The 56,883-nt window shown below is 58.8% G+C and carries 53 protein-coding genes and 2 tRNA genes (1 of these 55 only partly in view); 36 read left to right on the top strand and 19 right to left on the bottom strand.

All coding sequences use genetic code 11. The features are described from left to right. A protein-coding gene (gene acs, locus OKC42_RS15755; protein ID WP_005358416.1) for an acetate--CoA ligase crosses the window boundary here: on the bottom strand, window positions 1-1,796 show its 5' portion. Its footprint begins 151 nt before the window's first position; the window shows 1,796 of its 1,947 coding nt (coding positions 1-1,796); its start codon is at window positions 1,794-1,796; the stop codon falls past the left edge of the window. A gap of 167 nt (window positions 1,797-1,963) precedes the next feature. Here acs and OKC42_RS15750 point away from each other — a divergent pair, with 167 nt between their 5' ends. Next, window positions 1,964-2,245, top strand: coding sequence for a hypothetical protein (locus OKC42_RS15750; RefSeq protein WP_225315392.1), 282 nt, complete (start codon window positions 1,964-1,966; stop codon window positions 2,243-2,245). Window positions 2,246-2,305: 60 nt separating this feature from the next. Here OKC42_RS15750 and OKC42_RS15745 read toward each other — a convergent pair whose 3' ends face one another. From OKC42_RS15745 to torC, 5 genes are all read right to left on the bottom strand, one after another. Next, a complete protein-coding gene (locus OKC42_RS15745) occupies window positions 2,306-4,747 on the bottom strand; it encodes a sensor domain-containing protein (protein WP_439829869.1) in 2,442 nt (813 codons plus the stop codon). 152 nt (window positions 4,748-4,899) lie between these two features. After that, a complete protein-coding gene (locus OKC42_RS15740; protein WP_005358420.1) occupies window positions 4,900-5,268 on the bottom strand; it encodes a hypothetical protein in 369 nt (122 codons plus the stop codon). Window positions 5,269-5,275: 7 nt separating this feature from the next. After that, window positions 5,276-5,944, bottom strand: coding sequence for a molecular chaperone TorD (torD, locus tag OKC42_RS15735; protein ID WP_270820214.1), 669 nt, complete (start codon window positions 5,942-5,944; stop codon window positions 5,276-5,278). 99 nt (window positions 5,945-6,043) lie between these two features. Beyond that, window positions 6,044-8,536, bottom strand: a complete 2,493-nt coding sequence (torA, locus tag OKC42_RS15730; protein WP_151286973.1) for a trimethylamine-N-oxide reductase TorA — start codon at window positions 8,534-8,536, stop codon at window positions 6,044-6,046. A 27-nt stretch (window positions 8,537-8,563) separates the two neighbouring features. Further along, entirely contained in the window at window positions 8,564-9,730 is a 1,167-nt protein-coding gene (torC, locus tag OKC42_RS15725) for a pentaheme c-type cytochrome TorC (protein WP_270820212.1), read from the bottom strand. Window positions 9,731-9,875: 145 nt separating this feature from the next. On the opposite strand from torC, the gene torR reads away from it, so the two are divergent. Further along, entirely contained in the window at window positions 9,876-10,589 is a 714-nt protein-coding gene (gene torR / locus OKC42_RS15720; protein ID WP_270820211.1) for a two-component system response regulator TorR, read from the top strand. A gap of 36 nt (window positions 10,590-10,625) precedes the next feature. On the opposite strand, the gene OKC42_RS15715 is transcribed toward torR, so the two are convergent. Continuing rightward, a complete protein-coding gene (locus OKC42_RS15715; RefSeq protein WP_270820210.1) occupies window positions 10,626-11,030 on the bottom strand; it encodes a GFA family protein in 405 nt (134 codons plus the stop codon). 37 nt (window positions 11,031-11,067) lie between these two features. Beyond that, entirely contained in the window at window positions 11,068-12,114 is a 1,047-nt protein-coding gene (gene torT, locus OKC42_RS15710; RefSeq protein ID WP_100654436.1) for a TMAO reductase system periplasmic protein TorT, read from the bottom strand. 70 nt (window positions 12,115-12,184) lie between these two features. Between torT and torS the strand changes: the two genes are divergently transcribed. After that, entirely contained in the window at window positions 12,185-15,010 is a 2,826-nt protein-coding gene (gene torS / locus OKC42_RS15705) for a TMAO reductase system sensor histidine kinase/response regulator TorS (protein WP_270820208.1), read from the top strand. Window positions 15,011-15,058: 48 nt separating this feature from the next. Here the strand turns inward: torS and OKC42_RS15700 are convergent, their stop codons facing one another. Beyond that, window positions 15,059-15,343, bottom strand: a complete 285-nt coding sequence (locus tag OKC42_RS15700; protein ID WP_270820206.1) for a hypothetical protein — start codon at window positions 15,341-15,343, stop codon at window positions 15,059-15,061. Between the two features lie 324 nt (window positions 15,344-15,667). Here OKC42_RS15700 and glyA point away from each other — a divergent pair, with 324 nt between their 5' ends. The 13 genes from glyA (at window position 15,668) to OKC42_RS15635 (ending at window position 29,165) form a co-directional block, all read left to right on the top strand. Continuing rightward, the gene (gene glyA, locus OKC42_RS15695) at window positions 15,668-16,921 is read left to right on the top strand and encodes a serine hydroxymethyltransferase (protein ID WP_005338884.1); all 1,254 of its coding nucleotides are present in this window, start codon (window positions 15,668-15,670) and stop codon (window positions 16,919-16,921) included. 150 nt (window positions 16,922-17,071) lie between these two features. Next, window positions 17,072-17,521, top strand: coding sequence for a transcriptional regulator NrdR (gene nrdR / locus OKC42_RS15690; protein WP_005338880.1), 450 nt, complete (start codon window positions 17,072-17,074; stop codon window positions 17,519-17,521). A gap of 97 nt (window positions 17,522-17,618) precedes the next feature. Next, window positions 17,619-18,728 (top strand): bifunctional diaminohydroxyphosphoribosylaminopyrimidine deaminase/5-amino-6-(5-phosphoribosylamino)uracil reductase RibD, encoded by a 1,110-nt coding sequence (gene ribD / locus OKC42_RS15685; RefSeq protein WP_270820205.1) that lies wholly within the window; start codon window positions 17,619-17,621, stop codon window positions 18,726-18,728. Window positions 18,729-18,783: 55 nt separating this feature from the next. Beyond that, the gene (locus OKC42_RS15680) at window positions 18,784-19,437 is read left to right on the top strand and encodes a riboflavin synthase (RefSeq protein WP_110303384.1); all 654 of its coding nucleotides are present in this window, start codon (window positions 18,784-18,786) and stop codon (window positions 19,435-19,437) included. Between the two features lie 149 nt (window positions 19,438-19,586). Further along, window positions 19,587-20,696 carry a bifunctional 3,4-dihydroxy-2-butanone-4-phosphate synthase/GTP cyclohydrolase II gene (ribBA, locus tag OKC42_RS15675; RefSeq protein ID WP_108613925.1) on the top strand — a complete coding sequence of 370 codons (1,110 nt, stop codon included), beginning with the start codon at window positions 19,587-19,589 and terminating at the stop codon, window positions 20,694-20,696. Between the two features lie 203 nt (window positions 20,697-20,899). Beyond that, on the top strand, window positions 20,900-21,370 hold the full coding sequence (ribH, locus tag OKC42_RS15670; RefSeq protein ID WP_005338866.1) for a 6,7-dimethyl-8-ribityllumazine synthase: 471 nt from the start codon (window positions 20,900-20,902) through the stop codon (window positions 21,368-21,370). A gap of 14 nt (window positions 21,371-21,384) precedes the next feature. Continuing rightward, on the top strand, window positions 21,385-21,798 hold the full coding sequence (nusB, locus tag OKC42_RS15665; protein WP_005343514.1) for a transcription antitermination factor NusB: 414 nt from the start codon (window positions 21,385-21,387) through the stop codon (window positions 21,796-21,798). Window positions 21,799-21,855: 57 nt separating this feature from the next. Next, window positions 21,856-22,815 (top strand): thiamine-phosphate kinase, encoded by a 960-nt coding sequence (thiL, locus tag OKC42_RS15660; RefSeq protein ID WP_026034998.1) that lies wholly within the window; start codon window positions 21,856-21,858, stop codon window positions 22,813-22,815. Further along, entirely contained in the window at window positions 22,812-23,306 is a 495-nt protein-coding gene (locus tag OKC42_RS15655) for a phosphatidylglycerophosphatase A family protein (protein ID WP_005349509.1), read from the top strand. The genes thiL and OKC42_RS15655 overlap by 4 nt, the downstream gene beginning before the upstream one ends. A gap of 487 nt (window positions 23,307-23,793) precedes the next feature. Further along, on the top strand, window positions 23,794-25,518 hold the full coding sequence (locus tag OKC42_RS15650) for a dipeptide ABC transporter ATP-binding protein (RefSeq protein ID WP_194496594.1): 1,725 nt from the start codon (window positions 23,794-23,796) through the stop codon (window positions 25,516-25,518). Between the two features lie 70 nt (window positions 25,519-25,588). Beyond that, on the top strand, window positions 25,589-27,145 hold the full coding sequence (locus tag OKC42_RS15645; RefSeq protein ID WP_042054176.1) for an ABC transporter substrate-binding protein: 1,557 nt from the start codon (window positions 25,589-25,591) through the stop codon (window positions 27,143-27,145). A gap of 99 nt (window positions 27,146-27,244) precedes the next feature. Continuing rightward, complete coding sequence (locus tag OKC42_RS15640) at window positions 27,245-28,219, top strand: ABC transporter permease (RefSeq protein WP_005349514.1); 975 nt, start codon at window positions 27,245-27,247, stop codon at window positions 28,217-28,219. A 4-nt stretch (window positions 28,220-28,223) separates the two neighbouring features. Further along, window positions 28,224-29,165: an ABC transporter permease gene (locus tag OKC42_RS15635; protein WP_019445927.1), complete on the top strand. Its 942-nt coding sequence runs from the start codon at window positions 28,224-28,226 to the stop codon at window positions 29,163-29,165. Window positions 29,166-29,291: 126 nt separating this feature from the next. Here the strand turns inward: OKC42_RS15635 and OKC42_RS15630 are convergent, their stop codons facing one another. Together OKC42_RS15630 and OKC42_RS15625 are read right to left on the bottom strand one after the other, a co-directional pair. Then, window positions 29,292-29,507, bottom strand: coding sequence for a SlyX family protein (locus OKC42_RS15630; protein ID WP_005335285.1), 216 nt, complete (start codon window positions 29,505-29,507; stop codon window positions 29,292-29,294). A gap of 14 nt (window positions 29,508-29,521) precedes the next feature. After that, window positions 29,522-30,490: a hypothetical protein gene (locus OKC42_RS15625; RefSeq protein WP_270820204.1), complete on the bottom strand. Its 969-nt coding sequence runs from the start codon at window positions 30,488-30,490 to the stop codon at window positions 29,522-29,524. A 118-nt stretch (window positions 30,491-30,608) separates the two neighbouring features. On the opposite strand from OKC42_RS15625, the gene fkpA reads away from it, so the two are divergent. Together fkpA and OKC42_RS15615 are read left to right on the top strand one after the other, a co-directional pair. Continuing rightward, window positions 30,609-31,412, top strand: a complete 804-nt coding sequence (gene fkpA, locus OKC42_RS15620) for an FKBP-type peptidyl-prolyl cis-trans isomerase (RefSeq protein ID WP_005335283.1) — start codon at window positions 30,609-30,611, stop codon at window positions 31,410-31,412. Between the two features lie 151 nt (window positions 31,413-31,563). Further along, entirely contained in the window at window positions 31,564-32,970 is a 1,407-nt protein-coding gene (locus tag OKC42_RS15615) for a sigma-54-dependent transcriptional regulator (protein WP_100654426.1), read from the top strand. 54 nt (window positions 32,971-33,024) lie between these two features. Here the strand turns inward: OKC42_RS15615 and OKC42_RS15610 are convergent, their stop codons facing one another. From OKC42_RS15610 to OKC42_RS15600, 3 genes are all read right to left on the bottom strand, one after another. After that, window positions 33,025-33,894, bottom strand: a complete 870-nt coding sequence (locus tag OKC42_RS15610; protein ID WP_159143098.1) for a hypothetical protein — start codon at window positions 33,892-33,894, stop codon at window positions 33,025-33,027. A gap of 113 nt (window positions 33,895-34,007) precedes the next feature. Then, window positions 34,008-34,343 (bottom strand): hypothetical protein, encoded by a 336-nt coding sequence (locus tag OKC42_RS15605; protein ID WP_005358483.1) that lies wholly within the window; start codon window positions 34,341-34,343, stop codon window positions 34,008-34,010. 144 nt (window positions 34,344-34,487) lie between these two features. Further along, window positions 34,488-34,832 (bottom strand): DUF2956 domain-containing protein, encoded by a 345-nt coding sequence (locus tag OKC42_RS15600; RefSeq protein WP_151286998.1) that lies wholly within the window; start codon window positions 34,830-34,832, stop codon window positions 34,488-34,490. A gap of 267 nt (window positions 34,833-35,099) precedes the next feature. Between OKC42_RS15600 and ushA the strand changes: the two genes are divergently transcribed. Continuing rightward, window positions 35,100-36,824, top strand: a complete 1,725-nt coding sequence (ushA, locus tag OKC42_RS15595) for a bifunctional UDP-sugar hydrolase/5'-nucleotidase UshA (protein WP_204477651.1) — start codon at window positions 35,100-35,102, stop codon at window positions 36,822-36,824. A 161-nt stretch (window positions 36,825-36,985) separates the two neighbouring features. On the opposite strand, the gene dxs is transcribed toward ushA, so the two are convergent. The 3 genes from dxs to xseB are packed head-to-tail and all read right to left on the bottom strand — an operon-like array spanning window position 36,986 to window position 40,018. After that, window positions 36,986-38,854: a 1-deoxy-D-xylulose-5-phosphate synthase gene (gene dxs / locus OKC42_RS15590; protein WP_270820201.1), complete on the bottom strand. Its 1,869-nt coding sequence runs from the start codon at window positions 38,852-38,854 to the stop codon at window positions 36,986-36,988. Window positions 38,855-38,875: 21 nt separating this feature from the next. Next, complete coding sequence (gene ispA, locus OKC42_RS15585; RefSeq protein ID WP_064338656.1) at window positions 38,876-39,766, bottom strand: (2E,6E)-farnesyl diphosphate synthase; 891 nt, start codon at window positions 39,764-39,766, stop codon at window positions 38,876-38,878. Next, window positions 39,767-40,018, bottom strand: coding sequence for an exodeoxyribonuclease VII small subunit (gene xseB / locus OKC42_RS15580; protein WP_158111999.1), 252 nt, complete (start codon window positions 40,016-40,018; stop codon window positions 39,767-39,769). 211 nt (window positions 40,019-40,229) lie between these two features. Here xseB and pomA point away from each other — a divergent pair, with 211 nt between their 5' ends. The 3 genes from pomA to greA all read left to right on the top strand — a co-directional run bounded on the left by pomA (window position 40,230) and on the right by greA (window position 42,523). Next, window positions 40,230-40,988: a flagellar motor protein PomA gene (gene pomA, locus OKC42_RS15575; protein WP_127006338.1), complete on the top strand. Its 759-nt coding sequence runs from the start codon at window positions 40,230-40,232 to the stop codon at window positions 40,986-40,988. Between the two features lie 8 nt (window positions 40,989-40,996). Then, complete coding sequence (locus OKC42_RS15570) at window positions 40,997-41,890, top strand: flagellar motor protein MotB (protein WP_005349528.1); 894 nt, start codon at window positions 40,997-40,999, stop codon at window positions 41,888-41,890. A 156-nt stretch (window positions 41,891-42,046) separates the two neighbouring features. Further along, entirely contained in the window at window positions 42,047-42,523 is a 477-nt protein-coding gene (gene greA / locus OKC42_RS15565; RefSeq protein ID WP_005338833.1) for a transcription elongation factor GreA, read from the top strand. A 76-nt stretch (window positions 42,524-42,599) separates the two neighbouring features. On the opposite strand, the gene OKC42_RS15560 is transcribed toward greA, so the two are convergent. Together OKC42_RS15560 and yhbY are read right to left on the bottom strand one after the other, a co-directional pair. Then, on the bottom strand, window positions 42,600-43,181 hold the full coding sequence (locus tag OKC42_RS15560) for a PilZ domain-containing protein (RefSeq protein ID WP_270820200.1): 582 nt from the start codon (window positions 43,179-43,181) through the stop codon (window positions 42,600-42,602). 103 nt (window positions 43,182-43,284) lie between these two features. Further along, the gene (gene yhbY, locus OKC42_RS15555; protein WP_005338829.1) at window positions 43,285-43,581 is read right to left on the bottom strand and encodes a ribosome assembly RNA-binding protein YhbY; all 297 of its coding nucleotides are present in this window, start codon (window positions 43,579-43,581) and stop codon (window positions 43,285-43,287) included. Between the two features lie 97 nt (window positions 43,582-43,678). Here yhbY and rlmE point away from each other — a divergent pair, with 97 nt between their 5' ends. The 14 genes from rlmE (at window position 43,679) to rpsO (ending at window position 56,754) form a co-directional block, all read left to right on the top strand. Further along, complete coding sequence (rlmE, locus tag OKC42_RS15550) at window positions 43,679-44,308, top strand: 23S rRNA (uridine(2552)-2'-O)-methyltransferase RlmE (protein WP_005338828.1); 630 nt, start codon at window positions 43,679-43,681, stop codon at window positions 44,306-44,308. 45 nt (window positions 44,309-44,353) lie between these two features. Then, a complete protein-coding gene (gene ftsH / locus OKC42_RS15545; protein ID WP_005343537.1) occupies window positions 44,354-46,300 on the top strand; it encodes an ATP-dependent zinc metalloprotease FtsH in 1,947 nt (648 codons plus the stop codon). A 59-nt stretch (window positions 46,301-46,359) separates the two neighbouring features. Then, window positions 46,360-47,205 (top strand): dihydropteroate synthase, encoded by an 846-nt coding sequence (gene folP / locus OKC42_RS15540; protein WP_270820199.1) that lies wholly within the window; start codon window positions 46,360-46,362, stop codon window positions 47,203-47,205. A 15-nt stretch (window positions 47,206-47,220) separates the two neighbouring features. Further along, window positions 47,221-48,555, top strand: a complete 1,335-nt coding sequence (gene glmM / locus OKC42_RS15535) for a phosphoglucosamine mutase (RefSeq protein ID WP_005338823.1) — start codon at window positions 47,221-47,223, stop codon at window positions 48,553-48,555. A gap of 131 nt (window positions 48,556-48,686) precedes the next feature. Beyond that, entirely contained in the window at window positions 48,687-49,451 is a 765-nt protein-coding gene (gene tpiA / locus OKC42_RS15530; RefSeq protein WP_270820198.1) for a triose-phosphate isomerase, read from the top strand. Next, the gene (gene secG / locus OKC42_RS15525) at window positions 49,452-49,778 is read left to right on the top strand and encodes a preprotein translocase subunit SecG (RefSeq protein ID WP_005338811.1); all 327 of its coding nucleotides are present in this window, start codon (window positions 49,452-49,454) and stop codon (window positions 49,776-49,778) included. Window positions 49,779-49,785: 7 nt separating this feature from the next. Beyond that, window positions 49,786-49,870: transfer RNA gene (locus tag OKC42_RS15520), tRNA-Leu, on the top strand. A 92-nt stretch (window positions 49,871-49,962) separates the two neighbouring features. After that, window positions 49,963-50,039 (top strand) — tRNA-Met (locus OKC42_RS15515). Between the two features lie 166 nt (window positions 50,040-50,205). Further along, window positions 50,206-50,664, top strand: coding sequence for a ribosome maturation factor RimP (gene rimP / locus OKC42_RS15510; protein WP_005338809.1), 459 nt, complete (start codon window positions 50,206-50,208; stop codon window positions 50,662-50,664). Window positions 50,665-50,678: 14 nt separating this feature from the next. Continuing rightward, a complete protein-coding gene (gene nusA, locus OKC42_RS15505; RefSeq protein ID WP_005338808.1) occupies window positions 50,679-52,181 on the top strand; it encodes a transcription termination factor NusA in 1,503 nt (500 codons plus the stop codon). A 20-nt stretch (window positions 52,182-52,201) separates the two neighbouring features. Then, complete coding sequence (infB, locus tag OKC42_RS15500) at window positions 52,202-54,895, top strand: translation initiation factor IF-2 (protein WP_005338806.1); 2,694 nt, start codon at window positions 52,202-52,204, stop codon at window positions 54,893-54,895. Between the two features lie 55 nt (window positions 54,896-54,950). Then, entirely contained in the window at window positions 54,951-55,388 is a 438-nt protein-coding gene (rbfA, locus tag OKC42_RS15495; protein ID WP_005338799.1) for a 30S ribosome-binding factor RbfA, read from the top strand. 1 nt (window position 55,389) lies between these two features. After that, a complete protein-coding gene (truB, locus tag OKC42_RS15490; RefSeq protein ID WP_005338798.1) occupies window positions 55,390-56,340 on the top strand; it encodes a tRNA pseudouridine(55) synthase TruB in 951 nt (316 codons plus the stop codon). A gap of 144 nt (window positions 56,341-56,484) precedes the next feature. Then, on the top strand, window positions 56,485-56,754 hold the full coding sequence (rpsO, locus tag OKC42_RS15485; protein WP_005338797.1) for a 30S ribosomal protein S15: 270 nt from the start codon (window positions 56,485-56,487) through the stop codon (window positions 56,752-56,754). Window positions 56,755-56,883: the final 129 nt, after the last annotated feature.

Here is a 56,883-nt window from a genome sequence, read left to right as displayed (position 1 = left end):
TCTGCCCAGTGAATGACATCTGGCGTGGCGATGGCGCCAATCTCCTTGCGGACCCACTCCTTCACCTCTTTGTGCAGCTCGCGGCTCGGCTCTTCCCCGGCGATCAGGGTAACATAGGCATAGATACCCTGACCCTTGATCTCGTGAGGAACCCCCACCACCGCGGCTTCAGCGATCTTGGGATGGGCCACCAGCGCCGATTCAATTTCGGCGGTACCCATGCGGTGGCCGGAGACGTTCAGTACATCATCCACCCGACCGGTGATCCAGTAGTAGCCGTCCTCGTCGCGACGGGCACCGTCGCCGGTGAAGTAGCGGCCCGGGAAGGTGGAGAAGTAGGTCTGCTCGAACCGCTCATGATCGCCGAATACGGTGCGCATCTGACCCGGCCAGGAGTCAGTGATCACCAGATTGCCCTCGGTGGCGCCCTCGAGCGGCTCGCCCATGTTGTCGACCAGCGCCGGTTGCACCCCGAAGAAGGGACGAGTTGCCGAGCCCGGTTTCAGGTCGGTGACGCCGGGCAGCGGCGTAATCAGGATGCCGCCTGTCTCGGTTTGCCACCAGGTATCGACAATGGGGCAGCGCTCATCGCCAATGGTGCGGTAGTACCACTCCCAAGCTTCCGGGTTGATGGGCTCACCCACCGAACCCATGATGCGCAGGCTCTGGCGCGACGTGCCGGTGACCGCTTCGTTGCCTTTGGCCATCAGGGCGCGGATGGCAGTGGGGGCGGTATAGAGAATGGTGACCTGGTGCTTGTCCACCACCTGACTCATGCGGTTGGTGGCCGGGTAGTTGGGCACCCCTTCGAACATGATGGTGGTGGCACCGTTGGCAAGCGGCCCGTAGACCAGATAGGAGTGGCCGGTGACCCAGCCCACATCGGCGGTACACCAGTAGATATCCTCTTCGTGGTAGTCGAACACATATTTGAAGGTGAGGGTGGCATAGACCAGATAGCCGCCAGTGGTGTGCAGCACCCCCTTGGGTTTGCCGGTGGAGCCGGAGGTATAGAGGATAAAGAGCGGATCTTCGGCGTTCATCGCCTCGGGCGGGCAGTCGCTGCTGACGGCGGCGGTCGCTTCATGCCACCAGATGTCGCGGTGATTGTGCCAGGCGACATTGCCGCCGGTGCGCTTGAGCACGATCACCTTGTTGACCTGGGTTTCCGGGTTGGTGAGCGCTTCATCCACATTCTTCTTGAGCGGCACCGGACGGCCACCACGCAGCCCCTCGTCGGCGGTGATGACGATGCGCGAGCCCGAGTCGATGATGCGGCCAGCCAGCGCTTCTGGCGAGAAGCCGCCGAATACGATGCTGTGTACTGCGCCGATGCGGGTACAGGCCAGCATGGCGATGGCGGCTTCGGGCACCATCGGCATATAGAGGCAGACCACGTCGCCGCGGTGAACCCCTTGTGCTTTCAATACGTTGGCAAACTTGCACACTTCGCTGTGCAGTTCGCGGTAAGTGAGTTTACGATCTTCGGCGGGGTTGTCCCCTTCCCAGATGATGGCGACCTTGTCACCCCGTTCGGCGAGATGGCGATCGAGACAGTTGGCAGAGACGTTGAGCTGGCCATCTTCAAACCACTTGATGGAGACATGGCCCGGATCGTAGGAGGTGTTCTTGACCTTGCTATAGGGTTTCATCCAGTCGAGAATTTTTCCCTGCTCTCCCCAGAAGGTATCGGGATCCTCGACGGAGGCCTGATACATGGCGGCGTAGTCGCCCTTGTCTAGCAGTGCATTGCTGCTGATGTGGGGTTTGACCGGGTAGACCTTGCTCTCGCTCATCACTCACTCCTTTGAATACATACTTTTAATAATTAAGTAACAACTTATACCTTTGGCTGATGGGGGCAATTAGACTTTTGGATAGGCGGCAACAGTTGGTTACAGGACAAAGAGTGACAATTAATCGGCGAGTGGGTAAAAGGGGGCGTGTCGATTAATTGGAGGTCATGATGTTTTCTCTGTTGCTCTGTGCATCCCTCTGGCAGTTTGATGCGCCAGTGCCCGCTGGCGAACCTCCGAAAGAGTTTGCGATCACCCATCAGGAGGCCTCACCTGCGCTGCGGGATCGGGTGGCTGATCAGCTTGGTCATGCATGGCAGGCCAAAGAGCCCGGTACCAGACTCACCTTCAGCGAGCCAGCTCCCCGTTATGCTGGCGAATCACCGCTGACGCGCATGCTCAATGATCGTGATGATGGTTGGGAATCCCGCTTGCAGATCGAGTGGTAATCCGGTCGGCAGCCAGGAGGCGGATGCCTCCCGGCTGGTGATGATGATTGCCTGCCGCTATCAGACGTAGCGTTGATGCAGGCGATCTCCCATATGTTCGACATGCAGTGGTTTGCTGAACAGATAACCCTGTCCTTCGCCGCAGTTGAGTGACTGCAAAAAGGCATGTTGTGCCTTGGTTTCAATCCCTTCGGCGGTGACCTCCATATCCAGACTGTCGGCCAGATTGATGATGGTGCGGCAGAGCTCCCGACTGTTCTTGTCTTCCGGTAATGCCTGCACAAACGCCCGGTCGATCTTGATGCGATCGATCGGCAGGGTCTTGAGCAGACTCAGTGACGAGAAGCCGGTACCAAAGTCATCGATGGCAATCTGAACGCCGAGATTTTTCAGGCGGGTAAAGAGATCCAGACTCTGTTCGACCCGCTGGATGATGCTCTCAGTCACCTCGATCTCGAGCCGTTCTGGCGGAAATCCGGTCTCTGCCAGAATAGCGGCGACCCGTTCAATATAGCCCGGGGAGCGCATCTCCCGCACCGAGACGTTGACTGACAAGCGGGGCACCGGCAGTCCGGCGGCCAGCCAGTTTTGTCCCTGCTCGCAGGCGTTGCGCATCACCCACTCCCCAATTTTCTCGATCAGGCCGCACTCCTCCGCCACCGGAATAAAACGGGTCGGCGCTATCATCCCCTCATTGGGATGCTGCCAGCGCAGCAGGGCTTCCAGTCCGCTCAGGTGGCCGTTGGCCAGATTGGTCATGGGTTGATAGAAGATGCAGAGCTGTTCGAGCTCCAGGGCCTTGAGCAGACCCTGCTCAATCTGCATCCGCTCGCGGGCTCGAGCCGCCATGCAGGGGGTATAGAACTGGAATCCGTTGCGCCCCTGACTTTTCGCCTCGTACATGGCGCTGTCGGCGGCGCTGACCAGGGTTTCCGGGCTGTCTGCATGATCCGGATAGATGGCAATACCGATACTTGCCGAGATCGCCACCAGCTCATGGGCCAGCTCAACCGGTTCACGCAACACGGTCAGCAGGGTATTGGCCAGGGTTGCCAGCTCGTCAGGCTCCTCCAGATAGGGGATCAGCACCAGAAACTCGTCTCCCCCGAGGCGGGTCGCCAGATCGTTGTGTTGCAGGCAGCCGCGGATCCGCTCTGCCAGCCGCTTGAGCAACTCATCGCCAACTCCGTGGCCCAGGCTGTCGTTGATCAGCTTGAAGCCATCCAGATCGATAAAAAGCAGCCCCAACCGTTTGCGATTGAGCTGCGCGGTTTTCAGCTCAAGGGCCAGCCGCTCCTGCAACAGATGACGATTGCCCAGCTCGGTCAGGGGATCGTGATAGGCAAGGTGATTCAGCTCGGCCTCCACCTTGCGAATGGCGCTGATGTCGGAGAGGGCGATCACATAGTGAGTAGTGTTGTTGAAGTTGTCATAGACAGCGCTGATCTGCTGCCAGGAGGAGAAGTAGCTGCCATCCTTGCGCAGACAAACCATCTCGCCATGCCAGGCGTTGTTGCCGGGGCGCAGGTGATACCAGGGATAGTCGAGGTCGGTGTAGCGCCTGGGATGCATGATGATATCCGGGGTGCGGCCTATCACCTCCTCGGCATTGTATTGGGTCAGCATGGTGAAGGCCGGGTTGACAGACAGAATATGGTGCTCGCTGTCGAGGATGATGATCCCCTCGGCAGTGGTATCGAATACCACGTTGGCCTGATGGAGTCGCTCCTCCTGACGGCGGCGGGCGGTGGCATTGTGAATGACCCCCATGACCCGGTGGCCGACCGACTCGGTGGCGGGGACATGGTCGGCATGAATATCGACCCAGTGGCGCTCGTTGAGAGTGGTGAGGTAGCTCAGGGTGAGATGGATGGGGTCATGACTTTGCAGGGCGGCCTTGAGCTGGCTGCCGGATTCCGGTTCAAAACAGTCGACGAACGCTTGCAGCCCGCCGTGGAACTGGTTGGCCTCGATGCCCAGCAGCGGCTCAATCTGGCCGTCGAACAGTAATCTGTCCTCCGCAACGTGCCATTCCCACACCCCGATTTGGGCCGCTCGCATTGCCAGCTGCAGCCGTTGTTCGGTTTCGTACTGCTCGGTGATGTCCCGTACGATGGCGAGGATGCCGTTCAGCTCCCCCTTCTCATCACGCATCGGGCTGTAGGTGGCCTGAAAACGGCGGGAGCTGCTGTCGTACGCCGCGGTTTGGCCCGTGATGGCGATATCCACGTAGGGCATGCCGCTTCGCATGATCTGCTGAAACATGGGCTCCAGAGTCGGTGCCAGCTTGGGAACCACCTCTCTGAGGTGCTTGCCCTGATGCTCCTCGATGCTCTTGCCATTGATGTCGGCCAGCACCTGATTGACTTTACGGTAGCGAAATTCACAGTCAAAGACGCCGATGCCCAGAGGGGCATTATCCATCAGCTGTTCCAGGACGGTGTGATCTGACAGCTGGGTCAACATTGCCTCGGTGTCGGCGTTGAAAAGCTTCCCATCCATGATGACCTCGGCATTGATTGTTTTATCATTTGCATCAGTTGTCAGTATGGCACGAACTGTTTGGCCGGGAGTCAAGCGGAGTTATCTGGTTGTTTTGACGGCAAGAATAGGCAGAAAAACCTGATAAAAAGGATGGAAAAAGGGGCGAGAGGTTATCCCTTCTGGCGACCAAACGCCTGAATGCCGCGCACCAGTACCAGCCAGCCGATCAGATGGAAGGGGAGGGCAAGCAGATAGAGCAGCAGGAAGTGCGACTCGCTGCCGCTGCTGTTGATGAAGTCGATCCAGGCGGCCAGCAGCGCCAGCATGCCGGCAATCTGGAAGCGGCGGCGCAACACCACCTCGACGCCGAGATTGGCAAGGTAGAGGGTGAGCAGGATGCCGGCAAATCCGGTGAGCTGGGCGGTGCCGTAGAGCTCGCGATCTGGGTTGAACAGCAGCGCAATCAGGGGAGTAATGCCCTGATCCAGCGGGATCAGGGCCAGCAGCCAGCATGCAATCAGAAGCAGGGCTGTCTTCATCGCGGCCTCAGTCGGCAGACGGTGCCGGTTTGACCAGAGAGAGGTAGTTGGCATCCATCTTGAGGAATACCCCCAGCAGACGGGCAGTGGCGCCGTAGAAGCCAAACCGGTCGGCGGCGCGACAGGCGCTTTCGAACTTGTCAAACCAGCCCAGCAGATGACCGTGCAGCAGCGCTTCCTGCTCGTCGAGCCAGCGTTCCCGCTCGGCCGCGCTCTTGGCTTCCGCCGCGCGGATGATGAGATTGCCCATCAGATCCAGCTCGATGGCCAGATGGTCGGCAGGCTCTTTGTATTTATCGCTGACATTGATACCGAGGCGATCGAGGCGGGCCTGCATCTCGGCCATCGGGGCCTGCATCAGCAGCTTGGCCTCGCCGCGGTAGAGCGATTCGTAGGGCAGGGCGCCCTGTTTGGGATCCACCAGAAACAGACCGGCGAAGTCGGCGGCGAGTTCCAGCTGGCGATCCGGACGCACCAGCAGGCGGGCGATGGCCTCGTTGAGTTCGGCCACGGCTTCGCGCATCGGATCCAGGGTGGAGAGGCTTTTCAGGAAGCTTCGCACATCATAGGTGTCATATTCGGCGATCTGCTCATCACTGAGTTCGGCGGCGAACAGGGTGGAGAACCACCAGTAGAGTTCGGCCCGGCGTTCGCTGGTAGCCATAAATTCCTGCATTTTTCCTCCGTGGATGGCAATCGGGAGCCTTGATGGCTCCCGATTCTAACGACTTTAAAAATAAAGGAAACTCAAGGGGGCGCTTTCGTCCCCCTGGGGTCAGAGTGCCGGGAACATGGGGTCGATGCCCTTGGCCGATTCCGGCGCGCCGAAGGCAGTGACGGCGGGCGCCTGTCCGCGGAACTTCTCGATCTCCACCAGCGCGGTATGGGCCGTGGTGGCCTGCGCCAGGCTGGAGGAGCCGATGTCGGCGGTCAGCACGTTGGGATCGCCGTAGGTACAGAGCGTACCCACCTTGCCGCCCTCTTGCGGGCCATACCAGGCTCCTTCCTGAATGCGCACCACGCCGGGGGCGTAGTCATCGCTCACCACCAGCCCGGCCAATACCTGACCGCGACCGTTGAACACCCGCACCAGATCGCCGTCCTTGAGGCCGCGGGATTTGGCATCCTGCGGATTCATATAGACAGGCTCGCGACCCTGCACCGTGTAGGTGGCGCGGTAGTTGTCGGAGGAGCAGAGCTGGCTGTGCAGCCGCTTGTCCGGGTGGCAGGATTGCAGGTGCAGCGGGTACTGTTTGCTGCCCGGCCCGCCGTGGGAGCGCTCGTAGGGCTCGATCCAGACCGGATGGCCCGGGCAATCCCCGTAGCCGTAGTCGGCGATGGTCTTGGAGTAGATCTCGATAAGGCCAGACGGGGTACCGAGGGGTTCCAGATCCGGCTCCTGACGGAACGACTCGTGGCGCACCCAGGGTTGGCCCGCCGGGAAGGTGACGAAGCCCTCGCCGTGCCAGAACTGGCTGAAACGGGGCAGACGAATGCCGATGCCGCGACCCTGCAGGCGGGCGTCGTCATAGATGCTCTGGATCCACTCCAGCTTGCTCTTGCCACCGGTGAACTCGGCCTCGCGACCGAAGCGACGGCAGAGATCGGCGAAGATGTCGTAGTCATCGCGCGCCTCGAACAGCGGCTCTACCACCTTGTACATGGCCAGAATGCCCGCGTTGGAGTGGGAGCCCCACTGCTCGATGTCATCGCGCTCATAAGTGGTGGTGGCGGGCAGCACGATATCGGCGAAGCGGCAGCTGGCGGTCCACTGGTGATCGATGCTGACCACGGTTTCCAGCTTGCGCCAGGCGGCGACCATCTTGTTGCGATCCTGCTGGTGGTGGAACGGGTTGTTGCCGCAGAACACCGCCATCTTCATGTGGGGGTAGGTGATGGTCTGGCCGTTGAAGGCGATCTGCTTGCCCGGATTGAGGATGCAGTCGACGAAACGGGCCACCGGAATGAATTTGGAGTAGCCCTTCCAGTCGCCGTCATGGAGCGGCTTGACCCCGGGAATGACCGAGCTGAAACCGGACATGATGGGGCCGCTGGAGGTGATGGTGCCCGCCCCGTTGTAGTGCCAGCCAAAGCCGTAACCGCCCCCCGGCAGGCCGATCTGGCCAATCATCGAGGCCAGAACCACCAGCATCCAGGCGTACTGCTCGCCGTGGTGCATGCGTTGCACGCACCAGCCGCCGATAAGCTGGGTGCGGCCGCTGCTCATGGTGCGGGCCAGCTCGCGGATGGTCTCTGCAGGGACGCCACAGATGGCGGCGGCCCACTCGGCGTCCTTCACCTGACCATCGCTGGTGCCCAGCAGGTAGGGCAGGAACTTGTCAAAGCCGGTGGTGTAGTTCTTCAGGAACGCCTCGTCATGGCGCTTCTCGCTGTAGAGGGTGTGGGCGATGCCCAGCATCAGCGGTACGTCGGTCTGCGGATTCAGGGTCACCTGATCGCAATTGAGGTACTTCTGGGTCTTGGATTTGACCGGGTCGACACTGATCACCCGGATCTCGCCTTTGGCCACCTTCTCTTTCAGCTGTGCCCAGTAGTCGTAGACGCTGTGATCCGGCACCAGCCAGCCCACCTGCAGGTTCTTGATGGGATCGGAGCCCCAGATAACGATGGTTTTGCTGTGCTCCAGCACCAGCGGCCAGGAGGTCTGCTGTTCATACACCTCCATGGCGCCCGCCACGTGGGGCAGGATCACTTGGGCGGCACCGGTGGAGTAGTCACCGGCCTTGGCCAGATAGGTGCCGTGCAGGTTCATGGCGCGCCCCAGCATGGCACCTGCGGAGTGCAGCTTGCCCACCGACTGCCAGCCGGAGTGGCCGGCATAGAGGGCGCTCGGGCCATAGGTCTTCTGCACCCGTTCCAGCTCGTGATAGAAGAAGTCCAGCGCCTGGGACCAGGTGACCCGCACGAAGCGGTTTTGGCCGCGTTCGCTTGTGTCGGACTGGTGCCCCTTGCGCAGCCAGTCCAGCCGCACCATGGGGTAGCGGATGCGGGAGGGGTTGTAGACCACTTCACTCAAGGCTTTGAGCATGTCTGTGGGGTGCTTGTCGTGCTCGAACGGCAGGGTCTCGACCCAGCGCCCATCGACCACCCGGGCACGGAAGGCGCCCCAGTGGGAGCCGGACTGCACCAGCTTGTCGCCAGACTCGGCGGCCATCACGGCGCGACCGAGCAGGGAGGGGCCGATCAGGGCAGAGGCACCGCTGGCCAGCAAGCCACCCAGAAAACCACGACGGGAAATATTGATCATCTTGTTATTCCTCTTTCGAATCCGGACTTAGTGGCTGCCCTGACCACCGGTATCGGCGGCATGGTTTTGCAGGTATTTGAGCAGGGTGCGCTCCTCTTCCTTGCTCAGGCGATAGTAGGCAGACATCGCCTTGAGTCCCGAAATCCAGCCGTTGGCAGTGAAGTGAGCGGGATCCGGCGCGCCGTGGCAGGAGTTGCAGGTGGATTTGTACATCTCGCCGGCGTAATCCCAGATCGGCTTGAGCGAGGGCTCAAAGCCCTTGCCATCGACCCAGGCCTGCACCTGAACCTGCTCCCACTTGATATGGGTGGCGCTGTCGGTCTCCTGTTTGAGCACTTTCTCGCTCGCTTTCAGTTCATCACGGATGGTGGCGACGAAGACCCGCTTGCCCATGTATTCGCTCAGCACCCGGCCCTTGCCATCGCTCTCGCGCCACCCTTCGATGGTCACCTTGAGGCGATCGCCGCTGCGGTCCACCACGTCGATGCGGGAGGCAGGCAGCAGTTTGCCGACCGGGTCGGTGCTCTGCTCGCTGGCGTAGAGATCTTTTTCACCCAAGTTGTAGAGGGTCTCGGCGGCTGGCGCCTCTTGCGCGTCGTTGACCAGGGTGGCGTAAGTGGCCCGGAAGCCCCCCGCCATGTTGGGGAGTTCGTGGGCGATGCCCTTGTGGCACTCGATGCAGTTCATGTTCTTCGCCGCCGCGTCTTTCATCGCCAGCGCGGCCGCCGGGGACTGCTTGGCGTGATCCATGTTGTCGTAGCTGTGGCAGGACTTGCAGGTCTTGGAGTTCTGGCTGCTCATCCGTGCCCACACCTTCTCGGCCAAATGCAGGCGCCGGTCCTCGAACTTCTCCTGGGTGTCGATGCTGTGGCCTATGTACTCCTGATAGAGGTCGTTGGCCGCCTCCATCTTGCGGGCCACCTTGCCGACAAAGTCCTTCGGCTGGTGACAGTCGGTACAGACCGCCTGTACCCCTGAGGCATTCTTGAAGTGGATGGACTCCTTGTACTCCGGATAGACGGTGTCTTTCATGGAGTGGCAGGAGATACAGAATTCGAGGCTGCTGGTTTTCTCAAAGCCGTAGTGCAGGCCGACGGTGCCAGCCAGGGTGACGCCGACGCCCACCAGAAGCAGCGCCAGTACCGACCAGCGACGGCTGGGGGTGCGCAGGAAGTGCCACAGTTTTTTCATCATGCTCTCTCACATCACTTTTTTGATGGGAGCCATGATAGGGAGGCGTTGTGAACAGGGCTGCCGCCACAAATTAATGAAATAGGGGTATTTATGACAAAATGTGAATAGAATAATCCTCCCTTGTCGACCATCGTGAACCCTGCCCATGAGCTACCACATTCTGGTTGTTGAAGATGATGCGGTTACCCGCGAGAAGCTGACCGGCTATTTCGAGCGGGAGGGCTATCGGGTGACGGCGGTCGAAAACGGCCTGGAGATGCGCGCCGTGCTGGCAGAGCAGCCGGTCGATCTGGTGATGCTGGATATCAATCAGCCGGGGGAAGATGGTCTGCTGTTGACCCGTGAACTGCGGGCGCGCAGCACGGTGGGGATCATTCTGGTCACTGGCCGCAGTGATGCGGTAGACCGGATTGTCGGCCTCGAGATGGGGGCCGACGACTATGTCACCAAGCCGTTCGAGCTCAGGGAACTGCTGGTGCGGGTCAAGAATCTGCTGTGGCGGATCTCGCTGGCGGCCGCCGCGCCGAGCGAGCCTGCGGTGGCTGACGATGCGGTGCGCTTTGGCCCCTGGCGTTTTGATATTCCCCGCCGCCAGCTCAGCAAGGACGGAGTGCCGGTGCGTCTGACCAAGGCCGAATATGAAGTGCTGGTGGCCTTTGTCGCCCATGCCGGGCGGGTGCTCAGTCGGGAGCGGATCCTGACCCTTATCAGCCATCGCGGCGATGGCCCGAGCGATCGCACCATAGACGTGTTGATCCGGCGGCTGCGCGGCAAGATGGAAGCGGATCCGCGGGATCCCCAGCTGTTTGTCACCGTCCATGGTGAAGGCTATCTGTTTGCCGGCGAGATAGCCTCCTGACCCCTTTGCGGCGGCCTTGACCTGTTTGACCGGGTATCAGACCGGCGGGCGGGTATCAAATTGCGGGCAGTCGTCGCCAATCTGGTGCCAGGGCGCCTTGGATCCGACGAAGATGTGAAATGCGGGTCGCTGGCTCGGCACATTATCCAGTACCCCGAGGCGCAGGTTGATCTTGCCGCTGCTGCTCTTCTGGCTGAACAGGCTGGAGCCGCAGTGACGACAGAAGGCCAGGGTGGTCTCTGCCGATTTGCGGTAGCGGCTGATGGCCTCTTCCCCCTTCACAATGGTGACCTTGTTGCCATCCAGTCCGCCGACCGAGGCGTAATCTCCCCCTGAAAACTTGCGGCATTCGCTGCAGTGGCAGTTCCCCATATAGTCGAACTGATCCGGCAGGGTCAGGGCAACGGCGCCGCACAGGCAGCTGGCATGTAACTCTTTCATCTCTTCTCCTTGAGTGTGTTAATCGGATTTGGAACGGCTATTCGACCCGATAGACGGGACGAAAAGCGCCATCCGAGAGGGAATCGGCGGGGTCTGCCAGCGGTGCAGACAGCGTCAGAATGGGTGGCCCCATCACCCGCGGGCACTGCTCGGCACTGGCATCAGGGTGTTGCAGCAGGCAGACCGCCTGAGCGACCGCAAGGCGCCCCTGCAGCCGCATCTGATCGCTGTTGGCGGCCAGGACCTTGCCTCGGCGCAGGCCACGCTGTACCCCGTGGCTGAAGTAGGTGCTCAGCACCTGGGGCCGGTCGAGATGGCGCTGCGCCAGCTCGTTGACCGCCACTTCGGCGGCGATGGCACCGCCCACCAGATAGTCGAGGTCGGGATAGCGGGCCAGCGTCTGCTGCACCAGGGTGCGCTGGATTTCCCGGCTGTTGTCGCCGCGCTCGGTGGTGACTAGCTTGATGGCGCTCCCCTTGATGGCGTCGGCAAAGCCCGGCTCGACGAAGTTGTTGCCGCCGCTTGCCTGCGGGCCGGGGAAGAGGGCGACCGAGACCGGCTTGCTGCCGGCGGGGTGGCGCTGCGCCAGCCAGTGGCCAATCTGCCAGCCCATCTGGTACCAGGAGACCCCCACCTTCGCCTGCACCAGACCGCTGGGCAGATCGTTGACCAGCCCAAAGACCGGCAGCGGCGTGACCTTGATGGCCTCGCGCAAGCCCTGATAGCTCACCGCGCCGAGCAAGATGGCGTCGCTCCCTTCCTGCACGCAGCGCTGCAACTGCTGGCGCTGCTCGACGAGGGCGCCATAGCCCCCCGCTTCGTGGATCTGCAACTTGACTCCCAGCCGCTTCGCTTCGTCCACCATGCCCTGATTGACCGAAAGCCAGTAGGCGTCGCGCAGATGGGGGTAGAGGGCACAGAGGGTCAGCGGTTTGGTTGCCGCTGCGGGTTCCTGCCACTGCTGGCGCAGCGGCTGGCCGCTGAATTCGCCGCCGGGCCAGATATCGACCGCAAAGGCGAGGGCGGCGCGGGGAAGCATTAGCAACCACACCAGCAACAACGGGGAGAGATAGACGCTTCGCATGGTCAGGGGTTTTGTTAAAGTGTTGGGCCATATTATCCGGTCAAAGCCGACCACAACCAAGGGACTTCCCGTGAGAATCTTTTCCGGCCTGGGTGGCAAGTTGCTGCTGGCCTTCTCCTTGATGGCATTACTCACACTGAGTGCCTCCCTGCTGGGTTGGGTGGGGCTTAGCCATCTGCGCCAGCTGGAGCAAGGGGTGCAGCAGACGCTGGCCGATCAGGAGCTGGCCCGCACGCTCTCTCGCCTCAGCGGCGAGATCCAGAGCGCGTCCCGGCTGCTGGCCACCGCAACCAGCGAGCAGGAGCGGGAGCATCAGGGGCGCTTGCTCACTCTGCAGGGGCAACAGTTGCAGCAGGTACTGGTGCAACTCGGCCGTGGGCAGGGTTCAACAAGCCTCGATCAGCTCAGTCAGAGCATCATCGGCAATCTGGGTCAGCAGGGCTGGCTGGTGGGGGAGCGCCTGACCTTGATGGCGCAGGGGGAGGCGCAGCGGGCCCGTCTGGTGGCGGCAGCCGGGCAGATTGCCGAGCTGGCGCGTAGCCAGATGGAGAACGCCGAAACCGTGATGGTGGCGGGGTTGGGTTCCCTCTACCAACAGCAAGGTGCGCAGGCGGCCCGGACGCTGGATCGCTTGCTGGAGCAGGATCTCGACTGGCTGGAGCAGATGACCGAGCTGCGCCATCGCACCCTGATGCAGCAGCAGCGCATCGAGGAGATGTGGCGCAGTGAACGGCAGGAACAGTTGCAAACGCTATTGCAAGAGGGGCAGCGGGAGCTGGCCATCTTGCAACTGCGGGCCGGAGCGGTGACCGACCCGGCCCGCCGGCAGGCGGTGGAGCAGGCGCTGACCGTGCTGGCGCAGAGCGACAAGCTGGTACAACTGCGCAGCGACTGGCTCGGCAAGGGGGAGGCGCTGCGGGTGCTGGCCAATGCCAATGAGGCCCTGATGAGCAGCCTCAACCAGCAGGTCGGTGAGCTGGTCAGCCGTGCCCGCGATTCGCTGGGGCAGAGCCAGCTGGCGCTAAGCCAGCGCCTCAGGCTGCTGGAGCAGGCGTTGATGGCCATTGGCCTGCTCACCCTGTTACTGCTGATGCTGTTGATGTGGCGCATGGTCTACGGCCGGATCGTCTGGCCGCTGCAACGGGCGGTGGCGGGGATGAGCCGGTTGGCGCGCGGGGATCTGGCCCCTCTTGAGCCGATCGCCAGTACCGGGCGCGATGAGCTGGCGGAGCTGGGGCGGGCCTTGCAGGTGTTTCGTGACAATGCGGTTGAGCTGGGCCGCTATCAGCGCGAGCTGGAGTCGCGGGTCGAGGAGCGCACCGGCCAGCTCAGCCACGCCAACGAGCGGCTCAATGAGGAGGTGGAGAAGCAGCGGCAGGCCCGCGCCGAGGCCGAGCAGGCCAACCGCGCCAAGTCGGTGTTTCTCGCCACCATGAGCCACGAGATCCGAACCCCCATGAACGGCATTCTGGGTGGCCTGACGCTGCTGGAAGATACCCACCTGAGCGATACCCAGCAGCGCTATCTGGCCGCCATCGAGCACAGCGGCGAATCCCTGCTGGAGATCCTCAACGACATTCTCGACTACTCCAAGATAGAAGCGGGCCATGTGGAGGCGCGCCGCGAGCCCTTCCCCCTGTTCCAGCTGGTGGATGAACTCAGCGCGTTGTTCCGGCCAAAGGCTGCGGCCAAGGGGGTCACCCTGGCGCTGGAATATGCACCCGAGCTGGCGCCTGTGGTCGAGGGGGATCTGGGCAAGCTGCGGCAGGTGCTCGGCAACTTGCTCGGCAATGCGGTCAAGTTTACCGCCCGTGGCCAGATTACCCTGACGGTGGCGCCTCTTGCCTGCCAAGGTCCTTGCGCCGAGCCCTGCATCCGGTTTGTGGTGCGCGATACCGGCCCCGGCATTCCGGCCGATGAGCAGGAGGCGGTGTTCGAGGCGTTTCGCCAGCGCAAGCGCGATATAGGCCATCAGGGCGGCACCGGGTTGGGACTGGCGATCAGCCGCAAGCTGGTGGCCGCCATGGGGGGCGAGCTGATCCTTGCCAGCGAACCGGGCAAGGGGTGTGAATTCAGCTTCAGCCTGCCCTTGCAACGCTCGAGTGCTCAGCTGCCTGCCGAGGCGCAACCGCTGCACCTTGGCCAGTCCCGCGACATCCTGCTGGTGGAGGATAACGAGATCAACCGGCTGGTGGCGCACGGCATGCTGACCCGCCTCGGCCATCGCGTCACCCTGGCGGAGGATGGTCGCAGCGCGCTGGCGCTGGTGACCGAGCGCCCCTTCGAGCTGGCGCTGCTCGATATCAATCTGCCCGATATGGACGGCATGACCCTGCGCGAGGATCTGGCCGCCATCAGCGAGGAGATGCATGAGCGGCCGCTGCCCGCCATCGCCATCTCGGCCCAGATGTATCCGGAGGATATCCGCCACTGCCTTGCCGCCGGGTTTGTCGATTTTGTCGGCAAGCCGGTGCGGCTGGCGGTGCTGGCGAACGCCATAGATCAACTATTTCGGCAAGAAGGGGCCTCTATCGAGCCACAGGTGCAGTTATCAGTAGCCGTGCCCCCAACTAACCACCCCGAGTGGGCCAATCCGGTGCTGGATGCCGATCTGCCCCTGCTCGGCATGGCGCGGATCCGTCAGCTGGTCGCGCTGTTTGAGTCGCAAGGGCGGGTGTTGGTGGATAAGTTGGCTCAGGGTGAGGGAAGTGAGCAACGTCAGCTGGCGCACAAGCTCAAGGGGAGTGCGCTGGCGCTTGGGTTGACCGAATTTGCCAGCCACTGTGCGGCTCTTGAGGCGGGAGGCGGGGAGCCTGCGGCAATCGGCGGGCAATTTGACGCGGCGGTGAGCGGGTTGCAGCAGTGGCTGGCGGCCAACAGGGATGCGCCGTTCTGATCCCAGCTGGCGATGCACAACGTTCAGAGGGGGCCAGCCCCTGCGCCGTTATTCGCTCTCCCGAAATAGCACCTGCTTGCACTTGGCACAGACCCATTCCCGGCGAAAATCGGTCAGGTGCACCATGCCCACTTCCAGCAACTCGTGGTGGCCGCAGTGATAACAGAAGATGATGTCGCCATCGACTGATTCAGGGTGGGCCGCCAGATATTCGGCTTTGGTGGGGAGCTGCTCCCACGAGGTGGTGGGGACATGTTTGCGTTGGCTGGTGTAGTAGACCCAGTAGAACAGAAAAAAGACAGCCAGGATCACGAATGTCAGCAGATGGTCCATCTTGAACTCCTCCGGTTAGGTGCAGCCCCTCGGATGCATGGCTGCAATCAGCTCCATCATCATTAAATTTGTTTCGAATGAATATGTTACTGGATGTATAAAGAGGGCGTTGTGATCCCCTTCGGGTTTTGCCCGCCCGCCACGGGATGAAAAATGTGCCGTTTGGCGGAGGGGCCAGGGTATTGAACGGGGAGGGGATCTTGCTTTTTACAACATAAATTCAACATTTTTTTAGGTGGTTGGACTGTCTCTTTGATCCAGCTCACGTTACAATGCCCGCGCCCACTTCACCTAACGCGCAAACGATTTTCAGGAGAGAAACGGATGTTGAAACGTGACATGACCATCGCCAATTATGATCCGCAATTGTGGCAGGCCATCACAGACGAAACCCGTCGTCAGGAAGAGCATATCGAGCTGATTGCGTCTGAGAACTACACCAGCCCCCGTGTCATGGAAGCCCAGGGCTCCCAGCTGACCAACAAGTACGCTGAAGGTTACCCCTCCAAGCGTTACTACGGTGGTTGCGAGTATGTGGATGTGGTCGAAACCCTGGCCATCGAGCGCGCCAAAGAGCTGTTCGGTGCCACTTACGCCAACGTGCAGCCGCACTCCGGCTCTCAGGCCAACAGCGCCGTTTATATGGCTCTGCTGCAGCCGGGCGACACCGTACTGGGCATGAACCTGGCCCACGGCGGTCACCTGACCCACGGCTCCCCGGTCAACTTCTCCGGCAAGCTTTACAACATCGTGCCTTACGGTATCGATGAGTCCGGCAAGATCGACTACGACGACATGGAACGTCAGGCTGTCGAGCACAAGCCGAAGATGATGATCGGTGGCTTCTCTGCCTACTCCGGCATCGTTGACTGGGCCCGCATGCGCGAAATCGCCGACAAGGTCGGTGCCTACCTGTTCGTCGACATGGCTCACGTGGCTGGTCTGATTGCCGCTGGCGTCTACCCGAACCCGGTTCCCCACGCTCACGTGGTCACCTCCACCACCCACAAGACCCTGGCCGGTCCGCGCGGTGGTCTGATCCTCTCCGCTGCTGACGACGAGGAGCTCTACAAGAAGCTCAACTCTGCCGTCTTCCCGGGTGGCCAGGGTGGCCCGCTGATGCACGTCATCGCCGGTAAAGCCGTTGCCTTCAAAGAGGCGCTGGAGCCGGAGTTCAAGACCTATCAGGCTCAGGTCGTGAAAAACGCCAAGGCGATGGCCGCCACCTTTATCGAGCGCGGTTACAAGATCGTCTCCGGCGGTACCGACAACCACCTGATGCTGGTTGATCTGATCGGCCGCGAGCTGACCGGTAAGGACGCTGACGCTGCGTTGGGCAAAGCCAACATCACCGTCAACAAGAACTCCGTGCCCAACGACCCGCGCTCCCCGTTCGTCACCTCCGGTGTGCGGATCGGTACCCCGGCCATCACCCGCCGCGGTTTCAAGGAAGCAGAGTCCATCGAGCTGACCCACTGGATCTGCGACGTACTGGACAACCACGACAACGATGCCGTGCTGGCCACAGTGCGTGAGAAGGTGCTGGATATCTGCCGCCGCTTCCCGGTTTATGGCTGATAAGTCAGACCATCCGGTTTGAGACCAATGCCACCTGCGGGTGGCATTGTTTTTTCTGGCTTTTACCGGTTTTGGATGGCCGTGCTACACTGGCCGACCTAGATCCTGGCCCGCCGGGCCGGTCCCTGTTCCATTAACGCCGGAGGTCCGATGCATTGCCCATTCTGTAGTGCGGTTGATACCAAGGTGATCGATTCCCGTCTGGTGGCAGAAGGCCATCAGGTGCGCCGCCGTCGTGAGTGTCTGCTCTGTCACGAGCGTTTTACCACCTTCGAGATGGCCGAGCTGGTGATGCCCCGCGTCATCAAGTCCAACGGCTCCCGCGAGCCGTTCAATGAAGACAAGCTGCGTGCCGGCATCCTGCGGGCGCTGGAGAAGCGGCCGGTGAGCATGGAGGCCATCGAAAAGGCGGTTAACCATATCAAATCCCGTCTGCGTGCCACCGGCGAGCGTGAAGTCGCCTCCGAGTTGGTGGGCAATCTGGTGATGGATGAGCTCAAGAGTCTGGACAAGGTGGCCTATATCCGCTTTGCCTCCGTCTATCGCAGCTTCGAAGATATTCGCGAGTTCGGCGAAGAGATCGCCAAGCTGGAGAAGTAAACCGCCATTCTTACCCATGTTGCCGCGTCCGATTACGCTGCGCTAATCGAACCTACGATACTGCGTAAAGCCGAGATGTGTTGTCAAAGGAGCCCGAATGTTTAGTCAAGATGATTACCAATGGATGAGTCGGGCCCTCGAACTGGCCCGCCGCGGCCGCTACACCACGGCCCCCAACCCCTGCGTCGGCGCCGTGCTGGTCAAGGATGGCGTGGTAGTTGGCGAAGGGTGGCATCAGAAAGCGGGCGAACCCCATGCTGAGGTCTACGCCCTGCGCGCCGCCGGTGACAACGCCCGCGGCGCCACCGCCTATGTGACCCTCGAACCCTGCTCCCACCACGGTCGTACTCCCCCCTGCGCCGAAGCGCTGATCAACGCCGGTGTGGCCCGGGTGGTGGCGGCTATGGTCGATCCCAATCCCCAGGTGGGCGGGCGCGGCCTGCGGATGCTCTCCGAAGCGGGGATCAAGACCGATTTCGGCCTGCTGGCGAGTGAAGCCGAAGCGCTCAACCCGGGCTTTTTCAAGCGGATGCGTACCGCCTTCCCGCGGGTGACCGTCAAGCTGGGGGCCAGCCTCGATGGCCGCACCGCCATGGCGAGCGGCGAGAGCCAGTGGATCACCTCCCCGGATGCGCGCCGTGACGTGCAACGGCTGCGGGCCCGCCACGATGCGGTGCTCTCCAGCTCCGAAACCGTGCTGGCCGATGGCGCTTCCCTGACCGTGCGCTGGGACGAGCTGCCCCCCTCGGTCAAGGCGAGTTATCCCAAAGAGACCCTGCGCCAGCCGCTGCGGGTTATCGTCGATTCGCAAAACCGCCTCACACCCGACTTGCCTCTGTTCCAGAGCGAGAGCCCGGTGCTGCTGGCCCGTCACAAGGCGTCCGGCGAGTGGCCCGAGCGGGTGCAGCAGCTGGAGCTGCCACTGCTGGATGGCAAGCTGGATCTGGTCAGCCTCTTCATGCTGCTGGCCAAGCAGAACGTCAACTCGGTGCTGGTCGAGGCGGGCCCGCGGCTCTGCGGCGCTCTGCTGGAAAAAGGGCTGGTGGATGAGCTGGTGCTCTATCAGGCACCCAAACTGATGGGTGACGAAGGGCGCGGCCTGTTCCATCTGCCGGGTCTGACCCGGCTGTTCCAGGCCCCCAAGCTCGCCATCAAGGATGTGCGCATGGTCGGCCAAGATATTCGCATTACCGCCAAAATAGCCTGATTTATCAATGTTCAAGGGGGCATAATCAGCCCCCGTCATCAGCAAGGTGATCTGCATGTTTACCGGAATTATCGAAGCGGTGGGAACCCTGGCCGAACTGCGCCGTCAGGGCGACGACATGGCCCTCACCGTCCACGCCCTGGGTCTGGATTTTAGCGACGTCAAGCTGGGCGACTCCATTGCCACCAACGGCGTCTGTCTCACGGTTGTAGCGCTGGGCGACAAGAGCTATACCGCCGATGTGTCGCTGGAAACCCTGTCGCGCACCGGTTTTGCCGCCGCCAGGGTGGGCGATCGGGTCAACCTCGAGAAGGCACTGATGCCCACCTCCCGCCTCGGCGGCCATCTGGTCTCCGGCCACGTGGATGGGGTAGGGGAGGTGAAAAGCGTCTCCAGCAGCGGCCGCGCCATCGAGTACTGGATCAAGGCGCCGGGGGAACTCTCCCGCTATATCGCCGAGAAAGGCTCCATTGCGGTGGATGGCATCAGCCTCACCGTCAACGCGGTGCAGGGGGACCTGTTTCGCCTGACCATCGTGCCTCATACCGCCCAGGAGACCACCATCGCCAGCTGGAAGCCGGGCCACAAGGTCAACCTCGAGGTGGATCAGATCGCCCGCTATCTGGAGCGGCTGATGATGGGGAAAAGTCAGGAGAGCAGCGCCTCGACCCTGACCATGGAGACGCTGGCCAAGGCCGGTTTTCTCTGACGGTGTGCGCTAAATCTGCCCACCAAAACGATTTTCTGTGATCCCGCTCTGATTGAAATGGAGCCGCTAGCCCCAATCTAGAGCAACATACACACGCATTTGCGTTGAGCCTGCGGGCTCAACCCCCAAGCACACTGATGGAGTAGCCCATGGCGCTGAGCACAACCCAGGAAATCATTGCCGATATCAAGGCTGGCAAGATGGTGATCCTGATGGATGACGAAGACAGGGAGAACGAAGGGGACCTCATCATGGCCGCCTCCTGCGTCCGTCCGGAGGATATCAACTTCATGGCCCGCTACGGCCGTGGCCTCATCTGCCTGACCCTGACCCGGGATCGCTGCAAGCAATTGGCGCTGCCGCTGATGGTGGATCGCAACAATGCCCAGTTCTCCACCGCCTTTACAGTCTCCATCGAGGCGGCAGAAGGGGTGACCACGGGTATCTCCGCCGCCGATCGTGCGGTGACCGTGCAGGCGGCTGTGGCGCCCAATGCCAAGGCTGCCGATCTGGTGCAGCCGGGCCACATCTTCCCGCTGATGGCGCAGGATGGCGGCGTGCTGACCCGTGCCGGCCACACCGAAGCCGGTTGCGATCTGGCCCGTCTGGCCGGTTTCGAGCCTGCCGCCGTCATCGTCGAGATCCTCAACGAAGATGGCACCATGGCGCGCCGTCCTGACCTGGAGATCTTCGCCGAGGAGCACGGCATCAAGCTTGGTACCATCGCCGACCTGATCGAGTACCGCAACCAGCACGAGACCACGGTCGAGAAGGTGGCCGAGTGCAAGCTGCCCACCGAATTTGGCGAGTTTGACCTCATCACCTTCCGTGACACCATCGACAATCAGGTTCACTTCGCCCTGAAAAAGGGTGAGGTACAGGCCGACCAGCCGACCCTGGTGCGCGTTCATCTGCACGATGTGCTGAGCGATCTGCTGTTGACCGACCGTCATGCAGCCCGCAGCTGGCCGCTGCCCAAATCCATGGCCCGCATCGCCGACGAGGGCGGCGTGCTGGTGATTTTGGGGGCGGAATCCCATGGCGCCGAGCTGCTTGCTAGGGTCAAGGGTTTTGAAGCCGCCGACAAGGGACTGGCGCCGGAAGGAGCCAAGTGGCAGGGCACCTCGCGCCGGGTTGGCGTGGGTTCCCAGATCCTCAAGGCCCTTGGCGTGAGCAAGATGCGCCTGTTGAGCTCGCCGAAGAAGTACCATGCCCTCGGTGGTTTCGGTCTGGAAGTGGTTGAGTACGTAGGCGAGTAAAGTTCCACCAGAGAAGTACCATCCCCTTCCGGGCGGTTTCGGTCTGGAAGTCGTGGAATTTACCGGCGAGTAAGCGCGCCGGACTGGTTAAATCGCGATCATGGCCGTCTATTGCGGCCATGGTTTTTGTCGTGGGTCTGTTGTGCTAGAATGTGCGCACTTTTGACTCCGGCCCTTTTGATTGCACAGATACAGGATTTCCAATGAAGGTTATCGAAGGAAATATTGCCGCTCCTGAGGCGCGCGTTGCTATTGTTGTTGCCCGTTTCAACAGCTTCATCAACGACAGTCTGGTGAACGGCGCGGTGGACGTACTGAAGCGTCAAGGTCAAGTGCAGGACAGCAACCTGACACTGGTAAAAGTGCCGGGCGCGGTTGAAATGCCATTGGTCATCAAGAAGCTGGCCAAGAGTGGTCAATACGACGCCATCGTGGCGGTCGGCACTGTCATCCGTGGCGGCACCTACCACTTCGACCTGGTGGCAAACGAGAACAGCAAGGGCATGGCCCAGGTAATGATGGAATATGAAATTCCCGTTGCCTTCGGTGTGCTGACCACTGAAAACATTGAACAAGCCATCGAGCGTGCAGGTACCAAGGCGGGTAACAAGGGTGCAGAGGCTGCACTGGCAGCGCTCGAAATGATCAACGTCCTGAAAGAACTGGACGTGTAACGAGGAGAAGTACATTGAAACCGTCTGAGCGCCGTAAAGCCCGCCATTGCGCCACCCAGGCCATCTACCAGTGGCAGATGACCAAGGCTAACGTGGGTGACATCGAAGAGCAGTTCAAGATCGATCAGGACACCAAGGGTGTAGACCTGAACTATTTCCGCGATCTGCTGTTCGGGGTAGCCCTCCACTGCAGTGAGCTGGACAAGGTGTTTGCACCTTTCCTCTCCCGTCCGCTGGAAGAAGTGGACATGGTGGACAAGGCGATCCTGCGTCTGGCGACCTATGAGCTGACCCGTCGTGATGATGTACCGCCGCGCGTGGTCATCAACGAAGCGATCGAGCTGGCCAAAGCTTTTGCTGCCGATGACAGCCACAAGTTTGTCAACGGTGTACTGGACAAGGTGATCAAGTCGCTGAACAAGCGTTGATCCTGCTGTCCGTCAGCATCTAAGAGAGGAGCCAGCTTATTGCTGGCTTTTTACTGTATGGGTGAATTTGAGCTGATTGATAAGTACTTCAAGGTCCCCCACGCCCGCAAGGACGTGGTGATGGGCCCTGGAGATGACTGTGCCCTGCTGACCCTGCCCCCCGATACCCAGCTGGCGGTGAGCACCGACACTCTGGTGAGCGGCGTACACTTCTTTCCCGACATGGATCCGGTGGATCTCGGCTACAAGGCGCTGGCGGTCAATCTCTCCGATCTCGCCGCCATGGGGGCCGAGCCGCGCTGGGTGTCGCTGGCGCTGACCCTACCTGCCATTAACGAAGGCTGGGTCGCCGGTTTTGCCGAAGGGTTTCTGGAGCTGGCCGAGTACTACAATGTGGCGCTGGTGGGCGGAGACATGACCCGCGGGCCGCTCTCCATCACCATCTCGGTGAAGGGGTCGGTGCCTGCCGGGCGCGCCTTGATGCGCAGCGGCGCCAAGGCGGGTGACGGCATCTATGTGACCGGCACTCTGGGAGATGCCGCGCTGGCGCTCTCCCACCTGCTGGGCAAACGCACTCTCAACGAGAACCAGCTGGCTGCGGTGCTGCCACGGCTCGACCACCCCCATCCCCGCATTCTGGCCGGACAGGCGCTGCGCGGGCTGGCGGGCAGTGCGCTGGATCTCTCCGATGGTCTGGCATCGGATCTCGGCCATATTCTCAAGGCCTCCGGCGTACGGGCCCAGATCGATCTCGATCTGCTGCCGCTCTCGCCGGTGCTGCAGGATGCGGTGAGCGAGCAGGAGGCGTGGCAACTGGCGCTGGCCGGTGGCGATGACTACGAGCTCTGCTTCACCGTACCGGAGGAGCACCGAGGCGCGCTCGATACGGCGCTGGCTCACAGCGGGGTCAAGTTCAGCCGCATCGGCCGCATCGTGGCGGGCGAGCCGGGCATCGACTACCTGCGTGGCGACCAAGCGGTCGAGCTGCAACTGAAAGGGTGGGATCACTTCGCATGAGTTTGTTCAGGATAAAGCCCGAGCTGACACGACTGGATCTGAAAAATCCGCTTCACTTTTTGGCGGTGGGGTTTGGTTCCGGTCTCAGCCCCAAAGCGCCAGGCACCATGGGCACCCTGGCGGCCATTCCGCTCTACCTGCTGGTGAGCGGGCTGCCGACCCACTGGTTTATCGCCTTGCTGGCGGTGGGGTTTGTGGTCGGTATTCGTATCTGTCAGAGCGCCACCGATGCCATCGGTATGCCGGATCACGGCGCCATCGTCTGGGATGAGGTGATCGGGTTTGGCGTCACCATGATCGCCGCGCCAGCCGGTTGGGAGTGGGTGGTGGCGGGCTTCGCGCTGTTCCGGTTGTTTGATGTGCTCAAGCCCTGGCCCATCTCCTGGTTTGATCGCCGGATCCACGGTGGTTTGGGTATCATGCTGGACGATCTTATCGCCGGCCTGTTTGCCCTGTTTTGTATGCAATTACTGGCATTCTGGCTCGGTTAAGAGCCACCTTCCGGGGGATGACCGTTCTGGCATTCCCCGATTTATATCTGCTTAATTTTCATTCATCGGCATATGCTGCCGTTTATCATCCATTTCACATAAATATTCACTACTCATTCGGGGCTGGTGATTGTTTTGGAAATAGTGATAAATGCTGCTTGTTGCGTTGTTGTTGAAATTAAAGTAATGATACCAATAGATGTACGGACGCACCGGCCATTTGTGTGATGAAAATCATCATTTATCTCTGCTGAATTGGTGGTTATCTGCACAAAACATTGCGGAATTGTATAACTCAATCATTTACACCCGTGGTCAAACCGTCTAAGTTACTCGCGGGTTATTCCAAAAAAATGCAAAAAACCCGCCCGGATCGCTGGTTTCGCTGCCTCATGGATTGAGCAAATATTGCCCAAGGTAACAACCGGCATCTGCGGCTGATTTACGGACGAATTATTTGGGACGGATGTCCCCCGCAGAGGTAAACATGTCCTTGCTCGAAGTAAAGAACTTGCGGATCGAGTACCCCTCCCGCTACGGGGTGCTGGCCGCGGTGAAGGATCTCTCTTTCTCTATCGAAAAGGGTGAGATTGTCGGGGTGGTCGGTGAATCCGGCGCCGGCAAGTCCACCATCGGCAACGCCGTTATCGATCTCCTGAGCCCGCCGGGTCGCATCGCCCGTGGCGATATCTATCTCAATGGCGAGCTCATCTCCGGCAAGAGCCAGAACGAGATGCGGGCCATCCGTGGCTCCCGTATCGGGTTCATCTTCCAGGACCCCATGACCTCCCTCAACCCGCTGTTCACCGTTGAGCATCAGCTGGTGGAGACCATTCTGGCCAATACCGACCTCTCTCGCGAAGCCGCTTTTGCCAAGGCATTGGAGCTGATGGGGGCTGTGGGTATTCCGCAGCCGGAGCTGCGCATCAAGCAGTATCCACACCAGTTTTCCGGTGGCATGCGTCAGCGGGTGGTTATCGCCATTGCGCTCTCCTGCGATCCGGAGCTGATCATCGCCGATGAGCCGACCACGGCGCTCGACGTCTCCATTCAGGATCAGATCCTCCAGCTTATCCGCGCCCTATGCAAAGAGCGTCAGGTGGGCTGCATGCTGGTGACCCACGACATGGGCGTGGTCTCCAACGTTACCGACAAGGTGGCAGTGATGTATCGCGGCGATCTGGTGGAGTTCGGCCTGACCGAACAGGTGCTGGGCAGCCCCAATCACCCCTATACCCGCAGCCTCATCTCGGCGGTACCCCGCTCCGATGTGAAGCTGGTGCGTTTCCCGCTGGTCTCCTATATCGAGGATGCCAGTGCGCCGGATACCAATATTGACCTCAAGACCCACTGGCTCGGCCAGAGTCAGGACGAGCGAGCCTATGAAGGGGCGCTGCTGCGGGTGGAGAACGTCGATCTGAAGTTCGTCACCAAGGACTCCATCTTCCCGAGCCGCCGCCAGTATGTACGCGCCTGCAACAACATCAGCTTCGAGATCTTCGAAGGGGAGACCTTCGGTCTGGTGGGGGAGTCGGGCTCCGGTAAATCGACCATTGCCCGCGCCATCACCGGTCTCTATCCGCCTGATACCGGCAAAATCTTCTTTGAGGGGATCGATCTCACCGCCCTCAAGAGCGAGCGCGAGCGTCGCCCGCTGCGTCGCCAGATGCAGATGGTGTTTCAGAACCCCTATTCCTCGATGAACCCGCGGATGAAGGTGTGCGACATCATTGCCGAGCCGATCCGCTTCCATCAGCTGGCGAGCAGCGAGAGCCAGATTGAGGGGATTGTCGGCGATCTGCTGGATCACGTGGGTCTCGGTCGTGGTGCCGGGGTCAAGTATCCCCACGAGTTCTCCGGCGGTCAGCGCCAGCGCATCTCCATTGCACGCGCCCTGGCCACTCGCCCGCGCTTCCTCATCTGCGACGAGCCGACCTCGGCGCTGGATGTGTCGGTGCAGGCCCAGATCCTCAACCTGCTCAAGGATCTGCAGCAGGAGCTCAAGCTCACCATGCTGTTTATCAGCCACGATCTGCCGGTGATCCGCCAGATGTGCGACCGCATCGGGGTGATGCAGCACGGTCATCTGGTGGAGGTGGCCGAGACCGAGAAACTCTTTACCAATGCCGAGCATGAGTACAGCCGCAAGCTGATCTCCCTCATGCCGGAGTTCAAGGGAATGTCCCGCGAGGGGCTGGAAATCGCAAGCTAGGAGAGCGCCGGTGCGCCGGTCTGCTTGTCAAAAAAAGTGTCATAAGAAAGCCAAAAGCATGGAGAACAAGATGAAGAAAGGATTGTCCAAGATTGCCCTGGCGCTGTTTGCCGCCGGTTTCGCCTTCAGTGTCTCAGCCGCTGATATCAAGGTGGGTGTCGCTTCTGACGCCACTTCGCTGGATCCGCAGGAGCAGCTCTCCGGTCAGACCCTGGAGATGTCGCACCTGGTATTCGATCCCCTGATGCGTTACACCCAGGACCTGCAGTTCGAGCCCCGTCTGGCCGAGAAGTTCGAGCGTGTTGATGACAAGACTGTCCGCTTCCACCTGCGCAAAGGGGTCAAGTTCCACTCCGGTAACGACTTCACCGCCGACGACGTGGTGTGGACCGTCAACCGCCTGAAATCCTCCGTCGACTTCAAGGCGATCTTCGATCCCATCAGCGAAGTTAAGAAGGTCGATGACTACACCGTCGATCTGATCACTGCCAAGCCTTTCCCGCTGGTGCTGCAGACCGTCACCTACATCTTCCCGATGGACTCCAAGTTCTACACCGGCAAGACCGAAGCGGGCAAAGACAAGGCCGAGATCGTCAAAAACGGCGACTCCTATGCCTCTACCCACGTCTCCGGTACTGGCCCGTTCACCGTCAAGTTCCGCGAGCAGGGTGTGAAGCTGGATTATGCCCGCAACGCCAACTACTGGGACAAGGCCTCCAAGGGTAACGTTGAGAACCTGACCGTGGTGCCCATCAAGGAAGATGCGACCCGTGTTGCAGCCCTGCTGGGTGGCGACGTGGACATGATCTATCCGGTTGCGCCGAACGATCTGGAGCGCGTGAAGAATGGCAAGGACTCCCAGCTGGTTACCCTGTCCGGTACCCGCGCCATCATCATCGAGCTGAACCAGAACACCAACCCGGCGCTGAAAGACAAGCGTGTACGTCAGGCGATCAACTACGCCATCAACCAGGTGGGTATCGTCGAGAAGATCAACAAGGGCTTCGGTACCCCTGCTGGTCAGCTGAGCCCGAAAGGCTATGCCGGTCACAACGAGGCGCTGGTGCCCCAGTATGACCTGGCCAAGGCCAAGGAGCTGATGAAAGAGGCCGGTTACGAGAAAGGCTTCAAGATGACCTTCATCTCCCCGGCTGCCCGCTACGTCAACGACGTCAAGATTGCCCAGGCTGTCTCCGCCATGCTGGCCAAGATCAACATCAAGGTGGATCTGAAGACCATGCCGGTGGCACAGTACTGGCCCGAGTTTGACAAGTGCGCCGCGGACATGCAGCTGATCGGCTGGCACTCCGACACTGAAGATACCGCGAACTTCTTCGAGTTCCTGACCTTCACCAAGGATGCCAAGACCGGTATGGGTCAGTACAACTGCGCCGGTTACGCCAACGCCGAAGCTGACAAGCTGGTGATGGATGCCAACGCCGAGACCGATCCTGCCAAGCGTGCCGAGATGCTGAAGAAGGTCGAAGCCATGCTGATCGAAGATGCTGCCTACGTGCCGTTGCACTGGGAAGATCTGGCCTATGGCGCCAAGAAGAACGTCGACATCAAGCCGGTGGTCAACGTGATGAACTTCCCTTACCTGGGTGACCTGGTGGTCAGCAAGTAAGAGAACGTCGCAAGGAAGGACGGGGCGGGGTGGTCAGCTGGCCACTCCGCCCACTAACAGAAGCCTGTGCCACGACACAGGCCACGTAGAAGGACAAGCATGTTTACATTCCTGCTGAAACGGTTCTATCAGGCCGTGATAGTGATGTTCGTCATCAGCCTGGTCGCCTTCTCCATCCAGGATAACCTGGGTGACCCGTTGCGCGAGCTGGTGGGACAATCCGTCTCCGAAGCCCAGCGTCACGAGTTGCGCGAGAAGATGGGCCTTAACGATCCCTTCCTCATCAAATACAGCCGCTTTCTGAAAAATGCGGTGCATGGGGATTTGGGTACCTCCTATTTCTTCAAGCGACCCGCTCTCGAGGTGATCCTCGACAAGCTGGTGGCCACCCTTGAGCTGGTGTTTGCTGCCGCGCTTATCATCGTGGTGGTCTCCATTCCACTCGGTGTCTATTCGGCGATCCGCCCGCGTAGCATTCCCACCAAGATCATCATGGCGGGGAGCAGTATCGGCATTTCGATCCCGGTATTTTTGACCGCCATCATGCTGATGTACCTCTTCTCCATCCAGCTGGGCTGGCTGCCAGCCTATGGCCGCGGCGAGACTCGCAACCTGCTGGGCTGGGAGTCGGGCTTCTTCACTTGGGACGGTATCCTGCATCTGATCCTGCCGGCGGTGTCCCTCTCTTCCATCATGCTGCCGCTGTTTATCCGGCTGGTGCGCTCCGAGATGCTGGAGCAGCTCTCCTCCGAGTACGTCAAATTCGCCCGCGCCAAAGGGCTGGATAACAACAAGGTCTACTATCAGCACGCTCTGAAGAACACCATGCTGCCTGTCATTACCGTCGGCGGGGTGCAGATCGGCACCATGGTGGCCTACACCATTCTGACCGAGAGCGTGTTCCAGTGGCCGGGCACCGGCTTCCTGTTCCTCGAGGCGATCCACCGGGTCGATACGCCCCTCATCACCGCCTACGTCATCTTCGTGGGATTGATCTTCGTGGTGACCAATACCCTGGTCGACCTGCTCTACGGGTTGATCAACCCGACCGTTAACCTGACTGCCAAGGGGTAAGCGCATGACTAATGCTGTAACTGCAAGCCCAAGCCGTTGGGCACGATTCAAGAACTCTGACATCGTCTACTACTTCCTGCGGGACAAGGTAGCCATGTTCAGCTTTGCGGTGTTCGTGGTATTTGTGCTGGCGGCGCTGCTGGCACCCTGGCTCGCCCCGCACAACGTCTATGACCAGACCAGTTTTGATCTGATGGATGCCGAGTTGCCCCCCTCCTGGCTCGAAGGTGGCGAGGAGCGCTTCTGGCTCGGCACCGACAACCAGGGGCGGGATATCTGGAGTACCATTCTCTATGGCGCCCGTATCTCCCTCACCATCGGCCTGTTTGCGGTGGCGCTGCAGCTGGTGCTCGGTATCGTCATCGGTCTGATTGCCGGTTATTTCGGTGGTCGTATCGACAACCTGCTGATGCGCTTTGCCGATGTGCAGCTGTCGTTCTCCACCATGATGGTGGCGATCATCATCTCCGCCATCTTTCAGGCAACCTTTGGCTCCGAGTTTTACTCGAAGTTTGCCATCATGATGCTGGTGGTGATCATCGGTATCGCCGAGTGGCCGCAGTACGCCCGTACTGTGCGCGCCTCTGTGCTGGCGGAGAAGAAGAAGGAGTATGTGGAAGCGGCCAAGGTGATGGGGTTCCGCGCCCCGCGCATCATGTTCCGCCACATTCTGCCCAACTGCCTGTCGCCCATTCTGGTGATCTCCACCGTGCAGGTGGCCAACGCCATCATGAGCGAAGCGGCGCTCTCCTTCCTTGGTCTGGGAATGCCGGTTGATCAGCCCTCGCTCGGTTCGCTTATCAGCGTCGGCTTCAACTACATCTTCTCCGGCTCCTGGTGGATCACCGCCTTCCCGGGTATCTGTCTGGTGGTGCTGGTGCTGGTCATCAACCTGCTGGGGGACTGGCTGCGAGATGTGTTTAACCCCAAGATCTACAAAGGTTAACGCGGGCCGACTCTGAAGCGCTGAGTCGCAGCTGTCAGGCCATTTGGATAAAAAAATCCGAAACCGGTTTAGCCGGTTTCGGATTTTTATTGGTCTTGAGCATACAGCTTGTTGATTGCGCACCCATCAATAGTGCGGCGGCGGGGTCTCTTCGGCCATGCTGGCAATCTGGCTGGGCTGTACGCTTTGCAGTTTGTCGATCAGCAGCTGGATCTGGTATTTGAGCCGATCGAGTTCACGGCCCTGGGTGGTTACCTCGTCGTTGAGCTGCTCTATGGTGTACTCCGCATAGGCGAGACGGGTTTCCAGGGTTTCGATGCGATCGTTAAGTTGCTGACTCATGGGCCTTCGGGTCCTTACTTGATTGTCCAGATTTCGGCCAGACCACTGGAGCTGGCACTGACAAGGTGGCTATTGTCGCGCAAAGCGACGCCGTAGACCACTGCGCTGGGCGGTTTCACCTTGGGTTGCGGCGAGACGCGCCAGCTCTGCAGCAGGGCACCATCGCTCACTTGCCACAGGGAGAGCTGACGGGAAGGGGCGCCGGTGATGAGCCACTTGCCATCGTTGGCAAAGCGGGCGCTGGTGTAGACCTCGAAGCGGTGATCATATTGCAGCTGACTCACCTCCTTGCCGGTTTTCAGATCCCAGAAGCTGGCCCGGCTGCTGTCGGCGGTGAAGGCATAGCGGCCGCTCGGCTCCAGTCTGGCCATGATCACCCGGCCACCATGGTTGAAGCGCCAGATCACCTGCCCGCTACGGGTATCCCACAGATAGGCGCTGTAGTCGTTGCCGCCGGTCAGGGCGTAGCGACCGTTGGCGGAGAGATCCACCGTATTGACCTGTTCGGTGTGCCCCAGAAACTGCAGGCGACGACCGCTTCGGGTATCGAGCCACTCGGCCTTGCCATCTTCTCGCCCGATCAGCACATAACGACCGTCGGCAGAGAGCGCGATGTCCCTCAGCCTGGATTCAGGAAGTGAGTAGTAGCCTTGTGATTGCCCGTCGTTCAGCCGCCAGGTAGCAAAGGTGTCTGGGGTGGCGGTGACGGCATGGCTGTTGCCTTCGGAAAAGCGGGTAATGAATACCAGATCTTCCGCAGAGTCGGATTGCTTCCAGCGCCAGCGTTGACGGTTCTGTTCCAGATCCCAGACGATGATGCCCTGGCTGATGCTGGAGACGATGGCCTGCTTGCCATCACTGGAGAGATCTGCGGTCAGCAGACCCGTGCTGGCGAGGGTCATTTGCTGGTTGGGTTGGGAGCTTTGCTCGCAACCGGTGAGCATTAAACAGAGGCTCACCAGATAAATGGCACTTTTTATCATTTTTGCGGTCTCACGCTTTTGTTACCTGCGATCACGGCGTTAGTATAAGGCGCTTATCACGATAAACCTCTCATTTCACGATGGAACCGAGAGCGGTATTTGGAGTTTGGAGAAACTGATGAACAAATTTCTGAAGGTGTCCCTGTTGGCGGCGGCCGTTGCCGTCGGTCTGACTGCTTGCCAAAAAGACGAGAAGCCTGCTGCGGCCAATACCGCCGAAGTGAAGGCAGAAGCCAGCAAGCCGGCAGAGGCGACCAAGGCCGAAGCCAAGAGCTTTGAAGAGCAATCTGGCTACGCAATTGGCCTCTCCATGGGTCGTTACATCGCCAATACCCTGGAGCGTCAGCAGGAACTGGGCATCAAACTGGACAACGCCGTGATCCTGAAAGGGGTGACTGACGGTCTGGGCAAAGAAGCCAAGATGACTGATGAAGAGATCCAGAAGGTACTGCAGGATTACGACGCCAAGATCAACGAGCTGACCAAGGCCAAGGCCGAGAAAGACGCCGTTGAGAATCTGAAGAAGGGCGAAGAGTTCCTGGCTGCCAACGCCAAGAAAGAGGGTGTGAAGAGCACTGAATCCGGCCTGCAGTACGTGGTCGAGAAGATGGGCACTGGCGCCAAGCCGAAATCTACCGACATCGTCAAGGTTCACTACACCGGTACCCTGACCGACGGCACCAAGTTCGACAGCTCCGTCGATCGCGGCGAGCCGGCTACCTTCCCGCTCAACCAGGTTATCCCGGGTTGGACCGAAGGTGTTCAGCTGATGCCGGTTGGCTCCAAGTTCAAGTTCTTCCTGCCGTCCAAGCTGGCTTATGGCGAGCACGGTGCAGGCTCCATCCCGGCGAATGCCGTACTGGTGTTTGACGTTGAGCTGCTGGCTATCGAGAAGCCGACTGCAGACGATGCCAAGAAGTAATCTTTTCTTGTAGTGAAAAACGGCTCCTTAAGGAGCCGTTTTTACTTGTGTATTCCCTGCAATCGCGGGATAAAAGAGCTGTCTTGGCGTTGGGTTTGCGCGCGAAAATAAGGCAAAATAGATCGCAGAATCAAATACAAGGATGAGTCCAGTGGCTGAAAATAAATCGCGTGTCCTGCTGGTGGAAGATACCCGTAGTCTGGCGGTGGTCTATGAACAGTACCTGCGCCAGGAGGGGTATGAGGTGGTGCTGGCCGACTGTGGTCAGCAAGCGTTGGCGCAGTTGCTGGCAAGTCCTCCCCCCGTGGTGCTGCTGGATCTGGAGCTGCCGGATATGTCCGGTATGGATATTCTGCAAATGATCACCGAACAGCAGTTGCCTTGCTCTGTGGTAGTGATCACCGCCCACGGCTCGGTGGATGTGGCGGTGGAGGCGATGCGCCTCGGAGCCTTCGATTTTCTGACCAAGCCGTTTGACAGCAAGCGGCTCTGCGCCACTGTTCGCAATGCCTTGAAACACCAGCAGTTGAGCTCGCTGGTTGCCCACTATCGGGAGAACTTCGAGCGTAGCTCCTTCTTCGGTTTTATCGGTGCCTCCATGTCGATGCAGGCGGTCTATCGCATCATCGAAAGCGCGGCGCCCAGCAAGGCGACAGTCTTTATCACTGGCGAGAGCGGCACCGGCAAAGAGGTGTGTGCCGAGGCGATTCACCAGTGCAGTCCCCGCAGCGAACAGCCCTTTATTGCCCTCAACTGCGCCGCCATTCCCCACGATTTGATGGAGAGCGAGATCTTCGGTCATGTGAAGGGCTCCTTTACCGGCGCCCAGGGGGATCGCAAAGGGGCAGCCAGTCTGGCCGATGGCGGTACCCTGTTTCTCGACGAGATCTGCGAGATGGACCTGGATCTGCAGAGCAAGCTGCTGCGCTTCATCCAGACTGGCACAGTGCAGCGGGTCGGTAGCGGCAAGCTCGAGACGGTGGATGTCCGCTTTATCTGCGCCACCAACCGGGATCCGCTGGTGGAGGTAAAAGCGGGCCGTTTTCGCGAGGATCTCTACTATCGGCTCCACGTCATTCCGCTTACCCTGCCGCCGCTGCGGGAGCGGGGTGAGGATATCTTGCTGTTGGCGCGTACCCTGCTGCAAAGCTACGCCAAGGAGGAGAACAAACGCTTCAAGGATTTTGACGTTGAGGCGGCGCGAGTGCTGCTCGACTACCCCTGGCCTGGCAACGTACGCGAGCTGCAGAACGTGGTGCGCAATATCGTGGTGCTCAATGACAAGGAGCTGGTGAGCCCGGATATTCTGCCGCCACCGCTCAATGGGGTTCGTCCCCAGCTACCGACTGCGATTGCGGCAGCGGTGGCATCGGCTCCGGCAGCCACCGGCGTGGCCAACGGGCCAATTCGTCCGCTCTGGCTGGTGGAGAAAGAGGTGATCGAACAGGCCATCGCCAGCTGTGATGGCAATATTCCCAAGGCGGCGGCTTTGCTCGAGATCAGCCCCTCCACCATTTACCGTAAAAAGCAGGGGTGGGAGGAGTCCAATCGGGCCTGAACCATTTTGCCAGCAGAAAGGGCGGCTAGTGTGCCGCCCTTGCTATTTTGGGGATCAGAGTTTGGCGAGGCGCTTGAGGCGGGCCAGTCGCTCCCCCTCGTTGGCGCTGAACCAGCGGTCCTGTGACAGCAGAAACCAGGCGCGGGAGAAGTATTCCGCGGCCAGCGGATCGTCCAGCACCAAGGCATTCTCCCCCAGCTCCTCGAACAGATAACCATCCTCAGGTTCGCCAGCCTCGGCCATATCGGCCTTGAGCTGGTGCAGCTCTGCCTGCGCCTGCTGGTGCTGACCCTGGGCCCGGGTCAGGCGAGCCAGACTCCAGCGAGCGATAAACGCCTTGGCCGGCTGGTTATGCTGCAGATGCCAGGCCAGACACTTCTGCTGCTGGATTTTCGCCTCCTCAAAGCGACCCAGTTCGAACAGAGTCCAGCCCTGATTGTTGTAAAGGGGGGCCAGCCAGCCACGTACCTTCTCGTCACTGCTGCGCTCCGCCAGCTCCATCGCCAGTTGATGCCAGCGGCTCTGCTCTTCCAGCGGTGCGGCGATGGCGATCATGTGAGCGGCGTCGATGGCAAGATAGGTCTCCTTCTCCTTGAGCCCCCATTGCCAGGCTTGTTCAAACAGCGGTTTGGCACTGGCTTTGTCGCCCGCCGAGTTAAAGGTGCGGCCTCGTTCCAGCAGAGCCCGGATCCGGGCTCTGGGGGTTGTATCTGTGAGGCGAGGCTCTATCTCGTCGAGCAGCTGGTGGGCTTCGGCAAACTGGCGCTGCAGTGAATGGGTGCGGGCAATTTGGGTCAGCAACTCCAGTTCGAGTTGCAGGTCGGCGGCGGCACGCGCTTCGGGAAGAAGGGTGTGAAAACGCAGGGCACTGGCGGCGGGATCCTGATAATCCCACAGCGCCATGAAATCGGGCGGATTGTCCATTTGGCCTCCTTGCTGGTTATCCTGTCACCAAGATGCCTGCAGGCCATTGTTTGTACAAGGGGCGCCCGTCACAGAGCGCCCCTTGAGTCATGTTAACGGCTGTGGCCAGTTGCTCAGTAGACCATAGCCAGGCTCATCAGCATCAGACCGAGGGCGGCAAAGGCCCCCTCTTTGATGGCGAGCCGTGGCACCAGCGCCTTGGGCAAGGCCGGAAACAGGCTCAGGGCAAAGCCAAGGCCCGGCATCAACCAGTGGAATGCCGGATCGCGCAGGGCGGGATCGGCGGCACCGTTGATGATGATCAGCAAAATAAACAGGGTGAAGGCGGGGAGGATAAACCAGCGTACCCCACCGGCGGCGACCGCCCGCAGCGGCGAAATGCGATAGAGCAGCATGGTCACAAGGAACAGAACAAAAGGGGCCAGCAGATAGAGCGGAGCGGGGTTCATAACATCTTTCCTGAAAACTGATCGTCAAAAAACCGGTTGTCCGGTGCAAGAGGCGCGGGATTTAATCACTCTTCGCAGGTAATCACCAGCAGCCCGGGTCCGGGCTGTGAAGAGGATCCCGGATAAAGGTTTGCTAGCGCACTCTTAGTGCAACCAGAACAAGGTTGCAGCAAATCCCAGCCAGCTCAACACCAGCAATATCCAGGGCAGGGGATGCTGATGGCTTACTTCAACCAGCTCCAGCTGATCGTCTTGTTCTTCGGTTTGGGGCGCACCCTGTGGTTGTCTGGCTTTGGCCTGCATTTTTTTCTGGCGGCTCGCTTCGCGGGCTCGCGCCTTCATCTGTTTCTTGTATTCGTCGATGCCTTTCTGGATCCCTTGCGCGATAAGCTGGGTCTGCTCTTTGGTCTGCCCCGGCTTCTGGTTGGCACGGGCAATTTTCATCGCCTCCTGCTGGGTCTCGGGGGAAATCTTGTCGTACTTGGCCATCAAATCATCTCCTCGGGCATGGCTGGCTGGGGAGTATGCCATAAAGGCGCGTCCGGGTGGCGCCTCCTTGGTGCGGGATGGGGCAAGTGAGTGACCACTCAACAAAAAACCTGATAAATCAGCAGGAAGCCGGATGTTGGGCCGAAGATCACAATTAGCAGAATTTGTGAGTCATCGATGAAAAATGGTCATCTGTTGTTTGTTATATTGGCGCCCGACCCGCTGGACAGGGTTGATAAATAACAAAACAATCAAGGTGATATGGAAATGAATAATAACTTTATCAAAGGCGGCGTGGCACTGGCCGTGCTTGCTGCACTGACTGGCTGTAATACCTCGACCAATGACACCGTTGCACCCTGCACCGAAAATGTCTGCAAACTGACCATACTGCACACCAACGATACCCACGGCCGTTTCTGGCACAACGCTGAAAATGAGTATGGTATGGCTGCCCAGAAGACTCTGGTCGAGCAGCTGCGTGCCGATGCCAAGGCTGCTGGCAGTGACGTACTGGTTCTCTCCGGTGGTGATGTGAATACCGGCGTGCCGGAGTCCGATCTGCAGGATGCCGAGCCTGACTTCATGGCGATGAACAACATTCGCTACGATGCCATGGCGGTGGGCAACCATGAATTCGACAACCCCCTCAGCGTGCTGGAGAAGCAGCGCAAGTGGGCCCAGTTCCCCATGCTCTCGGCCAACATCTACGACAAGGCCAGTGGCAAACACTACTTTGACCCCTACAAGGTGTTCAAGCTGGAGAGCGGTCTCAAGGTCGCCGTACTGGGCCTGACCACCGAGGATACCGCCCAGCTGGTGGATCCCAACAACGTGCAAACCCTGGAGTTCCGCGATCCGACCAGCGAGGCGGCCAAACTGGGCCAGCAGATCCGCAGCAACAAGGAGGCCAATCTGGTCTTCGCCATCACTCACATGGGCCATTACGAGAATGGTCAGCACGGCAGCAATGCGCCGGGCGATGTAGAGATGGCTCGTGCACTGCCAGCAGGGACTCTGGATGCCATCATTGGTGGCCACTCTCAGAATCCGGTCTGTATGGAGCCGGGCACCACCAACAAGTACGCCAATTTCAAACCGGGTGATAACTGCCAGCCAGATCAGCAGAACGGTACCTGGATCATGCAGGCTCACGAGTGGGGCAAGTATGTGGGCCGTGCCCAGTTTGAGTACCAGAATGGCAAATTGACCCTGACCAGCTATGACCTGATCCCGGTCAACCTGATCAAGCGCAACGCCAAGGGCGAGGCGATCGATGCCAACGGCGCCGTGACCAAGGATCCAGCCAAGATGCAGTTCGTACAGGACGAGATCACCAAGGATCCCGAGCTGTATAACACCCTGCTGGGTTATCAGGAGAAAGGTCAGCAAGAGTTGAATGTCGTCATTGGCTCGGCAGATGGCTTGCTGGTTGGTGATCGCAACTCGGTTCGCAACAAGCAGACCAACCTGGGTCGCCTCATCACCACTGCGACCAGCAGCAAGCTGGGTGTCGACTTTGGTATCGTCAACTCAGGCGGTGTGCGCGACAGCATCCCAGCCGGTGATATCACCTACCGCAGCGTGCTGCTGGTGCACCCGTTTGGCAACACGGTCAACAAGGCTGTCATGAAGGGAAGCGATCTGGCGACCTATCTGGGCCAGGTGGCAAGCAAGACTCGCAATACCGGTGGTTATGCCCAGTTTGGCGGTATCAACATGGCGGTAGATTGCCAGGCCAAGAGCGTCAATATCACCAGTATCGGTGGCAAGGTGTTTGATCCGGCAGCAACTTACAGCTTCGCGATCCCGAGCTTCAGCGCCTCCGGTGGTGACGGCTATCCGAAGATCGATACCATCAACGCCGGTTTGGTGGATGCTGCCGTGCTGAAAGAGTTCATCGAGATCAAGAAGGTGATCAACGTGGCCGATTATCAACCGTCCAATGAGGTGACCTATCTGAACTCAACATCTGCCGAAGGGTGTAACTAAGAGCTGTCGATTCGGTATCGTCACAACAGTAGTCACACTCTGCTGTCATCTTAAAAAAATCCCCAGGCATTACCTGGGGATTTTTTCGAACCATTACTGAATTTTCCAGTCTATTGCATCACATCATGGTGACACGCACTTTCTGAGCTGTTCGTGTCTCGTCAGGCTTGCAGCCAGCTTTCGATGCTGCGCTGGATGCCAGCATCGTCCAGACCGAGCAGGGCATAGATCTCCTGCTGGGTACCCTGTTCCACGAAGCGATCCGGCAAGCCAAGGTTGAGCACCGGCTTGCACTGCTTGCTGCGCATCAGCAGTTCGTTCACCGCCGAACCGGCGCCGCCCATGATGGCGTTGTCTTCGATGGTGACGAACTGATCGTGGCTGGCCGCCAGCGACAGCACCAGTGCCTCATCCATCGGTTTGACAAAGCGCATGTCCACCAGGGTGGCATCCAGTGCCTCTGCGGCCACTTTGGCGTGGTGCAGCAAGGTGCCAAACGCCAGAATGGCAGTGCCCTTGCCCTCTCGCAGGATACGTCCCTTGCCGAGCTCCAGTGCCTGCATTTCTGACGAGATGGGGGCGTCGCTCAGGCTGCTGCCGCGGGGGTAGCGCACTGAGGCAGGGCCTTGATGGAGATAGCCGGTATAGAGCATCTGGCGGCATTCGCTCTCGTCAGATGGCGTCATCACCACCATGTTGGGCACGGTGCGCAGGAAGCTGATGTCGAACGCCCCCTGATGGGTCGGGCCATCGGCGCCCACCAGACCGGCCCGGTCGATAGCGAACAGCACCGGCAGATCTTGCAGCGCCACGTCGTGGATCACCTGATCGTAGGCACGCTGCAGGAAGCTCGAATAGATGGCGACCACCGGCTTCTTGTCGGCGATGGCAAGACCCGCGGCGAAAGTGACCGCATGCTGCTCTGCAATGGCCACATCGAAGTAGCGATCCGGATATTGCTGGCTGAATTTCACCAGCCCCGAGCCTTCGCGCATGGCGGGGGTAATACCTACCAGCTTCTCGTCTTTGGCCGCCATGTCGCACAGCCATTGGCCGAAGATGGCGGAGAAGGTGGGTTTGGCGCCGCTCGCCTTGGGCAGGGAGCAATCGTCAGGATTGAACTTGGGCACGGCGTGATAACCGATGGGGTCTTTCTCCGCCGGCTCGTAACCCTTGCCCTTCTTGGTCTTGACGTGCAGCAGCTGCGGGCCCTTGAGGTTGCGCATGTTGTGCAGGGTCTCGACCAGTGCCTCGATATCGTGACCGTCGATGGGGCCGATGTAGTTGAAGCCGAACTCCTCGAACAGGGTGCCGGGCACCACCATCCCCTTGAGGTGCTCTTCGGCTCGCTTGGCCAGCTCCTTGACCGGCGGAAGACCGGCCAGCACCTTCTTGCCGCCTTCGCGGATGGTGGTGTAGAGCTTGCCGGACATGACCCGGGCCAGATGGTTGTTGAGCGCCCCGACATTCTCGGAGATGGACATCTCGTTGTCGTTGAGGATCACCAGCATGTCCTTGTGCACATCGCCAGCGTGGTTGAGCGCTTCAAAGGCCATCCCTGCGGTAATGGCACCATCACCGATCACTGCAACGACCTTGCGACCCAGCCCTTCACTCTCGGCGGCGACCGCCATACCGAGCGCCGCACCGATGGAAGTGCTGGAGTGGCCGACGGAGAGCACGTCGTACTCGCTCTCGCCACGCCAGGGGAAGGGGTGCAGACCATCCTTCTGACGGATGGTGTGGATCTGATCACGGCGCCCGGTCAGGATCTTGTGGGGATAGGCCTGATGGCCCACGTCCCAGATCAACCGATCGAACGGGGTGTTGTAGACGTAGTGCAGGGCGACGGTCAGTTCGACCGTGCCGAGACCGGAGGCAAAGTGTCCGCTGGAGCGGCTGACAGAGCGCAGCAGATATTCGCGCAGCTCGTTGCACAGCACCGGCAGCCGATCTTTGGGCAAGGAACGCAGCTCGACCGGAGTGTCCGCGAGGGCCAGGTTGGGGAAATTGCTAATATCAACGCTCATATTGTTACTGTTATCCAGCGTTTAGTGGGTTCGCTCGATGATGTAATCGGCAAACGCTTCCAGAATGTCGGTATTGTAGGGCAAGGATTGCAGGGCTGTTAAGGCTTTCCCATGCAGTTCGCGAGCCAGCTCACGGGCATTTTCGAGTCCGAGCAGGGCCGGATAGGTACTTTTCTCCAGCGCTAGGTCAGAACCTTGCGGCTTGCCCAGGGTGGCGGTATCACCTGTGATGTCGAGGATGTCATCCTGCACCTGAAAGGCGAGGCCAATCGCGGCGGCATAGGTTTGCAGGGCGGCCAGCGTGGCGTCATCGACATCGGCTTTGCACAGGGCGCCGAGCGCCACGGCGCATTCAATCAGCGCACCGGTCTTGTGGCGGTGTACCTGCTCCAGTTCGGCAAGCGTGATCTGGCGCCCTTCGGCCTGCAGATCCAGCGCCTGACCGCCACACATACCCAGATAGCCGGAGGCGCGGGCGAGGGTACTCAGCATCCGCACCCGGTTGGCCATCAAGGAGTCGGGCATGGGGTGATCGGCCAGAATGGAGAACGCCAGGGTCTGCAGCGCATCACCGGCCAGAATGGCGGTTCCTTCGTCAAACGCCTTGTGAACGGTTGGCTGGCCACGACGCAGGTCGTCGTTATCCATGGCGGGCAGGTCATCGTGCAGCAGGGAGTAGGCGTGGATGCACTCCACGGCTGCCGCGGGGCCATCCAGCAGTTCGCTCTTGACGCCCAGCATCTCGCCGACCGCGTAGACCAGAAACGGGCGAACCCGCTTGCCGCCCAGCAGCAGGCCATAACTCATGGCATCGCGCAGGCGCGGCGCCATGGCGGGCAAGGATTCAAGTTGTGCTGACAGACAGTCGTCAATACGCTGACGATGCAGACGGGAAAAATGGTCCAGCGCCACTCACTCCTCTCCTTGTTCTGGCTGGAAGGGGGCGAGCTGGTCACTGCCATCGGCTTGACTGAGCAGGATCTGGATCTTCTGTTCGGCCAGTTCCAGCTTCTGCTGACCGGCCCGTACCAGATGAACGCCCTGCTCGAACTGCTTGAGTGCCTCTTCCAGGGATAGGGAACCTTGTTCCAGCTGATGAACGATGGTTTCCAGCTCTTCCAGAGTGGCATCAAAACTCAGACGGTCGATTTTTTTACTGGCCATGTCCATCCTCGGGGATTGAAAAAAACGGCTTATATTAACATCGACCGTCCACAGGGGGGAGGCAGAAAAGCATTGCCCTCTCAAACTCTCGCTAAACTGGCCGATAATGAGCCATCATTCTCAGTGGATGCATGCTTGCCGCATGGGTCGCAATAGCAGAAAATTCAACAAACTATAAATAGACATAAGAACCGGTGACAGGAGTAGGGACGTGGATCTAGGCAGTCTGATAGGGATAGTGCTGGGTTTCGGGGTGGTGGTGTACGGCATGCTGCTGGGTGGCCCCATGAGCATGTATGTTGATATGCCATCGGTCTACATCACTGTATTGGGATCAATCTTCATCGCCATGATGAAGTTCAACCTTGGCCAGTTCCTGATGGCATTCAAGGTGGCGGGTAAAGCCTTTATGTACAAGGGCGACAAGCTTGAAGACCTGATTACCAAAGCCGTTGAACTGGCTGACGCGGCTCGCAAAGGGGGCTTTCTGGCGCTGGAGGCCGCAGAGATCCCCAATCCATTTATGAAAAAAGGGATCGACATGCTGGTGGATGGTCACGATGCCGATGTGGTGCGTGCCGTGATGGAAAAGGATATCGACCTGACAGCCGAGCGCCATGTCATTGCCATCAAGGTCTTCCGTACCCTTGGGGATCTGGGTCCTGCCATGGGGATGATAGGTACGTTGGTGGGTCTGGTGGCCATGCTGGCTAACATGAGTGACCCCAAGTCGATCGGGCCGGCGATGGCGGTGGCCTTGCTTACCACCCTGTACGGTGCGATAGAGGCCAATATGTTGGCGATCCCGATTGCCGACAAGCTGGAGCTGCGCAGCGGGGAGGAGAAGCTCAGTCGTACCCTGATCCTTGATGCCATTATGGGGATTCAGGATGGCCAGAACCCGCGGGTGATCCAGTCCATGCTGCAAAACTATCTGAACCAGTCCAAACGTAATACTGGCACCGAATAGGGGGCGCTATGTCTGATTGCAAGTGCCCACCACCAGGTCTCCCTGGTTACATGGGAACCTTTGCCGACCTGATGTCGCTGCTGATGTGCTTCTTCGTGCTGTTGCTCTCCTTTGCCGAGATGGATGTGCAGAAGTTCAAGCAGATAGCCGGTTCCATGGACAAGGCATTCGGGGTACAGAACATCCTTGAGGTGAAAGATATTCCCAAGGGAACCTCGGTGATTGCCCAGGAGTTCAGGCCCGGTCGCCCGGAACCCACGCCAATTGATACCGTGATGCAGCAGACCATCGATCTGACCCAGACCGAACTGGAGTTTCTGCCCGGTGAGTCGGATCAGGCCGGTGGTCAGGACAAGAGTGATGGCAAACAGACGGGGGGCGATACCGCGCAGGATGCGAAGAAGGCGCAAGAACAGTCCAATACCCTGGCCAAAGCCCTCGCCGAGCAGATGAAAGATCAGATCCAGGATGGCGCCATCGAAATTGAGGCGCTGGGCCAGCAGATCATCATCCGGATCAGGGAAAAAGCGTCTTTCCCGGCCGGTTCTGCGTTTCTGCAGCCCCAGTTCTGGCCAGTCATTCGCAAGGTCGCGACCCTGCTCAAGGATGTGCCGGGTGAAATCACCATCTCCGGTCACACCGACAACGTCGCGACCGAAGATGAGCTGTTCCAGTCCAACTGGGAGCTGTCGTCGCAACGGGCGGTTGCGGTGGCGCACCAGATGCTGAAGGTCCCCGGTTTTGATCAGGGGCGACTGGTGGTGCAGGGGATGGCGGATTCCCAGCCATTGGTGCCCAATACCACTCCGGAAAATCGTCGGATGAACCGGCGGGTGGAGATCGCCATCATGCAGGGCAAACCGACCGTTTCGGCCCCAATCTCCGTACCGGAAGGGAAGTAAGCGAAGGGAATGTCGATGACGCAAGTGGGATCTGCATCAGGGGGCTGACGTGGATTTTGTGTTGGCTTCATATTAAGATGCCTCATCCGAACCGATTGCTGCGGCCTCCTTGCAGATGGCCGCAGTTTCTATTTTCAAGCAACCCAGGTTTCGACTATGAATCATACTCCGATGACTGTTCGCGGCGCTGAGAAGCTGCGCGAAGAGCTCGATTATCTCAAGACCGAGCTTCGTCCCCAGATTATCGAAGCGATTGCCGATGCCCGTGAGCACGGTGATCTGAAGGAAAACGCCGAATACCATGCCGCTCGCGAGCAGCAGGGGTTCTGTGAAGGCCGCATTCAGGAGATTGAAGCCAAGCTCTCCAATGCCCAGGTGATTGATGTCACCAAGATGACCAACAACGGCCGCGTTATTTTTGGCGCGACTGTGACTCTGCTCAAGAGCGAGACAGAGGAAGAGGTGGTTTACCGCATCGTGGGTGACGATGAGGCTGATATCAAACAGAACCTCATCTCTGTCAACTCCCCCATTGCCCGCGCCCTGATTGGCAAGGAAGTGGACGATGTCGCTATCGTCAAGACGCCGGGCGGTGATGTGGAATACGAAGTACTGGAAGTCGCTTATATCTAAGCGAATGCTACAGACGATGAAACAGGGGGGCTGGTGCTCCCCTGTTTGTCTTTATCTATATGATTATTGATAAAAATCAGGACAGATACGCCTCGGTAAAGGCGTCCTGATGGCGCTGAAACAACCAGTGGCGCAGCCGTTCGATGTTGTTTTCGCTCATCTGAAAGCTCAGTGCCCAGGTGGCATGGTCGGCATTGGCTTTGATGCGCCTTACCAGTCGTCCCTGCAGTGGAAGAGGGTCCTCTTGCTCGATGCAGAGCTCGCCGTTGATGGGGGTATCGGCCACCATGTCGATTGGCAAATTTTCCACGATGAGGCCGTTGAGGGAGAGGCTGAGTACCTGAAACAGGCCCTGGTCGCTGCAAAGCTTGGCTTTTTGTTTGAGACGCCAGGCGCGCGGTTGGGCAAACCCCAGCTCCCTGATGACCGGTGCAGATAAGCGGGGCTCGACGAAGCCATCTTCCCCTTGGATAAAGCTCAGGGGAAAACGCAGCTGATGGCCAGCGAAGCGGGCTTCGAGTACAAGGTGTTCGGCTTTTTGCAGCAAGCCAAGCATGGGGGCATCGAGGTGACCACTCAGAACATGGGTGTCCTGATTGCTCCCCAAGTCCCGCAGCATGGCCAGCTCATCGTCGGTCAGAATAGGATGGTGAGCCATAATGCGTGTCCGGAAGTATTCATCGCAGGTTAAGGGCTTTGCGACTACTTTGGCAAGCGACTCGGGAAGAAGTGGAATAAGGAAAGAGCGATGCTCTTTCCTTTTACTTGCGGGGCAGCTGGATTTTGGGTTCGTTGGCTTGACGATAAATGGTCAGCACATGACCCATGCTTTGCACCTTGATTGAACCGGTTTCACGGACGATAGCATCCATAACCAGTTGTTTCATTTCGCGATCTTCAGAGGCAACCTTAACCTTGATCAGCTCGTGATGGTTCAGTGCCAGATCGATCTCGGCCAGTACACCTTCGGTCAGACCATGCTGACCCAGCAGGACGACAGGCTTGAGGCTATGGGCAAGGCCCTTGAGGTACTGTTTCTGTTTATTGTTGAGAATCATCGCAATTTCTTCATAAGTCAGGGTTGAAAGGGGCGTATTCTACCCCCACTTAGCCCTTAATACTAATAACCCTTGTGGTTTTTTAAAGTCGATTATCATGACCCAGAAAAAACGTTCCCCCAGTTCAACTCGCTGGTTAAAAGAACATTTCGACGATCAATACGTCAAAAAAGCCCAGAAAATGGGCCTGCGTTCTCGTGCTGTTTTCAAGATTGACGAGATCCAGGGCAAGGATCGCTTGCTGAAACATGGCATGACCGTAGTGGATTTGGGTGCAGCCCCCGGTGGTTGGTCCCAGTTCGCGGTTGAACAGGTTGGTGATTCGGGTCGCGTCATCGCATGTGACATTTTGCCGATGGATCCCATTGCTGGTGTCGATTTCCTGCAAGGGGACTTTCGGGAGGAAACTGTACTCGGCGCCTTGCTGGAACGAGTGGGCCCCGACAAGGTCGATGTCGTGATGTCTGATATGGCGCCCAACATGAGCGGTACCCAGCAGGTGGATCAGGCTCGCGCCATGTATCTGGTCGAGCTGGCGCTGGACATGTGCAATCAGGTATTGCGTAGTGACGGCAGTTTCGTAGTGAAGGTGTTTCAGGGAGAGGGCTTTGATGCCTATCTCAATGAAATTCGTAAACTTTTCTCCGCCGTCAAAATTCGTAAACCAGACTCATCCCGCGCCAGATCACGGGAAGTCTACATTGTGGCTACCGGTTTTAAACTGTAGTACCCTAACCTTCATCGTTAACTGTCAGTCTGCGAGGTTACTGATTTGAGTGACATGGCGAAAAACTTAATCCTGTGGCTGGTCATCGCCGTCGTTTTGATGTCGGTGTTCAATAGCTTCAGCCCCAGCGATACCACCAGTCGCCAGCTGGACTATTCCAGCTTCGTTAAAGAGGTGACCCAAGAGCAGATCCGTGAAGTGCGGATGGACGGTAAGGTCATTAATGGCGTCAAGCGTACTGGTGAACGATTCACCACCATAATCCCTGCGCCGGATCCCCAGCTGCTCAACGACATGCTCAATCACAATGTCAAAGTGATGGGCGAGAAGCCGGAAGAGCCGTCTCTGTTGACCTCTATCTTCATCTCCTGGTTCCCGATGCTGCTGCTGATCGGTGTCTGGGTCTTCTTCATGCGTCAGATGCAGGGCGGCGGTGGCAAAGGTGCCATGTCGTTCGGCAAGAGCAAGGCTCGCCTGATGAGCGAAGATCAGATCAAGACTACCTTTGCTGACGTTGCAGGTTGTGATGAAGCCAAGGAAGAGGTGAAGGAGCTGGTCGACTATCTGCGCGACCCGAGCAAATTCCAGAAACTGGGTGGCAAGATCCCGACCGGTGTGCTGCTGGTTGGTCCTCCCGGTACCGGTAAGACCTTGCTGGCCAAGGCTATTGCGGGTGAGGCCAAGGTGCCGTTCTTCACCATCTCAGGTTCCGATTTCGTGGAGATGTTCGTCGGTGTTGGTGCCTCCCGGGTGCGTGACATGTTCGAACAGGCCAAGAAATCTTCTCCCTGCATCATCTTCATCGACGAAATTGATGCGGTCGGTCGCCAGCGTGGCGCCGGTCTGGGTGGTGGTCACGATGAACGTGAGCAGACCCTTAACCAGATGCTGGTCGAGATGGATGGTTTTGAAGGCAATGAAGGCATCATCGTCATCGCAGCCACCAACCGTCCTGACGTACTGGATCCGGCACTGCTGCGTCCGGGCCGTTTCGACCGTCAGGTTGTGGTCGGTCTGCCGGATGTCCGTGGTCGCGAGCAGATCCTGAAAGTGCACATGCGCAAAGTTCCGTTGGCGGATGACGTCAATCCGGCACTGATTGCCCGTGGTACTCCCGGTTTCTCCGGTGCGGATTTGGCCAACCTGGTCAACGAGGCAGCCCTCTTCTCTGCTCGTGAGAGCCGCCGAGTGGTCTCCATGGCCGAGTTCGAGAAGGCCAAGGACAAGATCATGATGGGTGCGGAACGCCGCTCCATGGTGATGAAAGAGTCCGAGAAAGAGATGACTGCATATCATGAAGCTGGCCACGCCATCATTGGCCGTTTGGTTCCGGATCATGACCCGGTTTACAAGGTCTCCATCATTCCGCGCGGTCGTGCGCTGGGTGTGACCATGTATCTGCCGGAGCAGGATCGCTGGAGCCACTCCAAGCAGCATCTGGAGTCGATGATCTCCAGCCTGTATGGCGGTCGTCTGGCAGAAGAGCTGATCTACGGTGCCGAGAAGGTTTCTACTGGTGCTTCCAACGACATCGAGCGAGCGACCGACATTGCACGCAAGATGGTGACCCAGTGGGGTATGTCCGAGCGTCTCGGCCCGATGCTCTACGCGGAAGAAGATGGTGAAGTGTTCCTCGGTCGCAGCATGGCCAAGGCCAAGCATATGTCCGACGATACCGCTCGCGTGATCGATGCCGAAGTCAAGCAGGTCATCGACCGCAACTATGCCCGTTCCAAGCAGATCCTGCTGGATAATATGGACGTGTTGCACAGCATGAAAGATGCGCTGATGAAGTACGAGACCATCGACGCCAAACAGATCGATGATCTGATGGCGCGTCGCGAGGTTCGTGCTCCGAGCAACTGGCATGACGAGCACGGTGATACCCCGCAAGGCGGTTCCACCGTGGCTGCCGAGGCCAAGCCTGCCGATGAGGCTGCACCGGTGGCGGATGTCACTATCGACAAAGCCAACGACGCTCCGGCCAAATAATTGTGACTCTCCAAACCCCGGGCTTGCCCGGGGTTTTTCTTTATCAGATGGACGTGAAAATGCAGTTAACCAGCAAGGGGCTCAGCCTCTCCCTCGATCGTCCCCATGTTATGGGGATCCTCAATGTGACGCCCGACTCCTTCTCCGATGGCGGCCATTTCAACCAGTTTGAACGGGCAATGGCCCATGCGCGCCAGATGGTCTCTGACGGTGCGACCCTCATCGACATCGGTGGCGAGTCAACCCGCCCTGGTGCGCCCGATGTGAGTGAGCAGGAGGAGCTGGACAGGGTCGTTCCTGTTGTGGAGCAGATGGTTCGTGAGCTGGATGTGATGATCTCCCTCGATACCTCCAAAGCGGCTGTGATGCGGGAGGGTTGCAAGGTGGGTGCCCATCTGATCAACGATGTGCGGGCACTGCAAGAACCTGGATCACTGCAAGCCGCGGCCGAAGCGCGGGTTCCGGTCTGTCTGATGCATATGCAGGGGCAGCCGAGAACCATGCAGGTCGAGCCCCACTATGACGATCTGGTCGGGGAGGTTCGCGCCTTTTTTGATGAGCGCATTGCGGCTTGTCTGGCGGTCGGGATCCGGCGTGAAGAGCTGTTGCTGGATCCGGGATATGGCTTTGGCAAAACCCTTGCACACAACTATCAGCTGTTGGCGGCTCAAAAGGAACTGCTTGATTATGGCTTGCCGCTATTGGTGGGGATGTCGCGAAAGTCTATGATAGGCAACCTGCTGGGCCGTCCGGTGGATGAGCGTCTGGCGGGCAGTCTGGCATGCGCCCTTATCGGCATGCAGCATGGGGCCCGCATCATCAGGGTACACGATGTACGGGAGACCATGGACGCATTGCGCGTCGGTTGGCTGGCAATGACGGGACAAGATTTTATTTCCAGATAATAAAGAGAACAGACAATGGCAAGAAAGTATTTCGGTACCGATGGGGTACGCGGCAAGGTTGGCGAATACCCGATCACCCCTGATTTTGTAATGAAATTGGGTTGGGCTGCCGGCAAGGTGCTCTCCAAGAAGGGCACCAAAAAGGTGCTGATTGGCAAAGATACCCGCATCTCCGGTTACATGCTGGAATCCGCGCTGGAAGCGGGGCTCTCCGCAGCAGGCCTTAAAGCCATTCTGATGGGGCCCATGCCCACGCCGGCGGTTGCCTACCTGACTCGCACTTTCCGTGCCGAAGCTGGCATCGTCATCAGCGCTTCCCACAACCCCTTCTACGACAACGGCATCAAGTTCTTCTCCGCCGATGGCACCAAGCTGCCTGATGATGTCGAGCTGGCTATCGAAGCCGAGCTGGATCACGAGCTCAAGTGTGTCGAGTCGGCCGAACTTGGCAAAGCGGTGCGCATTGATGATGCCGCCGGTCGCTATATCGAATTCTGCAAGAGCACCTTCCCCTCCCACATGAATCTGGATGGGGTGAAAATGGTGGTCGACTGTGGCCACGGCGCCACTTACCACATTGCGCCGTCGGTTTTCCGCGAACTGGGTGCCGAAGTGATCACCATGGGCTGTGCCCCGGATGGTCTCAACATCAACGATGGTGTCGGTTCGACTGCACCTGACGCTCTGGTGGCCAAGGTGCTGGAGTGCAAGGCCGATCTGGGGGTTGCCTTTGATGGTGATGGTGATCGTCTGATCATGGTTGACCATACCGGCTATCTCATCGACGGTGATGAAGTGCTCTATATCATCGCGCGCGATGCCCTGCGCAATGGTCGCCTCAAAGGCGGTGTCGTCGGCACCCTGATGGCCAACATGGGTCTGGAGCTGGCGCTGCAAACCCTGGGCATTCCGTTTGCCCGTGCCAAGGTGGGTGACCGCTATGTGCTGGAGATGATGGAAGAGAAGGGCTGGCGCATCGGTGGCGAGAACTCCGGCCACATTATCTGTCTGGATCAGACCACTACGGGTGATGGCATCGTAGCCGCCTTGCAGGTGCTTACCGCCATGCGCAGTGCCGAGATGCCGCTGGCCAAGCTGCGCTCCGGCATGAGCAAGTTCCCGCAGGTGCTGGTGAATGTTCGTTTTGCCGAAGGCAAGGATCCGCTGGCCGCGGATGCTGTCATGGCTGAGGTTGCCAAGGTGGAACAGGAGCTGGCTGGTCGTGGTCGCGTACTATTGCGTAAATCAGGTACCGAACCGCTGATCCGGGTCATGGTCGAAGGGGAGCATGAACAGCAGGTGCGTGACATGGCTCAGCGCATCGCCAAGCAGGTTGAATCGGCGTTTTAATGAACAACCAGGGCGGCTTTTTAGCCGCCCTGGTTGTATCTTGTTCAAACGATTCAAAAATTTAAAAATAGCACTTGTCAGCTGAGCATCCTCTGGATATTATCAGCCCCGCTTTCGCAAGGGAGTTGCCGATGGGACATCGCAAGCCGTTTGTAGCAGCCAACTGGAAGTTGCACGGTAGTAGGTCGCAGTTAGAGCAGTTTACGAGTCAGTGCATGAACGGCGTTGACGGAAAAGTAGATGTGGTTCTCTGTCCTTCCCATGTGCATCTCGACTTTAGCGCTTCACTGCTTAATGAGCAGAAGGTAATAAAGTTGGGGGCTCAGAATGTGAGTCAGCACGCTACTGGCGCTTACACTGGAGAAATCTCGTGTCGGATGCTGGTAGAGGCAGGGTGTCGTTACGTATTGGTAGGGCACTCCGAGCGCAGGCGTCTCTTTGGTGAGACCAGTTTTATCGTCGCAGAGAAGTTTGCGGCAGCCAGAGCGGCAGGCTTGATTCCCATCCTCTGTTTAGGTGAATCAGGTGCGGCGAGGCAGGCGAGAAGAGCCTTCGAGGTGATCGCTGAAGAGCTGGATATCGTCATAGAGAAAAATGGCGCGATGGCTTTCGATAATGCTATCATCGCCTACGAGCCGATTTGGGCTGTAGGTACAGGTAAATGCGCCACACCCGAGCAGGCACAAGAGGTTCATTCCTTTATACGTGGTCGCTTGGCGGAGGATACTCCGGTAATAGGTGAGAAAGTTAGAATCATCTATGGTGGGAGCGTAACGCCGAGCAACGCGAGAGATTTGTTTGCACAGCCCGACATTGATGGCGGACTGATTGGCGGAGCAAGCCTCGATAGCGATGCGTTTTTAGGAATTGTTGAAGCGGCAAAGGGTGCAAGTTAAATGTACGAGATTCTTTTAGTCGTTTATCTGCTGGTTTCACTGGCTCTGATTGGTCTGGTGATGATTCAGCAAGGTAAAGGGGCTGATATGGGCGCCTCCTTCGGCGCAGGGGCATCGAACACAGTATTCGGCTCCGGTGGTTCAGGCAGTTTCCTGACCCGAACAACTGCAATTTTGGCTACTCTGTTTTTCGTTATCAGCCTGGTGCTCGGATCTATGTCCAGCAACAAGGTCAAGCAGGGTAGTGAGTGGGAGAATCTGCAACAAACCCAACAGGTTGAGCAGACCAAAGCGCCAGTAAAGAAAGATACTGACGTTCCCGAGTAAGAGTTTTGCCGTGGTGGTGGAATTGGTAGACACGCTATCTTGAGGGGGTAGTGCTCTAGGGTGTGCGGGTTCGAGTCCCGCCCACGGCACCAATTAAGCAGTGAGCTCGGGAAACCGAGTGTATTATAGCCAGTCAGTCTTGTATCGAGAGAGTGAAGTGGCTATAATCTCGCACGATTTCGGACGCGGGGTGGAGCAGCATGGTAGCTCGTCGGGCTCATAACCCGAAGGTCGTCGGTTCAAATCCGGCCCCCGCAACCAAATTTCACGCATTTCCTACGCTCAGGAAGGCGGTCGCTGCGAGGCGACAATCAGGGTAAAGCGCCAAGCCCCGATTTGACATCGGGGCTTTTTGTTATGTGCAATTTACTCTGAATCGATATCTATCTGGGCTTTATGCCCTTTTTTTGTTTTTCGGAGGGTGACTTTGGCTACGTTGGAACAACGTTTGACCGATCTGCTCGAGGCTCCGGTCGTTGCCTTGGGTTTTGAACTTTGGGGTATTGAGTTTATCCGTGCGGGTAAACACTCCACCTTGCGTGTCTATATCGACGGCGAGCAGGGTGTGACTGTCGAGAACTGTGCTGAGGTCAGCCATCAGGTTGGCGCCATCATGGACGTCGAAGATCCCATCACCGAGGAGTACTACCTCGAGGTGTCCTCCCCAGGCCTGGATCGTCCCCTGTTCAAGGTTGCCCATTTCGAAAAATACGTTGGCCAAGAGGCGGCGGTAACGCTTCGGATGGCAACAAACAACCGCCGCAAGTTCAAAGGCGTAATCAAAGCTGTGCAAGGCGACATGATCACCCTGACAGTAGATGGTAAGGACGACGTGTTGGCTTTCACCAATATCCAAAAAGCGAACATAGTGCCGAACTTTGGTTAACGAGGCTATCGGATATGAATAAAGAGATTTTGCTGGTCGTTGACGCAGTATCCAACGAGAAAGCGGTACCCCGCGAGAAGATCTTCCAGGCTCTGGAAACCGCGCTGGCGACTGCGACCAAGAAGAAATATGAAGGCGAGATTGAAGTTCGGGTCGAAATCGATCGCAAGACCGGTGACTACGACACTTATCGCCGCTGGGTAGTCATTGCGGATCAAGCCGCGATGGAGAACCCCTACGCGGAAATCACCCTGGAAGCGGCGCAGATCGATCAGCCGGAAATCCAGATCGGTGAGTATGTTGAAGACCAGATTGACTCTGTGACCTTCGACCGTATCACTACCCAGACCGCCAAGCAGGTTATCGTGCAGAAAGTGCGCGAAGCCGAGCGTTCACAAGTAGTTGATCAGTTTAAAGATAAAGAAGGCACCATCATCAGTGGTGTGGTCAAGAAGAGCAACCGCGACAACGTCATCCTGGATCTGGGCAGCAATGCTGAAGCCGTGATCTTCCGTGATGACATGCTGCCGCGTGAAACCTTCCGCCCGGGCGACCGTGTCCGTGGCCTGCTGTATGCAGTGCGTCCGGAAGCCCGTGGTTCCCAGCTGTTTGTCAGCCGTTCCAGCCCGGACTTCCTGAAAGAGCTGTTCCGTATCGAAGTACCGGAGATCGGTGAAGAGATGATCGAAATCATGGGCGCTGCCCGTGATCCGGGTTCCCGCGCCAAGATCGCGGTGAAGACCAACGATCGTCGTATCGACCCGATCGGTGCCTGTATCGGTATGCGTGGTGCCCGTGTGCAAGCTGTCTCCGCCGAGCTGAGCGGTGAGCGTGCAGACATCGTGCTGTACGATGACAACCCGGCCCAGTACGTGATCAATGCCATGGCACCTGCCGATGTGGCCTCCATCATCGTTGATGAAGACAACCACACCATGGATATCGCCGTGGAAGCTGCCAACCTGGCTCAGGCCATCGGTCGCAATGGTCAGAACGTGCGTCTGGCCTCCCAGCTGACCGGTTGGGAGCTGAACGTGATGACCGTTGAGGACATGCGTGCCAAGCACCAGGCCGAAAACGACCGCATCATGAACCTGTTCACCAGCACCCTGGACATCGACGACGATTTCGCCGGTCTGCTGATGGAAGAGGGCTTCTCTACCCTGGAAGAGATCGCCTTTGTACCGGTCAACGAGCTGCTGGCTATCGACGGTCTGGATGAAGACATGGTCGAAGAGCTGCGCAAGCGCGCCAAAGATGCCCTGACTACCAAGGCACTGGCCAAAGAAGAGTCTTTCGATGGCGTTGAGCCGTCTGAAGAGCTGCTCAATCTGAACGGTCTGAGCCGCGAACTGGCCTACGCTCTGGCGGGCCGTGGCGTGGGCACCTTGGAAGATTTGGCTGAGCAAGGTATCGATGACCTTGCTGATATTGAAGGGCTGACTGCCGAGAAGGCAGGTGAGCTCATTATGGCTGCTCGCAATATCTGTTGGTTCGGAGAAGAGCAGTCCGAGTAAGATCAAACGGAGGAAAATGAATGGCAGAAGTATCAGTCAAACAACTTGCCACTGACATCGACACACCGGTTGATCGTCTTCTCCAGCAGTTTGTCGATGCCGGTATCAGCAAGAGCAAGGCCGACGACATGGTCAGCGAGTCTGAGAAACAGGCTCTGCTGGCACACCTGAAGAAACAGCATGGAGGTGACGAGGTCGCCGCTCCTGCCCGCATGACCTTGCAGCGCAAGACCAAGAGCACCATCAGTGTTCAGGGGACTGGCGGCAAGAACAAGGAAGTGCAGGTAGAAGTGCGCAAGTCTCGCACCTATGTAAGACGCTCGGCGCTGGAAGATGAACAGCGTCAGGCGGAAGCCGAGGAAACAGCGCGTTTGGAAGCAGAAGAAAAAGCTCGTCGCGAGGCCGAAGAGAAGGCTCGCCTCGAAGCTGAAGAGAAGGCTCGCCGTGAGGCTGAGCAAGCTCGTCGTGAAGCTGAGGAAAAGGCGCGGATCGAGGCACAATCAAAGGCTCGACAGGCTTCACAGCCCGCCAAAGCAGCCAGTAGCACAGCTCAGCAAGAGGCAGAAAAGATGGCCAAGCGCGAAGCAGAAGAACTGAAGCGCCAACAGGAACAAACAGCTTTGAAAAAGGCTGAAGAACTCGCCGCGAAGAAAGCCGAAGAGGCTCGTCTCATGGCGGAACAGAACGCAGCCCGCTGGGCTGAAGAAGAGGCCGCTCGCGCCAAAGAGAGCAGCGACTACCATCTGACCACCAACAAGCATGCGCAAGCCGCAGAAGACGAGTTGGATCGGAAAGAAGAGACCAGCCGCCGCACTGCCGCAGCTGCCAAGGCACCGAAGAAAGCCGGTCGTCGTGAAGATGATCGCGACTCTCGTAACCCGCGTGCCCGTAAAGGCAAGCGCGGCAAGGTTGCCATGCCGAACGCCATGAAGCACGGTTTCAACAAGCCGGCTGCCGTGGTGAACCGCGATGTCGTCATCGGCGAGACCATCACTGTGGCCGAGCTGGCCAACAAGATGGCTGTCAAGGGCGTTGAAGTCATCAAGGTGATGATGAAGATGGGTGCCATGGCCACCATCAACCAGGTGATCGACCAGGAGACCGCTCAGCTGGTCGCCGAGGAGATGGGTCACAAGGTTGTGCTGCGTCGTGAGAACGAGCTGGAAGAGGCGGTACTGTCCGATCGTGACGAGACCTCCGAAGCCAAGCCGCGCGCACCGGTCGTTACCATCATGGGTCACGTTGACCATGGTAAGACCTCGCTGCTCGACTACATTCGTAAAGCCAAGGTTGCTGCTGGCGAAGCCGGTGGTATTACCCAGCATATCGGTGCTTACCACGTCCAGACTGACAGTGGCATGATCACCTTCCTGGATACTCCGGGTCACGCGGCGTTTACCTCCATGCGTGCTCGTGGTGCCAAGGCGACCGATATCGTTGTTCTGGTTGTTGCAGCTGACGACGGCGTGATGCCGCAAACCATCGAAGCTATCCAGCACGCCAAGGCGGCCGGTGTGCCGCTGGTTGTTGCGGTCAACAAGATCGACAAGCCTGAAGCGGATCCGGATCGCGTCAAGACCGAACTGGCCCGTTACAACGTCATGTCCGAAGATTGGGGTGGAGACTGCCAGTTCGTGCACGTATCCGCCAAGTCTGGCGAAGGCATCGACGACCTGCTGGAAGCCATCCTGATCCAGGCTGAAGTACTGGAGCTGAAAGCGGTGGTTGACGGCATGGCCAACGGCGTCGTGATCGAATCCTTCCTGGATAAAGGTCGTGGTCCGGTTGCTACCGTACTGGTTCAAGAAGGTACTCTGCGTCAGGGCGACATCGTTCTGTGTGGTCTCGAGTACGGCCGTGTTCGCGCCATGCGTGACGAACTGGGTCGCGAGATCAAGGAAGCGGGTCCGTCCCTGCCGGTGGAAATTCTGGGTCTGTCCGGCGTTCCCTCTGCCGGTGACGAAGCCACCGTTGTCCGTGACGAGAAGAAAGCCCGTGAAGTGGCGCTCTATCGTCAGGGCAAGTTCCGCGAAGTCAAGCTGGCTCGCCAGCAGAAGGCCAAGCTGGAAAACATGTTCGCCAACATGACCGAGGGCGAAGTGTCCGAAGTGAACGTGGTGATCAAGGCCGACGTACAAGGTTCTGTGGAAGCGATCTGCGATGCGCTGGTCAAACTCTCCACCGACGAAGTGAAGGTGAAGATCGTGGGTTCCGGCGTAGGTGGTATCACCGAAACCGACGCGACCCTGGCTGCTGCTTCCAGCGCCATCCTGGTTGGTTTCAACGTCCGTGCCGACGCATCTGCGCGCAAGGTCATCGAATCCGAGAGCCTGGATCTGCGTTACTACTCCGTCATCTATGACCTGATCGACGAAGTGAAGCAGGCCATGAGCGGCAAGCTGGCCCCTGAGTATCGTCAGGAAATCATCGGTCTGGCTGAAGTGCGTAGCGTCTTCAAGTCTCCGAAGTTCGGCGCCGTTGCCGGCTGTATGGTTACCGAAGGTGTGGTCAAGCGTTCCAACCGTATCCGCGTTCTGCGTGACAACGTGGTTATCTATGAAGGCGAGCTGGAATCCCTGCGCCGCTTCAAGGATGACGTCAACGAAGTTCGCAACGGCTACGAGTGTGGTATCGCGGTCAAGAACTACAACGACGTGCGCGAAGGCGACCAGATCGAAGTTTACGAGACTGTTGAAATCCAACGGACTCTGTAAGCCGAGAGTTAGACAAAATAGGGGGCCGCGGCCCCCTTTTATCGCAGGATAGAATATGGCCAGAGAATTCAGCCGGACCCGTCGGGTCGGACAGCAGATCCAGCGTGAAATTGCGCTGATCCTGCAGCGCGAGGTGAAAGACCCGCGCATCGGCATGGTGACCGTTTCCGATGTGGAAGTGTCCCGTGACCTCAACTATGCCAAGATTTACGTCACCTTCTTGCAGCTGGAAAATGATGCCGAGCGCATCAAGGAAGGCTTGCAGGGTCTGACCGAAGCAGCCGGATATATCCGTAGTCTGCTGGGCAGTGCCATGCGTCTGCGCGTGGTGCCCGAGCTGCGTTTCTACTACGACCAGACCCTGGTCGAGGGGATGCGTCTCTCCAACCTGGTGACCAACACTGTGCGTGAAGACAAGCGTCGCATGGCCGAATCCGGCCGTGACGAAGAAGCTGAATCCGCACCGGATGACACGACTGAGGATAAAGCCTGAGATGACCCGAAGACGTCGTTTCAAGGGCCGTGATGTGCACGGCATTCTGCTGCTGGACAAGCCGACCGGCCTGACCTCCAACGATGTGTTGCAGAAGGTCAAGCGCATCTACAACGCCGCCAAGGCCGGTCACACCGGCGCACTGGATCCGCTGGCGACCGGCATGCTGCCGATCTGCCTCGGCGAGGCCACCAAGTTCTCCCAGTATTTGCTGGAAGCGGACAAGCGCTATGAGGTGACCGCCAAACTGGGCGAGCGCACCAACACCAGCGACTCCGACGGTGAGGTGGTCTCCACCCGTCCGGTGAACGTGGCTGTCGGTACCCTGATCGAGGCGCTGGACCAGTTCCGTGGCCCCATCATGCAGGTGCCCTCCATGTACTCCGCGCTCAAGCACAACGGCCGTCCGCTCTACGAATATGCCCGCGAAGGCATCGAGATCGAGCGTGAAGCCCGTCCCATCACCGTATTCGAGCTCAAACTGCTGAGCTTCGAAGGTGATGAAGTGCGCCTTGAAGTGCACTGCAGCAAAGGCACCTACATCCGCTCTCTGGTGGATGATCTGGGTGAAGTGCTGGGTTGTGGCGCCCACGTGACCCAGTTGCGCCGTACCCAGGTGGCCAGCTATCCGTACGAGCGGATGCTGACTCTGGAGCAACTCGAGTGCATCTTCGAGCAGGCCAAGGCCGAGAGCATCCCGCCGCGCGAGCAGCTGGATCCTTTGTTGCTGCCGATGGACACCGCCGTAGCAAGCTTGCCCGAGGTGAACATGCTGGCGGTTGTGGCTGCCTATGTGAATCAGGGCCAGGCCGTGCAGGTGGCGGGTGCGCCGCAAAGCGGTCAGGTTCGCATGACGGTCGGCCCGGAGCGCGAGTTCATCGGGGTTGGCGAAATTGATGATGATGGCCGCGTCGCTCCCAAGCGACTGGTGCGTTATCACGACGAGGAGTGATCCTCAGGCGGTATCAGCGCGTCTTTCCTGTTTCGCCTCTTTATCGTTGCGAAAAGGGGCGGGGACGATTATGATACCGCCCTCATTTCACGGCTGAATTAGAGATTGGCTGTGAACCTTTAAACACTCTACTGGAGTATTACCATGTCTCTAAATGCTGAGATCAAAGCTCAAATCGTTGCTGACAACGCTCGTTGCGCCAACGACACCGGTTCCCCCGAAGTGCAAGTTGCCCTGCTGACTGCCCAGATCAACCATCTGCAAGGTCACTTCAAAGAGCACTCCAAGGACCACCACGGTCGTCGCGGTCTCCTGCGCATGGTTTCCCAGCGTCGTAAGCTGCTGGACTACCTGAAGCGTAAAGATTCCGAGCGTTATGCTGCTCTGATCGCCAAGCTGGGTCTGCGTCGTTAATCGACCATCAGATTTCGCGAAAAAGGGGAACCGTCAGGTTCCCCTTTTTTATGGCTATGTCCCAATTACGTGTTGCATGGGGCGCCCCAGCGCCTCATGCAAACATGCTTTGATATTTACGCCTTTTCC

This window comes from Aeromonas sp. Y311-2 (genome assembly GCF_027706025.1).
In the GTDB taxonomy this organism is placed as follows: domain Bacteria; phylum Pseudomonadota; class Gammaproteobacteria; order Enterobacterales; family Aeromonadaceae; genus Aeromonas; species Aeromonas veronii.
The sequence above is the reverse complement of the archived record's forward strand: the minus strand, read 5'-3'. Positions and strand labels throughout refer to the sequence as shown.

Excerpts from the sequence above, each read along its gene's own strand:
- thiL (WP_026034998.1), top strand. The coding sequence starts at position 21,856 with ATGGGTGAATTTGAGCTGATTGATAAGTACTTCAAGGTCCCCCACGCC.
- torT (WP_100654436.1), bottom strand. The coding sequence starts at position 12,114 with ATGCGAAGCGTCTATCTCTCCCCGTTGTTGCTGGTGTGGTTGCTAATG.
- rpsO (WP_005338797.1), top strand. The coding sequence starts at position 56,485 with ATGTCTCTAAATGCTGAGATCAAAGCTCAAATCGTTGCTGACAACGCT.
- OKC42_RS15560 (WP_270820200.1), bottom strand. The coding sequence starts at position 43,181 with ATGGCTCACCATCCTATTCTGACCGACGATGAGCTGGCCATGCTGCGG.
- nusA (WP_005338808.1), top strand. The coding sequence starts at position 50,679 with ATGAATAAAGAGATTTTGCTGGTCGTTGACGCAGTATCCAACGAGAAA.
- OKC42_RS15680 (WP_110303384.1), top strand. The coding sequence starts at position 18,784 with ATGTTTACCGGAATTATCGAAGCGGTGGGAACCCTGGCCGAACTGCGC.
- ribH (WP_005338866.1), top strand. The coding sequence starts at position 20,900 with ATGAAGGTTATCGAAGGAAATATTGCCGCTCCTGAGGCGCGCGTTGCT.
- OKC42_RS15650 (WP_194496594.1), top strand. The coding sequence starts at position 23,794 with ATGTCCTTGCTCGAAGTAAAGAACTTGCGGATCGAGTACCCCTCCCGC.
- OKC42_RS15625 (WP_270820204.1), bottom strand. The coding sequence starts at position 30,490 with ATGATAAAAAGTGCCATTTATCTGGTGAGCCTCTGTTTAATGCTCACC.
- OKC42_RS15655 (WP_005349509.1), top strand. The coding sequence starts at position 22,812 with ATGAGTTTGTTCAGGATAAAGCCCGAGCTGACACGACTGGATCTGAAA.
- ushA (WP_204477651.1), top strand. The coding sequence starts at position 35,100 with ATGAATAATAACTTTATCAAAGGCGGCGTGGCACTGGCCGTGCTTGCT.
- dxs (WP_270820201.1), bottom strand. The coding sequence starts at position 38,854 with ATGAGCGTTGATATTAGCAATTTCCCCAACCTGGCCCTCGCGGACACT.
- OKC42_RS15600 (WP_151286998.1), bottom strand. The coding sequence starts at position 34,832 with ATGGCCAAGTACGACAAGATTTCCCCCGAGACCCAGCAGGAGGCGATG.
- OKC42_RS15750 (WP_225315392.1), top strand. The coding sequence starts at position 1,964 with ATGATGTTTTCTCTGTTGCTCTGTGCATCCCTCTGGCAGTTTGATGCG.
- OKC42_RS15700 (WP_270820206.1), bottom strand. The coding sequence starts at position 15,343 with ATGGACCATCTGCTGACATTCGTGATCCTGGCTGTCTTTTTTCTGTTC.
- OKC42_RS15715 (WP_270820210.1), bottom strand. The coding sequence starts at position 11,030 with ATGAAAGAGTTACATGCCAGCTGCCTGTGCGGCGCCGTTGCCCTGACC.
- truB (WP_005338798.1), top strand. The coding sequence starts at position 55,390 with ATGACCCGAAGACGTCGTTTCAAGGGCCGTGATGTGCACGGCATTCTG.
- OKC42_RS15605 (WP_005358483.1), bottom strand. The coding sequence starts at position 34,343 with ATGAACCCCGCTCCGCTCTATCTGCTGGCCCCTTTTGTTCTGTTCCTT.
- yhbY (WP_005338829.1), bottom strand. The coding sequence starts at position 43,581 with ATGATTCTCAACAATAAACAGAAACAGTACCTCAAGGGCCTTGCCCAT.
- glyA (WP_005338884.1), top strand. The coding sequence starts at position 15,668 with ATGTTGAAACGTGACATGACCATCGCCAATTATGATCCGCAATTGTGG.
- OKC42_RS15745 (WP_439829869.1), bottom strand. The coding sequence starts at position 4,747 with ATGGATGGGAAGCTTTTCAACGCCGACACCGAGGCAATGTTGACCCAG.
- torC (WP_270820212.1), bottom strand. The coding sequence starts at position 9,730 with ATGATGAAAAAACTGTGGCACTTCCTGCGCACCCCCAGCCGTCGCTGG.
- glmM (WP_005338823.1), top strand. The coding sequence starts at position 47,221 with ATGGCAAGAAAGTATTTCGGTACCGATGGGGTACGCGGCAAGGTTGGC.
- rlmE (WP_005338828.1), top strand. The coding sequence starts at position 43,679 with ATGACCCAGAAAAAACGTTCCCCCAGTTCAACTCGCTGGTTAAAAGAA.
- nrdR (WP_005338880.1), top strand. The coding sequence starts at position 17,072 with ATGCATTGCCCATTCTGTAGTGCGGTTGATACCAAGGTGATCGATTCC.
- fkpA (WP_005335283.1), top strand. The coding sequence starts at position 30,609 with ATGAACAAATTTCTGAAGGTGTCCCTGTTGGCGGCGGCCGTTGCCGTC.
- rbfA (WP_005338799.1), top strand. The coding sequence starts at position 54,951 with ATGGCCAGAGAATTCAGCCGGACCCGTCGGGTCGGACAGCAGATCCAG.
- OKC42_RS15645 (WP_042054176.1), top strand. The coding sequence starts at position 25,589 with ATGAAGAAAGGATTGTCCAAGATTGCCCTGGCGCTGTTTGCCGCCGGT.
- torA (WP_151286973.1), bottom strand. The coding sequence starts at position 8,536 with ATGATCAATATTTCCCGTCGTGGTTTTCTGGGTGGCTTGCTGGCCAGC.
- torD (WP_270820214.1), bottom strand. The coding sequence starts at position 5,944 with ATGCAGGAATTTATGGCTACCAGCGAACGCCGGGCCGAACTCTACTGG.
- OKC42_RS15610 (WP_159143098.1), bottom strand. The coding sequence starts at position 33,894 with ATGGACAATCCGCCCGATTTCATGGCGCTGTGGGATTATCAGGATCCC.
- torR (WP_270820211.1), top strand. The coding sequence starts at position 9,876 with ATGAGCTACCACATTCTGGTTGTTGAAGATGATGCGGTTACCCGCGAG.
- secG (WP_005338811.1), top strand. The coding sequence starts at position 49,452 with ATGTACGAGATTCTTTTAGTCGTTTATCTGCTGGTTTCACTGGCTCTG.
- OKC42_RS15630 (WP_005335285.1), bottom strand. The coding sequence starts at position 29,507 with ATGAGTCAGCAACTTAACGATCGCATCGAAACCCTGGAAACCCGTCTC.
- ribD (WP_270820205.1), top strand. The coding sequence starts at position 17,619 with ATGTTTAGTCAAGATGATTACCAATGGATGAGTCGGGCCCTCGAACTG.
- OKC42_RS15640 (WP_005349514.1), top strand. The coding sequence starts at position 27,245 with ATGTTTACATTCCTGCTGAAACGGTTCTATCAGGCCGTGATAGTGATG.
- infB (WP_005338806.1), top strand. The coding sequence starts at position 52,202 with ATGGCAGAAGTATCAGTCAAACAACTTGCCACTGACATCGACACACCG.
- folP (WP_270820199.1), top strand. The coding sequence starts at position 46,360 with ATGCAGTTAACCAGCAAGGGGCTCAGCCTCTCCCTCGATCGTCCCCAT.
- tpiA (WP_270820198.1), top strand. The coding sequence starts at position 48,687 with ATGGGACATCGCAAGCCGTTTGTAGCAGCCAACTGGAAGTTGCACGGT.
- greA (WP_005338833.1), top strand. The coding sequence starts at position 42,047 with ATGAATCATACTCCGATGACTGTTCGCGGCGCTGAGAAGCTGCGCGAA.
- OKC42_RS15740 (WP_005358420.1), bottom strand. The coding sequence starts at position 5,268 with ATGAAGACAGCCCTGCTTCTGATTGCATGCTGGCTGCTGGCCCTGATC.
- OKC42_RS15635 (WP_019445927.1), top strand. The coding sequence starts at position 28,224 with ATGACTAATGCTGTAACTGCAAGCCCAAGCCGTTGGGCACGATTCAAG.
- ribBA (WP_108613925.1), top strand. The coding sequence starts at position 19,587 with ATGGCGCTGAGCACAACCCAGGAAATCATTGCCGATATCAAGGCTGGC.
- OKC42_RS15570 (WP_005349528.1), top strand. The coding sequence starts at position 40,997 with ATGTCTGATTGCAAGTGCCCACCACCAGGTCTCCCTGGTTACATGGGA.
- xseB (WP_158111999.1), bottom strand. The coding sequence starts at position 40,018 with ATGGCCAGTAAAAAAATCGACCGTCTGAGTTTTGATGCCACTCTGGAA.